Below are 57040 nucleotides of genomic sequence, written 5' to 3'. Positions count from 1 at the left end.
CTGTTCCCGCAGACCCGTACGGTGCTGGCCACCCGGGCCGAACCGCTGGGCATCGAGATCGTGGAGGCCGACCTGGCCGCGGACGGCCTGCCCGACGGGGAGTTCTTCGGCGTGATCGTGCAGGTGCCGGGCGCCTCGGGCCGGATCGTGGACTGGGCGGCGACGATCGCCGCCGCCCACGACCGCGGCGCGCTGGTCGCCGCCGGCGCGGATCTGCTCGCGCTCACCCTGGTCACTCCGCCGGGTGAACAGGGTGCGGACGTATGTTTCGGCACGACCCAGCGTTTCGGGGTGCCGATGGGGTTCGGTGGCCCGCACGCCGGGTACCTGGCGGTGCGCGCCGACTACGCACGCCAGCTGCCGGGCCGGCTGGTCGGAGTATCCAAGGACGCGGACGGCGCCCCCGCCTATCGGCTCGCCCTGCAGACCCGTGAACAGCATATTCGCCGGGAGAAGGCCACTTCCAATATCTGTACGGCCCAGGTACTGCTGGCCATCGTGGCCGGTATGTACGCCTGCTACCACGGTGCGGACGGGTTGCGGGCCATCGCCCGCCGGGTCCACGGGCACGCCGCGCGGCTGGCCGCGTCGCTCGGGCCGGCCCTGGTGCACGACCGCTACTTCGATACGGTGCTGGCCCGGGTGCCGGGCCAGGCGGAGACAGTGGTCGCCAAGGCTGCCGCCCGCGGGGTGAATCTGCGCTGGGTGGACGACGACCATGTGGCGGTGGCCTGTGACGAGGCCACCACCGCCGACCACCTCGCGATCGTGCTGGACGCGTTCGGAATCGCCCCCGCCGACCCGCCCGCCGCCGCGATCGAAGACCGGACTTCGGAATTCCTGACCCATCCGGCGTTCACCCGGCACCACACCGAAACAGCGATGCTGCGGTATCTGCGCGCGCTCTCGGACTCCGACATCGCCCTGGACCGCAGCATGATCCCGCTCGGCTCGTGCACCATGAAGCTCAACGCCACTGCCGAAATGGAACCGATCACCTGGCCTGGATTCGCGCGGTTGCATCCCTATGCCCCGGCCGCCGATACGCCGGGTCTGCGGCGGGTGATCCACGATCTGGAACGCTGGCTGGCCGAGATCACCGGGTACGACGCGGTGAGTCTGCAACCGAACGCCGGTAGCCAGGGCGAATACGCGGGACTGCTGGCCATCCGCCGCTATCACCTGGACCGGGGCGATACCCGCCGCGACACCTGCCTTATCCCGTCCAGCGCCCACGGCACCAATGCCGCGTCCGCCGCCATGGCGGGCCTGCGGGTCGAGGTCGTGAAGTGCCGGGCCAACGGCGATGTGGACCTCGACGATCTGCGGGCCAAGATCGCCGACCACGCCGAACGCCTGGCCTGCATCATGATCACCTACCCGTCCACGCACGGCGTGTACGAGAACGAGATCGCCGAACTGTGCGCGCTGGTGCACGATGCCGGCGGCCAGGTCTATGTCGACGGCGCGAATCTGAACGCACTGGTCGGCCTGGCGCGGCCGGGCCGGTTCGGCGGCGACGTCAGCCATCTCAATCTGCACAAGACGTTCTGTATCCCGCACGGTGGCGGCGGCCCGGGGGTCGGTCCGGTCGCGGTCCGCTCCCACCTGACGCCCTACCTGCCCGGCGATCCGCTGGTCGCCGGGTCGCACGCGGTATCGGCGGCGGAGTACGGGTCGGCGTCTATCCTGCCGATCACCTGGGCCTACATCCGGATGATGGGAGCCGAGGGCCTGCGCCGGGCCACCCTCACCGCGATCGCGTCGGCCAACTATCTGGCGCGCCGCCTGGGTGAGTACTACCCCGTCCTCTACACCGGCGACAACGATATGGTCGCCCACGAATGCATCCTGGATCTGCGCGAGATCACCAAGCGCACCGGGGTCACCGTCGACGATGTGGCCAAACGGCTCGCCGACTACGGGTTCCACGCGCCGACCATGAGTTTCCCGGTGGCAGGCACCCTGATGGTGGAACCGACCGAGAGTGAGAACCTGGCCGAGCTCGACGCGTTCGCCGAGGCCATGATCGCCATCCGGCGCGAGATCGATCGGGTGGGCACGGGGGAGTGGCCGGCCGAGGACAACCCGCTGCGCAATGCCCCGCACACCGCGGCAAGCCTGGTCCGCGAATGGGACCACCCGTACAGCCGGGAGGTCGCGGTGTACCCGCTCGGTCTCACCCATGACCGGCCCAAGGTGTGGCCGGCCGTCCGCCGGATCGACGGCGCGTTCGGTGACCGCAATCTGGTCTGCACCTGCCCGCCGCCGGAGGCCTACGCGGACTGACGCGTGGACGGCGCCGGAACAGTTCGGTACACCCGCCCGGTCGGAGCCTTCGTGTGACGACCGGCGGGCCGGGGTACGGGCCGGTCGGCCCGGAATCGGAAGTCCCCTGAGCTCGAGAACGGACTGCGCCCCGGCCGGGCCCCGTTCCGGAGAACGACACCTCGACCGGGGCGCGACGGACCGGGCGGTCCACCGATCGGCGTCAGGCCGGAACGAGGACGTTCGCGCTGTCCTCCTCGGCCGGATGCGACTCGTGGTCGTCCACCATGGTCTGCTCGTCGAAGGGCACCTTCCGGTCCAGGACGTCGCGCATCTGCTCGGGGTCCACGGTTTTGGTCCAGGTGCCGACCAGCAGGGTGGCGACGGCATTCCCGGAGAAATTGGTGAGCGCGCGGGCCTCGGACATGAAGCGATCGATGCCGACGATCAAACCGACGCCGTCGAGGAGTTCGGGCCGATGACTCTGCAGACCGCCGGCCAAGGTGGCCAGGCCCGCACCGGTGACACCGGCCGCGCCCTTGGACGCCACGATCATGAACACCAGCAGACCGAGTTGTTCGCCCAGATTCAACGGCTGCCCCATCGCGTCCGCGATGAAGATCGAGGCCATGGTCAGGTAGATGGCGGTGCCATCCAGATTGAACGAATAGCCGGTCGGTACGACCACGCCCACGGTGGTGCGCTGCACCCCCAGATGTTCCATTTTCGCGATCAGCCGCGGCAGCGCCGATTCCGAAGAGGAGGTGGCCACGATGAGCAGGTATTCGCGGGCGAGGTAACGGCACAGTTTGAAGATCGACACCCGCGCGACCAGCCGCAGCAGGACACCGAGTACCCCGAAGACGAACAGCAGGCAGGTCAGGTAGAACGCGATCATCAGGGTGGCCAGCTGGACCACGGCTTCCAAACCCGTCCGGCCCACCACATTGGCGATCGCGCCGAACGCGCCGATCGGGGCCAGCCAGAGGATCATCGACAGAATTCGGAAGACCAGCTTCTGGATCAGTGCCACACCGCGCACGATCGGCTCACCGGCCGAACCCATGGCCTGCACCGCGAACCCGACCAGCAGCGCGACGAACAACGCCTGCAACACACTGCCCGCGGTCAGTGAGGAGACCAGGGTCGTGGGGATGATGCTGTGCAGGAATTCCACGGTGCCGCCGGCTCCGTGCGCCTCTTCGGCGTACTTGGCGCCCTGGCCGGCCGACTCGGTGATGTTCAGCCCGGTGCCCGGATCGAGCAGATTGCCGACCAGCAGTCCGATACCCAGCGCCACCGTGGACATGGCCAGGAAATACCCGAGGGCCAGGCCACCGACCTTGCCGACGGTGGTGGCCGCCCGCACCGAACCGATGCCGAGGACGATGGTGCAGAAGATGACCGGCGCGATCATCATCTTGATCAGGTCGACGAACATGGTGCCCAGCGGTGCCAGCGCGCGGCCGGCGTCCGGCGCGAGCCAGCCGACCAGTATGCCCGCCAGGACGGCGACGATCACCGCCAGATAGAGCCAGTGGGTGCGATCCCGCCGTGTTCGAGTCCGGTCCTCCATGACCTGATCTCCTCCCGAGTCGTAGTGCGCGGGCGGGGTGAACCCGGCCACCACGCCCTGTGCAATGGTGGACCGATACGTGACGTCCGTCACGCTTTTGTGCATTTCGTTCAGCGGAGGAGCTTGTGCGAACCGGTCGATGGTCCCTGGCGGGACAGGTCTTCGTCCTGCAACTGGTGCTGTTGGCGCTGGTCACGGCCCTCTGGGCCGGGTACGCGGTGCTGGACGCCCGGCGCGAGGGCGACCGGACCGTGACCCGTGAGGTCACCGATATCGCGGTGAGCGTGGCGGCGGCGCCGTCCACCGCGGCCGCGGTGCGGTCCCCGGATCCGACCGGCCTGCTGCAACCGGTGACCGAACAGATCCGGCAGGCGACCGGGGTGGATTTCATCGTGGTGATGGCACCTGACCGCACCCGGTTCACCCACACCGACCCGGCGCGGATCGGTCAACCGTTCAGCGGGAACATCGACCGCGCGCTGGCCGGTGCCACCTTCACCGAGATCTATACCGGTAGCCTGGGCCCCTCCATTCGCGCGGTGACCCCGGTCTACGCCGACGGGCGCGTGATCGCGCTGGTCTCCGCGGGGGTGACCCGGGCGGTGATCGGGGAGCGCTTCACCGCGCAGTTGCCCGTCATCCTGGGTGTGACGGCCGTGGGCCTTTTCGTCGCCGCCGCCGGGTCACTGCTGCTGAACCGCCGCTTGCGCAGGCAGACCCGGGGCCTGGCCCCCGCGCAGCTGTGGGCGATGTACGAACACCACGACGCGGTACTGCATGCGGTCCGCGAGGGGCTGCTGGTCTTCGGGCCCACCGGTGAGCGAGCGGAGGTGGTCAACGACGAGGCCCGCCGGTTGCTCGAACTGCCCGAGGGGCCGGTGACCCGTGCCGATCTGCCCGTCTCGCTGCGTGACCTGCGCCGGCGGACCGTTCGCGACGAAACGCATGTGACCGCCGACCGGGTGCTGCTGGTCAACCAGGATGTCGTCGATCTGGGCCGCCGCGCGCAGGGCACGGTGACCACCATCCGTGACCACACCGAATTGCGCACGGTTCTGGGTGAACTCGATACCGTCCGCGGTTTCGCCGAATCGTTGCGGGCCCAGGCGCACGAATCGGCCAATCGGCTGCACACCGTCGTCACCATGGTCGAGTTGGGCCGCTACCGCGAAGCGGTGGAATTCGCGACCGCAGAACTGGAGTTGTCCCAGGCGCTGATCGATCGGCTGCTGGCCGAGGTGGGCGATCCGGTGCTGGCGGCCCTGCTGCTGGGCAAGGTGAACCAGGCGGCCGAGCGCGATGTCGAACTGACCGTGACCGCGGATACCGCCATGGATTCGGCGGCGCCGCTGTCCACGCGGGACGCGGTCACCCTGATGGGGAATCTGATCGACAATGCGATCGACGCCGCGGCCGGCAGCCCCGACGCCTGGGTCGAGGTGACCGCCCGCGCGGACGCGACGGCGCTGACGGTCCGGGTGGCCGACAGCGGCCCCGGTATCCCGCCGGAGAGTTTCACCCGGGCCGCGCGGCGCGGATACTCCACCAAGGCCCGGCACCAAGGTCTGGGCCTGGCGCTGGTGCTCGGGCTGGTCACCCGCCACGGTGGCACCATCGGCACCGAGACCGCTCCGGAGAGTGCGGTCACGGTGCGCATTCCACGGGAGGAGCGCGGATGATCCGGGTGCTCATCGTCGAGGACGAACCGCTGATCGCCGACGCCCACGCGGCCTACCTCGGCCGGCTCTCCGGATTCCGCGCGGTCGGGCATGCCCGCACGGGCCGGGAGGCGCTGCGGTCGGTCGCGGCCGCGGCCGCCGCCGGTACACCTATCGATCTGGTGTTGCTGGATATCGGTCTGCCCGATATGAGCGGCCTCGAGGTGGCGGCGACTCTCGTCGGGCAGCGGCCGCGACCGGACGTCATCGCGATCACCTCGGCCCGCGATCTGGCCATGGTCCGCGCCGCCGTGGCCCACGGCGTGGTGCTCTACCTGTTGAAACCGTTCACCTTCGCGGCGTTCCGGGACAAACTGGAACGGTACCGCGATTTCCACGGCGCGCTGCCCACCGGCGAAGCCGCCGCCACCCAGGACGATATCGATCAGGCCTTGGCGGTGCTGCGCACCCCCGCGCGGCAGGGTGGCACACCGAAAGGCGTCGCGCCGGATACGCTCGCCGAGATCACCCGCGCCGTCCGCGCCGCGCCGGACGGGCTCACCGCCGCCGATGCCGCGACCTCGATCGGCGTCTCGCGGATCACCGCCTGGCGCTATCTGGAGCGGCTCACCGAGGACGGTGTGCTGGACCGGCGCGCCGAATACGGCCGCACCGGCCGGCCCCGGACCCGCTATCGCTGGCGGGAATCCCGGACCGGACGGTCCGGCTGACCGCCGTTCAGGGCGTGGTGAGCGCGCCGACCACGGCGGTGCCGAACTCGAGGTCGTTACTGCTCGGCAGTACGGCATAGCTGCCGCCGGTGCGCTGGGTCAGCGTGCGCAACGTATCGGTGCCCTGGCCGCCCCCGACGACGATGACGTCCACCCGGACGGGTGTCGCGGGATCGCCCGCGTCCTGGATGGCGGACAGGAGGTCTTCTCCGCTGAGCGTGGACTCGTCCTCGGGCCCGTCGGTGACGAGCAGGATCGAGTTGGTGCGTTCGGCGGCGTAGGTCTCGATCGCGCCGCGATAGGCCGCCAGCAATGCCGGATAGCATTCGTCGGTGCTGTCGGCGGTCGCCTCGATCTTCCCGAGCGATCCCATCAGAGTGCCGCGGTGCTCGTCGTCGAGGCGGGCGGTGCCGGCGATGACCCGATACGGGTTCTCGCCGTCGACGTTCTTGCCGAATGTCCAGATACCCAGGCCGAAATCGGGTGGCATCACGTTCAGGGTGGAGGCCAGCGCGCCGACGGTGTTGGCCAGGCGGGTGAGCTCGCCTTCGGTGGTGCTCATCGAGGACGAGACGTCCACCAGCGCGGTGGCCTGCACCCCGAGCACCGGGTGGGTGAGCGCCTTGCGAAGCCGGTCCAGCGCGGCGCGTGGCGGTGCGGCGACCTGCTGGGCCGGTGGAGCGGCGAAGCCGGCGGCGATCAGGTCCCGCTGTTGTTCGGGCCTGCGCAGATAATCGGCGAACAGACCGGCGATGAGATTCTGGGTTTCGTCCACCCAGGGTCCGGACATGATCGCGGCCGGGTAGTCGGCCACCGGTGCCGCCCCGACGGGGACGTAGGCGGTCGCGCTGCCGTTGACCGCGAGCTGCCGCTGGGTCAGGGGTACGGCGTGCACCGCGGCCTCGGCCGGAGCGGCGGCGGACAGGGTGGCCATCGCGGCGGAGACGTCGGTGGCCGCGGGTGCGGCGGCGGCCAGACCCGACACCGCGGAGACGGCCTGGCCGGATTTCGCGGCCTCCTCGGTGAGCGGTTCGGTACCGGAGATCGCGCCCGCGACGGCGGCGGCCACGGCGAGCGTGCTGTCACCCGGAGGGAGCGCCAACTCCAGCCCCGCCCAGCCCGGGAGACCGATCTGATCGAGTGAACCCTGTTGCAGCCGTGGCAGATCCGCCCACGAGGTCTGGGTGGCGGCCAGCGCGTGCCGCAGGATCTCCGGTACGGCGAGCACGATGGGACTGGACGCGATGGACTGCGGGGTGCCCTCGATGAGGCCCGGTACCCGCATGGACTCGATATCGCGGCTGGACACCGGTATCCACAGCCCCGGTCGGGGGCCGAGGACGGGATTCCAGGTGGCGTTCGAGGTGAAGGCGGCCACCATATCGGCGGACGGCCGCTCGGTGACGACGACCTTCGCGCAGTGGTCGCGGACCACCGGCCGGGTCTCGTTGTATCGTGCCGCGATGGTACGGACCGGGTCGGCGACCTCCGGGTCGGCCGTCACGTCGAGGACGGCCTCGCCTTCCACGCACGTGCCCGCGGCCGCCGATCGGTCCGCGGGATCCGTGCCCAGTCGAGAACATCCGAAAACCAGTGCGACCAGGACCACCACGATAACCGCCGCGATCACCGGTCCCTTGCTCGATCTCCGGGAAGAACCGGTGCTGCGATGGGTACCCACGGGCAGTCAGTCTATGGTCCTGAACCGCCCCGTGACGCACCACGGTCACGACTGTGGGGCCGCGCTCGCCGCACGGCCCCACAGTGCCTCCGACCAGCTTCGATCCGGCTACTCCCGGATCATCGTGCCCCGGTCGAATTCCTGCCCACCCCACACGCCGGATTGTCCGGTGCGCTCGGCGAACCTCCGGCATTCGGGCCGGATCGGGCAGCGCCCGCACACTTCCCGCGCATAGGCGAAGTCCTGGGACGGGTAGGGAAACCACGCCTCGTGGTTCGGGTCGCCACGGCAGGCGGCCCGATGCCATCCGCGGCTGTCGGACACGGGCAGCAGGTCTGCCAGAATCTCGACGGTCATCTCGATCCCCTCCTCTCGTGGATCGCCTCGGTGGTTGTCGTCGCGAGTTGCCGCCAGACCCGCCGCTGTGCCCGGGCGAGCGGGTCCGGCGGCCGCGGCTGCCAGAGCAGCCGCATACCGGCCTCCTCCGGAGTGCGGTCGGCTTTACCGGTATTGCAGGTCACGCAGCACGCGATGAGGTTTTCCCAGGTATTGGGCCCGCCCCGGCTGCGCGGCCGGATGTGGTCGACGGTGTGCGCCCCCGCCCCGCAGTATCCGCACCGGTTCCCGTCGCGCCGCAGGATCGCGGCATGGGTGGCGCGGCCCTCGGGGTGGCGGACCGCGAGGTGGGCCAGGTACCGGTAGCGGACCAGGCGGATCGTCTCCGGCAGCATGATCTCGGTGTGCTGGGACCGGATCGGGAAATGCGGCTGCCGTATCACGACGGATTCGGCGATCCCACCGGTCAGCAGTACCACCGCCCGGTCGGCCGGAATCCGGGCCAGCGCCTCGTAGCTGGCATTGAGCACCAGGACGCGGGTGTGTATCCAGTTGTCCGGAGTGAGCGTCGCCGGTTCGGCGACAGCGGTTGGCGGCATGGGTATCACCAGGTTTCGACGGCCCGGAACAGCCGGGACTACAACAAATGCGGGAGAAGGCGGGCGGTCAGCGCCGCTGCGGGAGGAGCCGGTCGATCGTGCGACCGCCGACGGCGGGTTCCGGCTGCCGCAACGGTTCGCCGCGGACGCCCATCGGCCGTTTCGGCGCACTGATGCGTGCTGCGGAATCGGCGTTCGACCGGGTGTCACCGGCCGGTGCGACTGGATACAAGACCACTCCTCCCTTCTCTGTGTCGTAGCCCTGCCGGGGTGGCGGGCCGGATGGAATACATGGTGGCACAGGGTGGTAGCGGTTGTCGGCTCATTTTTCCGGCACCGGGTCGGGCGCCACCGCCCGGCGGGCCGGAGTCCACCGTGGACCGCCGGGAACGCCGGGCGGCGGAGGCCGGAGTGTCACGCCGGGCCGGAGTAGAGTCCGGACCGGGACCTCTGCGCCCGCGCCCACTTGATCACCCGGCGATCGGAGCGCCGCTACCGGTCGGTAACATAAACATCGACTTTCCACCCGGTATTTCGCGGAAGTGAGGCACGTAGATGACAGAGCGGAAAAAGGTCGGCGGGCTCGAGGTTGCCACCGTTCTCCACGACTTCGTAGAGAACGAGGCGCTCCCCGGTACCGGCGTCGATTCCGCCGCGTTCTGGGCCGGCGCCGAGCGGATCATCACCGAGTTCGCGCCGCGCAACCGGGCCCTGCTGGTCGAACGCGACGAGATCCAGGGCAAGCTCGACGCCTGGCACAGCGAACACCCGGGCGCCAACTACGACAAGTCGGCCTATAAGCAGTTCCTGGTCGAGATCGGCTATCTGCAGCCCGAGCCCGCCGATTTCACCATCGGCACCTCCGGCGTCGACGACGAGATCAGCAGCACTGCCGGCCCGCAGCTTGTGGTCCCGGTGAGCAACGCGCGGTTCGCCATCAACGCCGCCAACGCCCGCTGGGGATCGCTCTACGACGCGCTCTACGGCACCGACGCCATCCCGGAGACCGGCGGCGCCGAGAAGGGCACCGGCTACAACCGGGTGCGCGGGGACAAGGTCATCGAATGGGCCCGCAACTTCCTCGACGACGCGGTCACCCTGATCACCGGCTCGCATATCGGCTCGACCTCCTACGCCATCGTCGACGGTGAGCTCGAGGTGGGCCTGGAGGACGGCACCACCATCGGGCTGGCCGATGCCGGTCAGCTGGTCGGCTACCTCGGCGACCCGGCCGCGCCGCGCTCGATCCTGCTGAAGAACAACGGTCTGCACATCGAGATCCAGATCGATCCGGAGTCGCCGATCGGCAGCACCGATACCGCCGGTATCAAGGACGTCGTTCTCGAATCCGCGGTCACCACGATCATGGACTTCGAGGACTCCGTGGCCGCGGTGGACGCCGAGGACAAGACCCTCTGCTACCGCAACTGGCTGGGCCTGATGAAGGGCGACCTCGCCGAGGAGGTCACCAAGAACGGCAAGACCTTCACCCGGACCATGAACCCGGACCGGGTCTACACCGCCCTGGACGGGTCCGAACTGACAGTGCACGGCCGGTCGCTGCTGTTCGTGCGCAATGTCGGCCATTTGATGACCAGCGACGCGATCCTGGACGCCGAGGGCAACGAGGTGCCCGAAGGCATCCTGGACGGCATCATCACCTCCCTGATCGCCAAGCATTCGCTGCGCGACGATGTGGCGCTCACCAACAGCCGCACGGGGTCGGTCTACATCGTGAAGCCGAAGATGCACGGCCCGGACGAGGTGGCCTTCACCAACGACCTGTTCGCCGCGGTCGAGGATGTGCTCGGCCTGCCGCGTAACACCCTCAAGGTCGGCATCATGGACGAGGAGCGCCGTACCACGGTGAACCTCAAGGCGTGTATCAACGCCGCCGCCGACCGGGTGGTGTTCATCAACACCGGCTTCCTGGACCGCACCGGCGACGAGATCCACACCTCCATGGAGGCGGGTCCGATGATCCGCAAGGCCGAGATGAAGACCCAGCGCTGGATCCTGGCCTACGAGGACTGGAACGTCGATACCGGTATCACGGCCGGCCTGCCGCACAAGGCGCAGATCGGCAAGGGGATGTGGGCCATGCCGGATCTGATGGCCGGCATGCTCGAACAGAAGATCGGTCACCCCAAGGCCGGCGCCACCACCGCGTGGGTGCCCTCGCCGACGGCGGCCACCCTGCACGCCACCCACTACCATCTGGTGGACGTGTTCAAGCGGCAGGCCGAGATCGCCAAGGGCGGGGCGCGCGCGAGTGTCGACGACATCCTGCAGATCCCGCTGGCCGCGGACACCAACTGGTCCGAGGCCGACAAGCAGCAGGAGCTGGACAACAACTCGCAGTCCATCCTCGGCTATGTGGTGCGCTGGATCGACCAGGGCGTGGGTTGTTCGAAGGTGCCCGACATCTCCGATATCGCGCTGATGGAGGATCGGGCCACCCTGCGGATCTCGAGCCAGCTGATGGCCAACTGGCTGCGTCACGGTGTGGTCACCACCGACGAGGTGGTGGCGAGCCTGGAGCGGATGGCACCCGTGGTGGACCGGCAGAACGCCGGCGACCCCGGCTACCGTCCGATGGCGCCCGATTTCGCGGGCAGTGTCGCGTTCCAGGCCGCGAAGGATCTCATCCTCGAGGGGACCGCGCAGCCCAACGGCTACACCGAGCCGATCCTGCACCGCCGCCGGCGGGAGGCCAAGGCGCTGGCGGGCAAGAACGAGGCGTAACCGCTTACGGCACGACAGCACGTGGTCCCCGGCCTCTCGCGAGCGGCCGGGGACCGCGTGTGCGTATGCCCGGCGCGCCCGTGCGGGGCACGCCAGGAATGTGCACGCCGGGTCGCGGTGTTGCCCCGGACATGAAGGTTTTGATCGTTTACGCGCACCCGGAACCCGATTCGCTCACCGGCGCACTGAAAGATGTGGCCGTCGAACAGTTGCGGGCCGACGGCCACGAGGTGCGGGTGAGCGACCTCTACGCCATGGGCTGGAAAGCGCACGCCGACGCCGCCGATTTCGGCGCGGTGGCGGAGACGAACTTCATGCTGGCCTCGGGTGAGGCCTTCGCCAACGGTACGTTGAGCGAGGATATCCGGGCCGAGCAGGAGAAACTGCTGTGGGCCGATACCGTGCTGCTGCATTTCCCGCTGTGGTGGTTCGCCATGCCCGCGATCCTCAAAGGTTGGGTGGATCGGGTGTTCACCTGCGGGTTCGCCTACGGGGCGGGTGGTACCGCCATCCCGCGCTACGGTGACGGCGTACTCGCCGGCCGGCGGGCGATGCTGGTGGTGGCCGTCGGTGGCCGGGAACCCGCGTACTCCGATCGCGGAATCAACGGTCCGACAGCGGATCTGCTGTTCCCCATCCACCACGGCATCCTCTACTACCCGGGCATGGATGTGCTGCCGCCGTTCGTCGTGCACGGCGCGATCCGGGTGGACGACGAACGTTTCGAGCAGCTCGCCATCGACCTGCGTAAGCGGCTGGCGGAGCTGGACACTGCCGAGCCGATCCGGTATCGGCGTCAGGCCGGTGGTGACTACGATCGCTCGCTCCGGCTCGAACCGGGCCGCGAGGAGCCGGGAGCCACCGGATTCGGGCTGCACATCGCCTCGTGAGGTCGCGGCGGGCAGCGACGCGTCGCTGCCTCCCTCCGGGAATCGGTTCGCGCAGTAGAGGTTGGGGAGGGCTCGGGCTGCGGACGTTCCGGGGCAGGACTAGCTTGGTCGAGTCGAGACCGTATCCGGGGAACGAGTGGATCGGTTCCCTGTTCGATGGAGGAGAATTTTGCGAGTCCTGCTGGTCGCGAGTGCTTTCAACAGCCTCACACAGCGTGTGCACACCGAACTGCGCTATCGCGGGCACGAGGTGGCGGTCGAATTGGCGCTCGGCGACGATCTGCTGCGGGCCCGGGTCGCTGCGTTCCGGCCCGATCTCATCGTGGCGCCGATGCTGACCACCGCTGTCCCGGAGGACATCTGGACCGAGCACACCGTGCTGATCGTGCATCCCGGTCCCAAGGGCGATCGCGGCCCCTCCTCGCTCGACTGGGCGATCAGCGAGGGCGCGTCCGAGTGGGGTGTCACGGTGCTCCAGGCGGTCGAGGAGATGGATGCCGGGCCGATCTGGGCTTCGGTGCCCTTCCCGGTCCCCGCGTGCGGGAAGAGCGAGCTGTATCGCAACGAGATGTCGGATGCCGCCGTGGCGGCGGTAATGCTGGCCGTGGAACGTTTCGCCGCCGGGGATTTCGTGCCCGAGCCGCTGGACTACGACCGGCCCGATGTCCGGGGCCGGTTGCGGCCCTACCATTCCCAGCAGTACCGCCGGATCGACTGGACGACCGACAGCACCGCCGAGGTGCTGCGTAAACTACGCGCGGCCGATTCGCAGCCCGGTGTGCTCGACGAACTCTACGGCCGTGAGTATTTCGTGCACGGCGGCCACAATGAGGACCGGTTGCGCGGCGAGCCGGGCGCGGTGATCGCCACCCGTGACGGCGCGATCTGCCGGGCCACCGTCGACGGCGCGGTGTGGTTGCCGCAGTTGCGGCGCCGCCGGACACCGGGCGGGCCGGCGACATTCAAACGGCCCGCGGTGGCGGCACTCGGCGCCGACCTGCCCGCCGCCACTCCGGAGGTGCCGGTATCGGCGGCCGCGGCGGCCGTCCGCGATACCTGGTCGGAGGTGCGCTACCGCGAGGAAGAGTCGGTGGGCTACCTCGAATTCGCCTACGCGGGTGGGGCGATGAGCACCGCGCAGTGCCGCCGGTTGCTCGCCGCCTACCGAGAGGCCTGCGCGCGGCCGACCCGGGCCCTGGTCTTCGGTCCGGCCCGGGACTTCTTCTCCAACGGCATCCACCTGCACGTCATCGAATCGGCCGAGGACCCGGCCCGGGAGTCCTGGCACAACATCAACGCCATGAACGATCTCGTGGAGGCGATCCTCACCACCACGGACAAACTCGTCATCTCGACGCTGCCCGGGAACGCGGCCGCGGGCGGGGTGATGCTGGCGCTGGCCGCCGACGAAGTATGGGCCCGCGAGGCTGCGGTGCTCAATCCGCACTACCGCCTGATGGGCCTGTACGGCTCGGAGTACTGGACCTATTCACTGCCGCGGCGCGTCGGCGCGGTCGAGGCCGCCCGGCTCACCCGGGAAACCCTGCCGGTGGGCGCAAAAGCGGCCGCGGACCTCGGTCTGGTGGATCGGGTGGGTTCCGGCGACGCCGCCGAGTACGCCGCCTGGGTGCGCCGGGAGGCGGCGGCGCTGGCCGATTCGCCCGAACTGGAGAACCGCCTGACCGCCAAGAAACAACTCCGCGAGGCCGATGAGGCCGCCAAACCGCTGGCGGAATACCGGACCGAGGAACTGGCGCAGATGCGCCGGAATTTCTTCGAGGAGGGCGAGCCGTATCACGAACTGCGGCGGAACTTCGTGTACAACGTCGTGCCGCCTGCCACTCCGGTGTATCTGCGAAGCTGATCCGGAGATCCGCCTTTAGCTCAGTTGTGACATCAAGTGGCGAACGCACACCCCCGTGGGGTGAAATTTTTACTCTGCGGGCCCCCTCGAGGTGCGTCGAACTACTGTCCAGGTGGCCCCAGTTCGGAAATCGACTAGTACATCGGAGTTACACGTGCAGCTCGAGCACTTCAGCAATGGGTGGGTGACACCTGTCCTCGCCTATTTCATGTCGTTCATCGGGTCGGTGCTCGGTCTCCGGTGCGCGGTCCGCGCGCGGTCGTCGGAGCAGGCCGGCGGCTGGCTGATCGCGGCGGCCATCGCGCTCGGCGGCGCGGGTATCTGGGTCATGCACTTCACCGCCATGCTCGGTTTCTCCATCGGCGGTATGGCCATCCGCTACGACATGCCGATAACGCTGCTCAGCGCCGGAATCGCGATCGTGGTCGTCCTGATCGGGCTGGCGATCGTAGTGCGTGGTCATCGTGAGGTGATCGCACTGCCACTGGGCGGAGCGATCACCGGCATCGGGGTCGTGGGGATGCACTACCTGGGCATGGCCGCGATGAACTCCGGTGCGGAGATGGAATACAGCACCGGACTGGTACTGCTGTCCATCCTGATCGCGGTGGTCGCCGCGACCGCCGCGCTGTGGTTCATGCTGCACGTGAAGGGCTGGGGCAACACCATCGGTGCGGGCCTGATCATGGGGGTCGCGGTGTGTGGCATGCACTACACCGGTATGGCCGCCATGAGTGCCCACCACGGCGACCACACCGCGGTGCCGGAGGGCGTCGCGCCGGTGGAGTTGCTCACTCCGCTACTCACCACCGTCGCGCTGGTGGTGGTGGGTCTCGTCGTCCTGGTCGGCGTGGCCGAGCTCGAGGTCCGGTCCACGGCCGCGGCGAAACAGGAGTACGAATCCGGCGAGGTCACGACCCTCACCACCGATCCCGCGACCCTCGTCATCAGCGGTCGGGAGTGGCCGCGGATGCCGGTGGACCGCTAGTCTGCCGCCTGTCGCAGTGGCGACATCGGGGTGGGGCCCCGGTTGTCGTCTGCGGCTGCGCGGCCTACCGTGGGCCGCCGTATCTGCAAGCTGAAGTGAGGATTGTTCGAATGGGTAGTACCGTCATCGATATCTTCGCGTTGATCATCACGCGAATCGGGGATTTCTGGACCTGGGCGTCCACCGGCTCGGCGGGTTTCCCGCCGCTGTGACCCGGTAGCGATTGCCGATACGGAGCCCGGACGCTGTGCGCGTCCGGGCTCCGTCGCGTTCGTACGGGTCTGTGGGGGAGGGCCGCCGGAACGGTCGGCCGGGCTCAGGCCGGGAGCGGAACGTTCTGGAGCCGGACCTGCCCCCGGGCCAGTGCCTTGCCGCTGTCGCTGTCGGCGATGATCACCTGCCACAGCTGCTGGGTCCGACCCTGGTGCAGCGGCTCGGCGGCGACCGATGCCCGCACTGCGGTGGCGGGGCGCAGGAAATCGGTCGCGTTGTGGACGCCGACCGCGAACTCGCCGCGATCGACCACGGCCGCGCTGGCGCCGATACTGGCCGCGCTCTCCACGATCGTCGCGTATACGCCGCCGTGCACCACGCCCCAGGGAGTGTGGTGGTCGGGACCGAGTTCGACGTGTCCGCGAACCCCGGTCCCGGAGGCATGTTCCACCACGAAGCCGCTCGCGGCGACGAATCGTCCGGCGTCGGCGAGATCCACGCTCGGCAGGTGGTCCGGCGGGTCCGAGATTTCCGGCATGCGTTGCTCCCATGATCGTGGGCTGACTTTCGATATACAAGCTAGCCATGGCGGGATACTGACTGTCAAGTCCGCAGTCAGATAGGCTGGCCGGATGGAGTGGCTCGAATACAGCACCGCCAACTGCTCGGTCCAGCGCACCCTCGATATCGTCGGAGACCGCTGGACGATGATCGTGTTGCGCGAACTGTTCAACGGCGTCCATCGTTTCGAGCAGATGCGTCAGCACTCCGGGATCTCGGAATCGGTGCTGTCCAACCGGCTGGGCAAACTCGTCGACGCGGGCATTCTCGACGTGGTGCCCTATCGGGAGGCGGGCAGCCGGACCCGCCGCGAATACCGGCTCACCGGTAAGGGGCGCGATCTGTACCCCATCCTGATCGCCCTGCTGAAATGGGGTGACGACCACCGCGCCGATCCCGAGGGGCCGTCGCTCACCGTCGTGCACCGCGACTGCGGCGCCCCGGTGGACGTGGTCGTCCGCTGCCGGGACGGGCACGATCTGAACGGTCCCCGCGAGGCGGAAACTCACGCGGGCCCCGCGGCCCGGCGGCTGGCGGGAAGACGCCCGGCCTCCTGACGGCCGTGGCCGGAACGCGCCCTACCGATGCCTTTTCGCGCAGTTCGCGGCGGTCGCGCGGGTGCTGTACGGTCTGCGGCGATGCGGGCGCCTAGAGTATGCCCATGGTCTACGGGGGTGAGGTCGCCACTCTGCGGCGGCGGCCGACGGCGAAATGGTGGACGGTCACCACGGTGGCGTTGGCGGTACTCGTCGGAATCTGTTGTGCCGCCGTGGTCTGGTTCGTTGCCTCGGCCGGCGATTTCGGATATCTGCTGCTTCTTGCCGGTGCGCTGCTGGGTCTGGCCGTACTGTGGTCGGTCTGTGCGGTGTTCGGGCTGATCAGGTACCGGGCCTGGCTGCCGAGCGCCGTGGCTCCGGTCCTGGTGCTGGTGGCGAGCGCCGTGGTGTACTCGGGCGCCGCCGAACAGGTGGGCTGGCGCGTGTCGAAGGCGGCGCTGGAAGAGGCTGCGGCGCAGTGTGTTCCGCGCTCCGAGCCCGGCCGGATCGGCGTGTACACGATCGAGTGGGTGGACCGGCCGGATACCGGGTGCCATTTCTACACCGACGGCGGCTTCCTCGATCAGGTCGGATTCGCCTACCTACCCGAGGGGCCTCCGCCCGAGCGCCGGGGCAGTGAGACCACCTATCGGCAGTACGACGGTTCCTGGTATCGCTTCGTCGTCTCCTGGTGACCGCCCGAATCCCGCGACGGCCGGGACTGCGTGATCACGAACCCACGACCGACTGCTGGTCCGCGGGTGGCGAATACACCGATTGGTCCACGTGCAGCACCATGAAACCGTTGTCCGAGCAGGTGACGTACAGTGCGTTGCCGTGCCACTCCGGCGGTGACAGGCACCAGTCGGTGGAGACGTCGCCGAAGGCGAGTTTCCCGGCCCGCGAGCTCAGCGCCTGCGAGGGATCGAACCGACCCTCGAGCACCGCGCGGGCCGCGCTGGGCGCGGTCATCGCCGGGATGCCCAGCAGTGAAGCCAAGGCGTGCGGCGAATTGACGAGTTCGAGGTTGCGACCGGTGCGGGCCGGTGGATTGAAGTAGGCGATCTCCCGGATGGCCTGGGGGTCGCGGATATCGAACACTCTTATCCCGGAGGAGATCCAGCCGCAGGCAAGGGCGGTCGGATCCACCGGCCGATCGGCCGCGCAGTAGTGCGATTCGTAGGCGAAGATCGAACCGCCCATGGACGAGGCGATATTGCTGTCCAGATTCTGCGGCAGATTGATCTCGAGTTTGATCTTCGCCACGACCCGCGGATCGGCGTCGTCGGAGATATCGATGAGTTTCACACCACCGGAACCCCCTTCGTCCACGGTGTAGACGTGGGGTCTGCCGCCGTAGGTGACCGGAATGCTGTGCTGGGTGGCCCATCCGTCCGACCAGAACATCCGCCCGAGATGATGAACCTGCGGGTTCGGGTCGCGCCGCTGGACCGCGCTGATATCGAGCACGGTGATACCGCTGAGCGCGGAGAGGTACATGCGGTTACCGTCCGGGCTCACCCCGAACCCGTGCGCGGTGAGGCCGGTCAGCCCTTGCCACACGACCCGCGGATTCGCCGGATCGGTGAGATCGACGGCGCTGAGGAATCCGGGTGTGATCCCGGAGGCCCAATAGGTGCGGCCGTCGGGGGAGAAGCCGCCCTCGTGCGTGGTGATCGGCAGCGGCATACCCAGATTCGTGCCGGGACCGGGATTGAGCAACCGCGGATGCGCGCAATCGGAGATATCGTAGACCGACAAATAGCCGGCGCCGACCAGTAGCGGAACGCCCGTACCCACCAGCAGCTTCCGCTCCCGGTTGACCTTCAGGCTCTCCCAGGTGCCGGCCACCATGGCGGGTTCGTTCAGGGTCGCCGTCGGTCGCGGATGCGCCGGATCGGAGACATCGAGCACCTGCACCCCCCCGTTCTGGTGCAGTAGGTTGCCGGGGAAGAACGTTCCCATATAGGCGCAGTGTTCGAAGCTGGTGGAGGTGATCCCGGCGCCGCGCCCGGCGAACCGGCCGACCATCGCCATATTGCACCGGTAACCCTGTGTGCTGCGGCCGCTGTCCCGGTCGGCCGCCGGCACATCGCCCTGGAAACCCGGCTCGGGCATCGACCCCGGCCCGCACTCGGCCCGAGGCACCGAGGTCCGGCCGACATCGAGGAATTCCCGCACCTGACTCCGAATATCGGATTGCAGATCCGCCGACGCGCTGCCCGGCAGCATGACCGCGGCGACCACACCCACCGCCCCCAGGACCAGCGCTCTGGTCCGGCGGAAATTTCCGAAGGGACGCCCCATTGCATCCTCACGCTTCCCGGGCAACAGCGCCCGACCCGGTCATCCGGGAGGGTTCGGTACACAACCCGGATTGTGTTCAGTGATGGTAGCGATCGAGACGCTGCGGGACGCGGGTTTTCCCGGAATGCGGAATCGGGTGGAGGGCCGCTTCCGGCAGTGCAGTCGGAGGGTCCGTTCCGCCCGAGTGCGCCGCCGCGCGTGCCGATAACGCCCTTCCGGACAGCACGAGCTGCGATGGGAGGCGTTCGTGGGCGACGGGTGTGTCAGTCGAACTTGCCGGTTTTCGCGGCGTTCGGAAAGGTGTCCCACTCGGCAGGGACCGCTCTCGAGCCACTGCGCGCCGGTCGGATCCGTTGGCCCTGCTCCTTCGATATGCGCAGCATCGGATCTCTGGATGTCACTCGGGACAACGCTACCCGTCGGATCTGCCGTCTCACGGTGGCGCTGTTCCGGCCCACCTGAGCCGTATCCCGGTGAAATGGGCTTTCCCCGCCGCACGGCTGTCGGAGTCGCGCACTATCGTTCGGTTCCGGTAACTCTGTGCCACGAGAGTGAGGACCGTAGCCATGTCGACCCCGCCCGAGGTACACCCCGCGCGCCGTGACGAGATCAGCGCGCTGGCGCGCACCCTGGCCGCCGCCTTCCACGACGATCCGGTGATGGAATGGCTGTGGCCGGATCCGCGCCGGCGGGCCCTCGGGCTGCCCCGCCTGTTCGCCGCCCAGACGCGGCATCAGCACATCACCACCGGCGCGGTCGACATCGCGTCGGCCCCCTCCGGTGCGATCGGCGGGGCCGCCCTGTGGGATGCGCCCGGGAGATGGAAGCCGTCCCCCTGGCGTGAACTCCGCATGTTCCCTCAGCTCGCCCGGGCGTTCGGCGGGCGGCTGCGCGTGGGGAAGGAACTGGTGGACCTCATGACCGAGGTGCACCCGGACGAACCGCACTGGTATCTCGCGACCATCGGCACCGATCCCGAGCGGCGCGGCCACGGTCTCGGGCAGGCACTACTGCGGTCCCGGCTGGAACAGTGCGACCGCGAGGGCATCCCGGCCTACCTCGAATCCAGCAAACAGGCGAATATCGCCTACTACGAGCGATTCGGCTTCGAAGTGACCGCGACCATCACCGTACCGGGCGGTGGACCGGACCTGTGGCCCATGTGGCGCACACCCCGGCCGCATAGTTGACCTACGCACCCCGCGGCGACCTCCCGGGCCGCCGACGCCGGACCGAGCCGGCCGACCAACGCCGGAGTCCCGCGATCCATCGTCCGGTCGAACCAGAGTCGCAACCGGTCACGCCCCCTGATCCTGGCCACACCTACCCCTACCGAATCCTGTCGTGCTATCGAATGGCCGACTGCCGGATCCGGGATCGCAGCATCCCCCACGCGACCGTCACGAGCGCGGCGGCGCCGAGGGCGGCGAAGATCAGCGGCAGGTAGGTGAGACGGACGAAGAGGAACGCTTCGTCGACCATCGCGTGGTCCGGGTCGCCGGGGTCGTAGCGGACCGGAACATGGTCACCGAGATCGGTATAGAGCGAGGAGGCCGCCGGGCCGCCGTCGAAGCGGACTGTCTCTCCGGCGGCGGTGGTGAACTCGATGACGGTGGAGGTGCCCGTCGGCCGGCTGCCCTTGGTGTTGTCGGTGAGCTCCTGACCGAACTCGACCGCGGTGCCCGTCGCGATCTGTGAATTCGCCAGGAACAGCGCGTTGTAACCGATCGGGACCGCGGCGAACAGGATCGCTATCACTCCCATCAGTGCGATGGCGAGTCGATTGGCGTCGACGCCGGGGGAGAGAGAACGTTGCACGACAGTCCTTCCTGGAAGCCCCGCACAGGTAATCCTAGTGGGACACCGGGTGGACACCGCCGGTTACCGAGCCCGCCGCCGGTTACCGAGCCCGCCGCCGGTTACCGAGCCCGCCGCCGGTTACCGAGCCCGCTGCTCCACCCGGAGGGGCTGGGCCGATGCCGGCGGCACGATGGGGGTCCTCGCTGCCTGGACTCGGCCCAGCACGTCACCGGCCGGACAGCCCCGCACCGCAATGGCTTCCCGGTACGACTGCCGATCCTCTGTTCCCTGTCGGTTTCGTGTGGCGCGGATTCTGCGGGAAGTCGGGGTGATCTCGCGGACGACCGCTGGATCGCACGGCTGCCGGGCGTCTCGGGACCTGTGGTTGCAGGGTGGGTCGGCCGGGCGCAACCCCGGTCGTCCCGATATGCGATGCAGGCGCCGATTCGGGGGTTTCCCTGATGTGCCGGCGCGGCCCGGGCTGGTTTCCTGGGTGTATGTCCGGCAACACAGCCCGCGGTGAACTGGACCGTGTGGAACATATCTTCGACCGTCTCGCCGACGGATACGACCGTCAGATCGGATGGTCCGAGCGGGTCCTGCTCGGCGATGCGCGCCGATGGGCGATCGAACGGGCCCGCGGGGCGGTGGTGGAGATCGGAGTGGGCAGCGGGTTGAATCTGCCGCTCTACGGTGCCGGGGTCGAGCGGGTGATCGGAGTGGACCTGTCCGAGCGGATGCTCGGCCTCGCGCGCGCCCGTTCGGCATCGGTGCCGGTGGAGTTGCGGCACGGGGACGCGCAGCGGCTGGATCTGCCTGCCGAATCCGTGGATACGGTGGTCTCCACCTACACCTTCTGCACGATTCCCGACCCGGGCGCTGCCGCGGTGGCCGCGTGGCGGGTGCTGCGCCCGGGTGGGGTGTTCGTCGCGGTCGAGCACGGTCCGGCCCGCGCGCGACCGGTGGCGGCGCTGATGCGCCTGGCCGAACCGCTCGCGGTGCGGTTCGCGGCGGACCATCTCACCCGGGAGCCGGTCGGCTACCTCACCGCCGCCGGGTTCACCCTCGAACATTTCGCCCGCACCGGTCGCGGTGGAGTGGTGTTCCGGGTGCTGGCCCGGAAACCCGAACAGACCAGCTGACCGGCCGGAACCGGTCGGCTTTCGAGGTGGGACCCTACGCGGGGTGGGTCCGGCCGGAGGGCAGGAACCGGGGCATAGCGGGCAGCGTCCGGCCGCGCACGGATCGGACTGTTGTCGACCGACCCGGTCCAGCGGTGTGGTGGGGTGATTTCGGGTCGGACCGGCCCGCTACTCGGAGACTCGTTCCAGCAGGGAATCCAGGCTCGCGAGCAACCGCTGCCGCAGTAGGCCCGCCCGGTTCGTGATCTCGGCTTGGCGGCGCACATATTCGGCTCGCCCGGCCGGGGTTTCGATCCGCACCGGCTCGTATCCGTGTTCGCGAAGGTCGTACGGGCTGGCCTGCATATCGAGGGTCCGGGCGTCCAGCGCCAACGCGAAACAGTCGAGGAGCAGCTCCGAGGCGAGTAGCGGAGTCGCTTTGAAACCCCACTTGTACAAATCCATATTGGCGTGGAGGCAACCCGGCTGCTCGGTGTGTATCTGGTCGTCGCGGGTCAGCTGCCGGTTGTTCCGGGGGACCGCGGCCGGAGTGAAGAACCGGAACGCGTCGAAATGGGTACAGCGCACCGGCATCGATTCGACCACCATGTCGGTACCCGCCGCGCCGAGCCGCAGCGGTACCGAATCGTGGCGGACCTCCCCGGTGCGGTACACCATCGCCCATTCGTGCAGACCGAAACAGGACAGCTGAGCGGGCCGGGACGCGGTCGCGCGCAGCAGATCCGCGATATAGGTGAGGGTGCCGGCCCGGGACCGCAGGAACTCCGGATCGACGGTCACCACCGGCTCGGCGTCCGCGCCGGGCTCGTCGATCCGCTGATATCCGCGCAGACCGTCGTACTCGGCGGCCCCGGCCAGCGCCACCCCGAAACCGGGATGCCAGCGGCGCAACCGGGCCGGCTTGTGGCCGTAGTAGGTGAACAGGAAATCGAGCACCGGATGTTTCGCCCCGGCGGCCCGCGCCCGCAGGTACGGGCCGGCCAGGGCGTCGAGGCGATCACGGTGCGCCGCGGCGCGCATCCGCCACTCCGCCGCGCCGAGCACCGATCCGATGGCCGCAGCCGTCATTCGGCGACCCGGTGCGTGGTGTCGCGGACGGTGCCGACGAACTCCTCGACGAGATCCTCGAGCGCGACGATGCCGACCGTATTGCCCCGCGCGTCCACCACCCGGCCCAGATGGCTGCTGGTGCGGCGCAGCCGGGCCAGTGCCTCGTAGAGGGTGGTGCCCATCAGCACGGTGGGCAGCGGCCGGATATCGGTGCGCGGGATCTCGGTGCCGGGGCCCGCGGTTTCGTCGGAGACCTTGTCCAGCACATCCTTGACATGCAGGTATCCGACCAGGGAACCGTCGGAGGCGCGGACCGGGTACCGCGAGAAGCCGGTTTCGGCGACCGCGTTCTCGATATCGCCGAGGGTGGTGCCGTGGGCGCGCAGCGGTATCGTGCGCACCTGCGTCAGCGGCACCATGACCTCGGCGACGAACCGCTCCCCGGTACCCAGTGCCTGAGTGAGGCGGCGGTGCTCCTCCTCGTCCAGCAGGCCTTCGGAGCGGGATTCGCCGATCATCTCGGCCAGTTCGTCGCTCGAGACCGTGGCCTCGAGTTCATCCTTGGGCTCGATGCGCAGCATCCGCAGTGACAGGTTCGCGGCGAAGTTGTAGATCGCGATGAGCGGCCGGGCGATCCGCAGCCAGGCCAGATGCAGCGGCACCAGCAGAAGCGCGCTGCGTTCGGGGCCGGCGAGCGCGATGTTCTTCGGGATCATCTCACCCAGCAGAATGTGCAGGATCACCACGATAGTCAGGGCCAGGACGAACGACACCGGATGCAGCAGTGCCTCCGGCAGCCCGGCCAGCTCGAACGGATGCTCCAGCAGATGGGCCACCGCCGGCTCGCCGACCCGGCCCAGCAGGATCGAGCAGATCGTGATGCCCAGCTGCGCGGCGGCCAGCATCATCGACAGATTCTGCCCGGCCCGGATCACAGTGTCGGCGTTGCGTTTTCCCTGCGCGGCCAGCGCTTCGAGCCGGTCGCGACGGGCGGATATGAGAGCGAACTCGGCGGCGACGAAGAAGGCGTTCCCCGCCAGCAGGACCACGGTCAGTGCCACTCCGAAGAGATCACCCATGGCGGACCTCCCGGCCGGTGAGCTGCTGTTCGCGTTGGGCGACCGCCTCGGCGTCGGCCGGAACCAGGCGGATCCGGTCGATGCGGCGTCCGTCCATCCGTTCCACCCGGGCCAGCCAGCCGCCCTGGCCGTCACCGTGGCGGCGTTCGTGGCCGCGCTCCGGCAGCACCACGGTGTCGCCGGCCACCGGGATCCGGCCCAGCCGGGTGAGCACCAGACCACCGAGGGTTTCGTACTCACCCTCGGGAGCGATGTACCCGGTCGCCCGGGTCACCTCGTCGATGCGCAGCAGGCCCGAACAATCCCAGCCGTCGGAGACCCGGCGCACCTCGCGTTCTTCTTCGTCGTGCTCGTCGCGCACATCGCCGAGGATCTCCTCGATGATGTCCTCCATGGTGACCAGGCCCGCGGTGCCGCCGTATTCGTCGACGACCAGCGCGACCTGCATACCGTCGGCGCGAACCCGTTCCAGCACCTCGTCACCGTCGAGGCTGGCCGGGAGCACCTGCACCGGCTGCGCGATCTGCGCGAGACCCACACCGGCCCGGGTGCGCGCCGGATGGGTGAATGCTTGTTTGACGTGCACGACACCCAGGGTGTTGTCCAGGTCGCCGTCGATCACCGGGAACCGCGAGTAGCCGGTGCGGGCGGCGGCGGCGAGCAGATCACCGATGGTGTCGGTGCGGTCCAGGGCTTCGATTTTCACGCGCGGGGTCATCAGCTCCTCGGCGCTGCGCTCGCCGAACTGCAGGGAGCGGTCCAGCAGTTGTGCGGTGCGCTGATCGAGAGCGCCGTGCCGGGCCGAGGTGCGCACCAGCGAACCGAGTTCCTGCGGCGAGCGCGCCGAGCGCAGTTCCTCCGCGGGTTCCACCCCGAACCGGCGGACCGCCCAGTTGGCGGTGCCGTTGAGGAACTGGATCATCGGTTTGAACACCGCCGAGAACGCCACCATCGGTCCGGCGGTGGCCCGCGCGGTGGCCATGGGCGCGGCGATGGCGATGTTCTTGGGGACGAGTTCGCCGTAGATCATCGACAGCGAGGTCGCCAGGATCAGCGCCAGGACCAGGGCGATACCGGTGGCGGCGGAATCCGGGACACCGAGCACGGTGAACAGCGGTTCGAGCAACCGCGCCAGTACGGGTTCGGCGATATAACCGGTGATCAGGGTGGTGATGGTGATGCCGAGCTGGGCGCCGGACAGCTGGAAGGAGAGGGTGCGGTGGGCCTGCCGGACCGCCCGCGCCCGCACATCGCCGTCGCGCGCGTGCGCTTCGACGGTACTGCGTTCCAGGGCGGTGAGGGAGAATTCGGCAGCCACGAACAACGCGGTGCCGGCGGTGAGCGCCACGAACCCGATGAGGCTGAGGACGGTGAGTACGACGGCCATCTCACCACCCCCCGGCGGGCATCGATATCAGCGATGGGGAAAAGGCCGGAGCGGGGAGGCTCGTGCAGCGGAGGACGCCGGGTCTGTCACCCGGCTCGATAGATGAGCCCTCCTGAGTGGCGCCCTCGGACGCGGGTGACAACTGGATCCTTTCGTCCTGATGATTACGGCCGGCGGTCGCCGGCGATTCTCATGCTACCGCGACCGTGCGCGCGGACGCACGGTCGCGTGGGCGGCGGCGCGCGGCGGTGTGGCCGGGGTCACCACCCGCCCGGCAGCGGACGGCCTTCGGCGAACCCGGCGGACGACTGCACCCCGACCACCGCGCGCTCACGGAACTCCGCGAGATCACGGGCGCCCGCGTAGGTGCAGGCGCTGCGCACCCCGGAGCAGATGTGGTCGATGAGGTCCTCGACGCCGGGACGCTCGGGATCCAGCAGCATCCGGGAACTGGAGATGCCCTCCTCGAACAGCGCCTTACGGGCGCGGTCGTAGCCGCGATCGGCGGCGGTCCGCGCGGCGACCGCACGTTTGGAGGCCATTCCGAAGCTTTCCTTGTACGCGCGGCCGTCCCGATCGACCCGCAGGTCACCGGGCGATTCGTAGGTTCCGGCGAACCAGGAGCCGATCATGACGTTCGACGCGCCCGCCGCGAGTGCCAGGGCGACATCGCGGGGATGGCGGACCCCGCCGTCGGCCCAGACGTGGGCGCCCAGGTCGGCGGCCGCCGCCGCGCATTCGGCGACCGCGGAGAACTGTGGCCGGCCCACTCCGGTCATCATGCGGGTGGTGCACATGGCGCCGGGCCCGACGCCGACCTTGACGATATCGGCGCCGGCGGCGACGAGATCCCGGGTGCCCTCGGCCGAGACCGTGTTCCCGGCGACCAGCGGTACACCGAGGCCGAGGTCCCGGATCGCGCTCAGCGTTTCCAGCATTTTCACCTGGTGCCCGTGCGCGGTGTCCACCACCAGGACATCGGCGCCGGCGTCGACCAGCGCCTTGGCCTTCGCGGGCACATCGCCGTTGATCCCGACGGCGGCCGCGATCCGCAACCGGCCCTCGTCGTCGACGGCCGGGGTGTAGATGCCGTGCCGGACCGCGCCGGTGCGGGTGAGCACGCCGGCCAGGGTGCCGTCCGGCGCGAGGAGTACGGCGGGGCCGGAATGCGCGGCCTCGAGGCGGTCGAAGATATCGGACGCCTCGGTGGTCGCCGGGACGGTGACGAAATCGGTGGTGGCGACCTCGTGCAGCCGGGCGAACCGATCGACATCGGCACAGGCCTCCTCGGTGACCAGCCCGACCGGCCGTCCGTTGTCGACCACCACGACCGCGCCGTGCGCGCGCTTGTGGATCAGCGCCAGCGCATCGGAGACGGAGTGATCGGCGGTGAGCGTGACCGGAGTGTCGGCGATCAGCGAGCGACTCTTGACGAAGGCGATGGTCTCGGCGACGGCGCTGTTGGGCAGATCCTGCGGGAGCACCACGATCCCGCCGCGCCGGGCCACGGTCTCGGCCATGCGGCGGCCGGCGACCGCGGTCATATTGGCGACGACCAGCGGGATGGTGGTGCCCGAGCCGTCGGCCGTCGCGAGATCGACGTCGAACCGGGACGCGATATCGGTGCGGTTCGGAACCAGGAAGACGTCGTTGTAGGTCAGGTCGTACGGCGGGTGTTGTCCGGGGAGAAACTGCACTGCGCCCATGGTAATCGGGACGGCTCTCCGGCGTGGGGGCCCGACGGTTTCACTTGGCTCGGCGGGGGCGGTGCGGCCGGCGGCCCGGTGCCGGTTTCCCGGCGCCACCCCGGCCCCGGGCCCCCGGCCCGCGGAAGTGGCCGCGCGCGGCCGGGGGCGGTACCTCGGGAGTTTTCGCCGCTTCGGGACCCGGCGGGGTGCGCGCGCCGGTGAGCCGGCGGACCTCCCGGTCGCCCGGTCGCACCGTGTGTTCCACCACAGGGACCTCCGCCGCCCGCGTCAGCGCGGCCACCTCGGCCCGCTGGTCCGGGGTGACGACGGTGATCACCGTGCCGCTCGCGCCCGCCCGGGCCGTCCGGCCGGCCCGGTGTACGTAGTCCTTGGCGTCGGCGGGCGGGTCGGCGTGGACCACCAGTGAGACCGCGTCCACGTGGATCCCGCGAGCGGCGATATCGGTGGCGACCAGGGCGGAGATACCCCCGTCGGCGAAGGCCGCGAGGGTGCGGATGCGGCGGTTCTGGGCCTTGCCGCCGTGCAGGGCCGCGACGCGGATGCCCTGGTCGCGCAGTCGGCGGGTGAGCTTCTCCGCCCCGTATTGGGTACGGGCGAACAGCAGCGTGCGGCCGTCGCGGGCGGCGATCTCGGCGAGGACGGCCGGTTTGTCCGCCGGTTCGACACAGAGGATGTGATGGGTCGCGGGGGTGGTCTCCGGTTCCGGGGCCACGGTGTGGGTGACGGGGTCACGCAGGTAGCGGCGGACCAGATCCCGGACGGATTCGTCGTCGAGGGTCGCGGAGAACAGCAGTCGCTGGCCGTCGCCGGGCACCAGATCGAGCAGCCGTCGTACCTGCGGCAGGAACCCGAAATCGGCCATATGGTCGGCTTCGTCGACCGCGGTGACGCGGACCGCGTCGAGTACGGCCGCGCCCTGATCGACCAGATCGGCCAGGCGGCCCGGGGTGGCGATCAGCAGGTCCACCCCCCGCTGCAGCTTCTCCGCCTGCCTGGACACGGGTATCCCGCCCACCGCGGTGCCGAGCCGCAGTCCCAGTGCGAACGGTGCCAGCGCCTGTTCGATCTGCAGAGCCAGTTCCCGGGTGGGAGCGAGGATCAGACCGCGGGGGGCACGGGCGATGGCCGGGACTCCGGCGAGGCGGGCGAGCATGGGCAGCCCGAACGCCAGCGTCTTGCCGGACCCGGTGGGCGCCCGGCCGAGCACATCGCGACCGGCCAGCGCATCGGGGACGGCCGCCGCCTGGATGGGTAGCGGATCGGTCAGGCCTTCCCGGCGCAACGCCTGCACGGTGAGTACGGGCAGGCCCAGGTCGGCGAAGGGCGGGGGAGTGCGGGCGGCACCCGGGTGCGGATCGGTCGAGCTTCCGGTCTCCGGCGGGCGGCGATCAGGCACGGAACAACCGGCTCAGTTCGACCAGCCAGGGAATCGCGACGGCCAGGGTCGGTACCACCAGGATGGCGATCGAGGCGAGATAGGCGGCACTGGCGATCCGGAGATCACCGAGTGGACCGGCCAGGCGCTGGATACGGATCAGCGTGCTCGGCCCGCCCACCGCGAGCGCGCCCTGCGGCGCGGTCGATTTCGAGCAGGCCACCAGGGCCCGGGCCAGTGGTTTCGGGCCGGTGACCTTGACCGCGGAATCGTCGGCGAGCAGCTCGATGAGCAGTTTCACCGAATCCAGCGCGGATTTACTCCGGACGAACCGCGGGAAGGCCTCGTGCGCGGCGGTGAACGCCTCCAGCACCAGATCGTGGCGGGCCCGCAGATGCGACCGCTCATGGCTGAGGATGGCGGTGAGCTCCTGCTCGGTGAGGTTGTCGAGGGTGCCCGCGCTGACCACCACCCGCCGCCGCAGCCCGGGCAGGCAGTAGGCGATCGGTTCGGTGGACGACAGGACCCGGATATCGGCGGCGCGCCGGAACGGGCCGCTCTGGTCGAGCAGATCGACCAGCATGCGGTGGTGGGCGCGGCGGCGCCGGGTGTGTACCCCCACCCGGATCGAGGCGTAGACGAGCCGGGCGCCGATCAGCAGCGTGAGCATGAACACCGACACATAGGCCAGCCACAGGGGCAGGCCCAGCGCATCGATCTCATCGGTGGGTTTGGTGGTGGGGCGACCGTCCGGCCCGGGGACCAGCAGCTCGGCGGCGATGGCGAGCCCGGAACTGAACGCGCTGAGCACAGCGGCCAGCGCGATCGCCTGCCAGAGCACGAGGGCGGCGCGCGGGACGCGATAGGTCCAGGTCGCCCGGCTGAGTGATTCCGGGACGGGACCGGCGAGAAGCAAGGCAAGTACGGCGAAGGCCGGTGCTGCTGCGTTCATCGACTCTGCTCACTGCGTTGTGGGGCCAGGGTCCGAGGTCGATGCGGCGCGGCTATCTGTCCTCGGTTGCTTCGAGCTTAGCGAGTGCGTCCCGTAGGGCCGCGGCCTCGTCCTTGCCGACCTGCTCCACGAAGTGCACCAGGGCCGCGGCCCGGCTACCGGCCTCGTCGGCCTGTTGCAGCGCGTCCATCATGAGACCGGCCACCAGCTCGTCGCGGGTGTGTACCGGAGCGTACCGGTGGGCGCGGTCGTCGCGCCGCTGTACCACCAGATTCTTCTTCGCGAGACGCTGCAGCACGGTCATCACCGTGGTGTACGCGAGTTCGCGGCGCGCCGACAGGGCCTCGTGCACCTGCCGGACCGTTTGTGGTTCATCGGCCGACCACAGTTGGTCCATAACCGCTTTCTCGAGTTCACCAAGTCCAGCCATCTCTTGATTTTACGACGCCAACGACACTGTGCCGTACTACAGGGTGTCGTAACGGCGTGGGAATTGTCATAGGGCGTCGAGCACCGGAAATGCCGGTCCTGTGATGGAGGTGGCGAGTGCGCTCGGCGGTCGCGGCGCACGCCGGACGGGCCGGGGGCGTCACGGATCCGTTACTTCCTCCCCGGCGGGAAATACTTGCTAGGTCTGGTAAGGCTAACCTATCTTTCGATCAAGTCGTTGCTGCGACGCCGATCTCGAGGAGGTTCGAATGTCCGAACTCGCCACTGTGCGCATCCCCCGTCCGTACGAGGCGGCATTCGGGTCGGCGTGTTCCCGGTTACGGTCCCTGCAGCCGGAGCATCCTCGTGTCTATGCCGCCGCGGCCATGGCCGAACAGGGCAAACGTCGCTGGTGGGCGCTGTCCACGGGCCTGCGTGAGGGTCGGATCGACCTGATGTACCGACGGCACGCCGCGGAGATGATCAGTGCGACCGCCGCCTCGGAGGTGGTGGCCACCGCGTTCATCCATGCCGTGCTCGGCCGGGTTGCCGCGTTATGGGTCGCCGACGGCCGGGCCTGGGATCCCGGGTTGGAGAATGTGTGGATCCACACCGACAACGACGGCGGTATCGACTGGGCGGGCCTGACCGACACCACCATCCGCGTGGTGGCCGGCGACCCGCTGGAGGGGTCGCCCGGAGTGGTCTCGCTGCCGTGCGAGCGGGCGATGTGGGTGTGGCTCGCCTACCGCTGCGAACCTTCGCTGCTGCTGATCCAAGGTGCGCTGGCGCGGTGTGCGGGGCTGAGTCCGCGCCGGTTCTGGGCGCTGGTGGCCGAATCCGTTTCCGGGGCCACCACTTACGTTCCGGACCTGGCCGGGACCGATCCCGTGGCAGGTGCGCGCCGGGGGCAGGGGCTGCTGATGGCGCTGGAGGAGCGCGGAATGGCGATCAGGCGCGCCCAACGTGTTGCCTAGTTAGGTAAGCCTGCCCTATAGTCGTAGGCGGCGTACGGATCGCGCGAGAGTCCCGAGGGCTGCGGTGACCCCCGATCCAATGCCTGCGGCGGACCCCATCTCCGAGGTGGGGTCCGCCGCTCTCTTTCCGCCGCCGCCCACCGGCCCGTGCTCCCGGCCTCGGATCCACATGCGATTGTGGAGCCATGACCGAACAGCAGACCCGCCCCCCGATGTCGATGGCCGATCTCAGTGCCGAACAACTCAACGAGATCAACAAGGGGACTTTCGCGGATCTGATGGGTCTGCACGTGACCGAGCTGGGACCCGACCGCGTCCGCGGTGAATGGACGGTCACGCCGCAGTTGCACCAGCCGGCCGGTATCCAGAACGGCGGAGTGCTGTGCACCGTGGTGGAAACCCTGGCCAGCACCGGCGGCGCCGCCTGGTACGGCGAGCGCGGTGTGGTGGTCGGGGTCAACAACAACACCGATTTCCTGCGTGCGGTGCGCGACGGGAAGCTGACCGCCGAGGCCACCCCGCTGCACCGCGGCGGTCTGCAGCAGCTGTGGCAGGTGGTGGTCACCGACGCGGACGGGCGGCTGGTCGCACGCGGTCAGGTCCGGTTGCAGAATCTGCCCCATCGCTCCTGAACACGGGCCGGCCGAGGGCCGGTGGAACACCGAGGGCCGGGGCAGTGTCTGTCAGCACTGCCCCGGCCCTCGTCGATCGATTCAGATACCGCCGGTCGACAGCAGCCCGCCGTCGACCCGCACCGTCTCGCCCGTGATCCACGCCGCCTGATCGGAGGCCAGGAACGCGATCAGCCGGGCCACGTCCTCCGGCGAACCGAGCCGCTTCATCGGGTACACCTGCGCGGCGGCTTCCTCGTCCGCCGAGTACAGCGCGTCGGCGAAACTGGTCTTCACCACACCGGGCGCCACCGCGTTGACCCGGATCTTCGGGCCGAGCTGCCAGGCCAGCTCGTCGGTGAGCCGGATCAGTGCGGCCTTGGAAGCGCCGTACGCCGCGATGACACCGGTGGAGCGGATACCGGCCACACTGGCCACGTTCACCACGGCGCCGCCGTGCTCGCCCATCCACGCCTTGTACGCCTGCTGGATATAGCCGAGCGCGGCCACGACGTTCACATCGAAGATCTTGCGCACCGCGTCCAGATCGGCTTCCATCAGCGCGCCGTAGACCGGGTTGATCCCGGTGTTGTTGATCAGGATGTCCAGCGACCCGAACTCCGCGACCGCGCGCTGCACCGCGGCGGCACGTGCCTCGTCGTCGCCGGAGTTACCGGCCAGGGCGATGACCTCGCCCTGGTGTCCCAGCGCCCGCAGTTCGGCGGCCGCCTTCTCCAGTGGTTCGGCCTTGCGCGCGGTGATCAGCACATTCGCGCCCCGGCTCAGCAGTTCGGCGGCCACCGCGTAGCCGATACCACGGCTGGCTCCGGAGACCAGCGCACTCTTGCCCAACAGATCGGTGCTCATATCCGGGCACGTTACCGTGCGCGCCGGTGACCTCGGCGGGCGCGGATCGCCCCGGCCGCCGGGGGCGGAGCAGTGTCGTGGTCCGGGTAAAATCGATGGTTCCGTGTCCGGAGACATCCGATGATCGGTGGATGGGCCCACTGTCGGGCGCACCGGGCCACTGCCCCCAACCCGTGTTTCCAAGGAGATATCTGTGATCACCGCGACCGACCTCGAGGTCCGGGCCGGCGTCCGTACCCTGCTGTCCGCGCCCGGACCGGCGCTGCGGGTACAGGCCGGCGACCGGATCGGCCTGGTCGGGCGTAACGGCGCCGGTAAGACCACCACGCTGCGCATCCTCGCCGGAGAGGGCGAACCGTACGCCGGGACGATCACGCGGTCCAGCGATATCGGTTACCTCCCGCAGGATCCGCGCGAGGGAAATCTCGATGTCCTGGCCCGCGACCGGGTGCTCTCGGCGCGCGGACTGGACGCGCTGATCCGCGATATGGAGAAGCAGCAGGCGCTGATGGCCGAACTGGCCGACGAGACCGAACGCGAACGTGCCGTCCGGAAATACGGCCGGTTGGAGGACCGCTTCTCCGCGCTCGGCGGTTATGTGGCCGAGAGCGAGGCCGCGCGGATCTGCAACAGTCTCGGACTACCGGACCGGGTGCTGGACCAGGCGCTGCGTACGCTGTCCGGCGGTCAACGGCGGCGAATCGAACTGGCGCGCATCCTGTTCGCCGCCTCCGACGGCAGCGGCGGCCGTTCCGACACCACGCTGCTGCTCGACGAGCCCACCAACCATCTCGACGCCGATTCCATCACCTGGTTGCGCGGTTTCCTGCAGAACCACGACGGTGGCCTGATCGTGATCAGCCACGATGTCGATCTGCTCGCCGACGTGGTCAACAAGGTGTGGTTCCTGGACGCGGTGCGTGGCGAGGCCGATGTCTACAACATGGGCTGGCAGAAGTACCTCGACGCCCGCGCCACCGACGAACAGCGCCGCCGCCGCGAGCGGGCCAATGCCGAGAAGAAGGCGTCGGCGCTGCGCGCCCAGGCCGCGAAACTCGGCGCCAAGGCCACCAAAGCCGTTGCCGCGCAGAATATGGCCAAGCGCGCCGATCGGCTGATGGCGGAACTGGACGAGGTCCGCGTGGCCGACAAGGTCGCCCGGATCAAGTTCCCCGAACCGGCCGCCTGCGGAAAGACGCCGCTGATGGCGGAGAACCTCACCAAGGTCTACGGCTCGCTGGAGATCTTCACCGGCGTGGACCTGGCCATCGACCGCGGCAGCCGTGTGGTGGTGCTCGGCCTCAACGGCGCGGGCAAGACCACACTGCTGCGGCTGCTGGCGGGCGCCGAGGAACCCACCGCCGGGGGACTCGTGCCCGGTCACGGCCTCAAGGTGGGGTATTTCGCGCAGGAACACGACACCCTGGACGATACGGCCACGGTCTGGGAGAACATCCGGCACGCGGCGCCGGACGCGGGCGAGCAGGAGTTACGTGGTCTGCTCGGCGCCTTCATGTTCACCGGGCCGCAACTGGAGCAGCCCGCCGGGACACTGTCGGGCGGTGAGAAGACCCGGCTCGCCCTGGCCGGCCTGGTCTCCTCGGCGGCCAATGTGCTGCTGCTCGACGAGCCCACCAACAACCTGGACCCCGTCTCGCGCGAACAGGTCCTCGACGCACTGCGCACCTACGCGGGCGCGGTGGTGCTGGTGACCCACGATCCGGGCGCTGCCGAGGCCCTGAACCCGGAGCGGGTGATCTTGCTGCCGGACGGCACCGAGGACCACTGGTCGGCCGAGTACCTGGAATTGATTCAGCTCGCGTGAGTTTCATCACAAGAACTCATTGCCGGATGGTCGCCGAGTGCTTAGCCTGAGAGTGACGCTGCTCGGCGACTCGGAGGAAGCCATGGGCGACAGGCCGGTACAGAGCAAGAGCACATTGGGCAAGGGCACCCGGGTCACGGGTAAGTCACGGGATCGCCTGCAAACCCAGTTGAAGAAGCAATACGAGGCGGGGGCGAGTATCCGGTCGCTGGCACGTGCGACCGGCCGCTCCTACGGGTTCATCCACAATGTGCTGACGGAGTCGCATGTGCAGCTCCGCAGCCGTGGCGGCGCCAACCGCCGTAAATCCCGCTAGCCGCACCGTATTCGCAGGCTCCGCCGCCGGGACCTACGCCCGGCGGCGAGTGGCTGTGCGTGGATCGATCGGCCGCGGTCCTTACCAGCCGGATACGGCCCCGTCTCCGTACACCAGGAGGTTGGCGAGACTGGTGAAGATCGGCAGCCCGGTCTTGATCTCGAGATAGGCGAACTGGCCCTGCGGGTTGACCTCGAGGAAGTAGTACTCGCCGTCGAGGCCCACCCGCAGATCCAGGACGCCGAAACTCAGCCCCAGCGTGCCCATCAGCGTCGCCAGCGATTTGCTGACGGCGGCCGGTAGCAGGGTGGGAACGAAATCGACCGAGGTGTCCAGCCGGGAGTCGACGCGTCCGGCCCCGGCGCGGGAATCGATGCGCACCGCCCACTCCTGCCCGTCCACCCACACCACCCGCAGATCGCATTCCGGATCGATATAGCGCTGGAAGGTGGTGGGCGCCCAGCGGATACTGCCGAGCCGGTCCAGATCGGCGGTACCGACCAGCCGGGTTTCGGAGAATTCGGCGCGGGAGGTGCCGGTACGTTTGAAAACCACGCGGCTGCCGCAGGTTTCGATGAATTCGCGGGCCTCGTCCGGATCGTTGGTGACCAGTGTGTCCGGGACCGTGCAGCCGGCCCGCCGGGCGGTATCGAGTTGCACGATCTTGCGATGGGCGATCCGGTCGTTGCCCGGATCGTTGATCCACTGGGCGCCCAGCGACCACAGCAGGCCCTGGACGAAAGCGTCGCATTCGGCCTGGCGGTAGGCGTTGTCGTCGGCGCGCACCCCGGCCGGTACCGAGCTCGGATGCGGGCGCCGCCACCAGACCGATCCGACCTCGTCCAGACCGGCCAGGCCCGCCAGCGACCGTTCGACCCCGGCCGCCCCGAGCCGGAAACTGCCCGGCTCACGCGGGAAATCACGCAGGTCCCATCGGAGCGGCGACATCGCGTGCTGTTCGCGCAGGGTCGCCACCATGGCCGCGGCGTGCAGATCGTCGGCTTCGGAGACGATGAGGACCCCGCGGGCCGGCACGGTGCTCATCGCGCCCGCCGTTCAGTCGAAGCTGTCGCTGTGGACGCCGTCGTCGCTGGTGTTGCGCGACCTGGTCTGGGCGCAGGTGAACGTCGCGGGGAATTCGGGTGTGTCGGCGAGGTCGAGTCGCCGGGCCCAAAATGCGGTGAGCTGGCGCAGCTGCCGGTCACCGAAGGTCTCGGACGGCGGCGCCGCCAGGGTCATCGGCCGCTCCGCCACGTCGATACGCAGACGGCGGGTGAAATCGGCCGTGACGCCGGGCCGGATGTCCACGTGCACGCGCCGGCCGGTGGCGTGCTCGTCGACGAACCGGATCGCCAGGACATCGTCGCGACACAAGGTCCACGTCCCGTCTGCCACCCGAACTCGGATATCCCGGTCGGATTCGCCGACCAGGACACCGGTGAGAGTGGCGAACGCACCGCATCCGGGGGTCTCGAGGAGGTGGAGGGCATCGGTCATCTGGATTCTCCGATCTTGCCGGCGGTGTGCCACGACCCGAGTGCGTCCGGATCATAACGCCGCGCGGCGGCTGCGGAAGCCGATATCGCCGGATTTCCCCTGTTCGGATACCTGATCTTGCGTCCGCAGATTGTTCTGCGGCGGAGGCTGTCCGGTAGCTGTGCCGTCCGGGGACCGTGTGCCGTTGTGGCGGCCCGGCGGTCAGAGTCCGAGCATGTCCGGATGCGTGGCCAATTCACGGAACCGGCCGGGTGGATCGGCGACCAACCGGCGAGCGTCCAGATCCAGCAGGCCGCCGACCACCGACACCTCGGCCGAGAGGGTGCCGTCGGTGCGGATCATCTCCTGCCGGATGCGGTAGGTCTTCCCGCTACCCCATTCGAATGCGCAGGTGACCCGGAATTCGTCCCCGCCGCGCAGCTCCCGCCGGTACTTGATGGTGCTCTCCAGAACCACGGGCCCCACCCGTGCCGCCACCAGTTTGTCGGCCTGCAGGCCCGCGGCGAGCAGGAACTCCCAGCGGGCGTGTTCGGCGTACTGCAGGTAGACCGCCTGATTGACATGGCCTTGGACATCGAGTTCGTAGCCGCGGACGGTTACGGGGACGGAGAAGGTCATAGCGGTGCGAACCCTCCGGCGGCCGCGGTTGTTCCCGGTTCAGCGCCGCCGCTGGGTGGTGCGTTCCTGCCACCATCGGGGCGCGTCGACGAAGTGGTTGTCGTATTCGTCCTGGGACGCGGCGAGTTCGTCCAGGGTGGCCTCGCCGCGCGCGATCCGCTCGAGCAGCCGGAAGTACCCGAAACGCTGAACGCCGGGTATGAGGGCGATCAGGATGCGAGCCCCGCTGTCGGGGGTGGCGCCGAAGGCGTGGATGGTCGTCTTCGGTACGACGGCCGAGCCGCCCGCGCCGATGGTGAGGATGCGGTCCCCGGTCATCAGCTGGAGTTCGCCGTCGGCGACGTAGAAGAGCTCGCCGGACAGGGTGTGGAAATGCGGTGCCGCGCCGTCGGCGCCGCGGTCCATGGTGACCTCCAGGGTGCTCACCGCGCCGTGGGCCTGTTCGGCGTCGATGAGCAGCCGCATGGTGACCGGCCCGGTGCGCAGCGTCTCGGCGTCACCGGACTGCCGGATCGCGGTGGGTTCGGGGGTGGCGGGCATGGATGCTCCTCATGATTCGCTGCCATATAGTTAACGATCTAACTATATGGCAGCGAATAGAATCTTGTCCATGGCCGAATCCGGATCCGATGCGATCGATGCGATCGAACGACAGTGGCGGCGGGAACGCCCCGACCTCGACTTGGCGGCGATGGTGGTGTTCGGCCGCCTCGGGCGGCTCGCCGTGGTCGCCGAACGCGCGATCGAGACGGTTTTCTTCGCCCACGGCCTGCGGCGCGGCGAATTCGACGTCCTGGCGGCACTGCGGCGATCCGGTGCGCCGTTCGAACTCAACCCGTCCGCGCTGGCCGACACCTTGATGCTGTCGCGTGCGGGCATGACGGGCCGCCTCGACCGTCTGGAGTCGGCGGGTTACGTGCGGCGGATCGCGGACGCGGAGGACCGCCGGGCGGTCCGCGTCGCGCTCACGGACGCGGGCCGGGAACTGGTCGATACGGTGGTCACCGAGCACACCGCGAACGAGACACGGATGCTGTCGGCGCTGACCGCGGCCGAACGCGGCGAACTGGACCGGATCGCGGGCAAACTGCTCACCGCACTGGAAGCCGGGGACTGAGCGGGACGCGGTCCCGCTCCCGCACGCTCAGGGGCGGCGGCGTACCGAGGCCTCGACCAGATCCAGTACAGCGGTGAGGTTTTCGTTGGTGTGGCCCGAGGCGATCCGGGCGATGAGTCCGTCCAGCACCAGATCGAGATAGCCCAGCAGGACATCGGTGGGCACATCGTCGCGCAGGGCGCCGGCCGCCTTACGCCGCTCCAGGCGGGCCAGTGTGGCCGCGGTCAGCTCCGCCGAACGCTGGGTCCAGCCGGCGCGGAACTCCGGATCGGTCCGCAGCCGCCGGGCGATCTCGAGCCGAGTGCCCAGCCAGTTGTACTCCTGCGGGTCGGCGAGCATATCCCGCATCACCTGCACCAGACCCTGGTTGGCCGCCACCTCGGCCATACGCTCGGCATCCTCCTGGGCCAGGGCGAAGAAGAGCGCGTCCTTGTCCCGGAAATGATGGAAGATCGCACCGCGGGACAGGCCGATGGCATCTTCCAGGCGCCGGACGGTGGCGCCGTCGTACCCGAACTCGGCGAAGCAGCGGCGGGCGCCGTCGAGTATCTGTGAACGCCGGGCAGCCAGATGATCGTCGCTGACCTTGGGCATCGTGCTCCTTCAACGGATATACGAACCCCGCGCGGCGGATTCACCGCGCGGGGCCCTCAGATTACGAGCGAACGAACAAGTGACGTGCCGACGCCCCGCCCCGGTCGGGAGCGGGTTCTACGAGCTGTGCCCGTCTCGTCGGTGCGGACCCGTGGCGGATGCGCCGTAGGCGCGAGTCCCGGGTGCGCACCGACGAGACTTCGGGGGCGCGACCACGCGCCGCCGGAGGCGGCGCCGTGCAACACAGCGTGATCAGGGCCTGATCATGTTCCGCAGGACATACTGCAGGATGCCACCGTTGCGGTAGTAATCGGCTTCACCGGGGGTGTCGATCCGGACCACCGCGTCGAACTCGATCTTCGAGCCGTCGTCCTTGGTCGCGGTGACGTGCACGGTGGACGGTGTGGTGCCCGCGTTGAGCTCCTCGATACCCGCGATATCGAAGACCTCGGTACCCGTGAGACCCAGCGACTTCGCCGATTCGCCCTCTGGGAACTGCAGCGGGATGACGCCCATACCGATCAGGTTCGAGCGGTGGATGCGCTCGAACGACTCCACGATCACGGCGCGCACACCCAGCAGGCGGGTGCCCTTGGCGGCCCAGTCGCGGGAGGAGCCGGAACCGTACTCCTTACCGCCCAGGACGACCAGCGGGATACCGGCCTTCTGGTAGTTCTGCGAGGCGTCGTAGATGAACGCCTGCGGAGCGCCCTCCTGGGTGAAGTCGCGGGTGTAACCGCCCGAGACGTCGTCGAGGAGCTGGTTGCGCAGCCGGATGTTGGCGAAGGTGCCGCGGATCATGACCTCGTGGTTACCGCGCCGCGAGCCCAGGGAGTTGTAGTCCTTGCGCGCCACGCCGTGCGAGTCGAGGTAATCGGCCGCCGGGGTGCCCGGCTTGATGGCGCCGGCCGGGGAGATGTGGTCGGTGGTGACCGAATCGCCCAGCAGGGCCAGCACGCGCGCGCCCTTGATATCGGTGACCGGCTCCGGCTCCATACCCATACCGTCGAAGTAGGGCGCTTTGCGGACGTAGGTGGAGTCGTCGCTCCACTCGAAGGTGTTGCCCTCCGGGGTGGGCAGGCTGCGCCACCGCTCGTCGCCCTTGAAGACGTCGGCGTAGGACTTGGTGAACATCTCCTGGCTGATCGCCGACTTGATGGTGTCGTCGATCTCCTGGGCCGAGGGCCAGATGTCCTTCAGGAACACCGGGTTGCCCTGGGGGTCCTGGCCCAGCGGGTCGTTCCCGAAATCGAAGTCCATGGTGCCCGCGAGCGCGTAGGCGATGACCAGCGGCGGGGAGGCCAGGTAGTTCATCTTCACGTCGGGGGAGATGCGGCCCTCGAAGTTGCGGTTACCGGACAGTACCGCGGTCACGGTGAGGTCGTTCTCGTTGACCGCCTTGGAGATCTCCTCCGGCAGCGGACCGGTGTTGCCGATGCAGGTGGTGCAGCCGTAACCACCCAGGTAGAAGCCGAGCTTCTCCAGGTAGGGCCACAGGCCGGCCTTCTCGTAGTAGTCGGTGACGACCTGCGAGCCGGGGGCCATATTTGTCTTGACCCACGGCTTGGTGGACAGGCCCTTCTCGACCGCGTTACGGGCGAGCAGCGCCGCACCGATCATGACCGAGGGGTTCGAGGTGTTGGTGCAGGAGGTGATACCCGCGACGGCGACCGCGCCGTGATCCAGGATGAACTCGCCGCGCTCCTCGGAGACGACCCGCACCGGATTGGACGGCCGGCCCTCGGAGTTGAGCGCCGCAGACTGCACGCCGACAGAGCCGTGCGCCGCCGACTGCACGTCGACAGCGCCGTCGTCGGCGAAGGACAGCGACGCCGGATCGGATGCCGGGAACGACTCCTCGACCGCTTCGTCCAGCTGGGAATGCGGCGTCGGGTGCTGATCCCGCACGTAGTTGTAGATGTCCTTGCGGAACGCGATCTTCGACTCGTCCAGCGCGATACGGTCCTGCGGGCGCTTCGGACCGGCGATGGAGGGCACCACGGTGCTCAGGTCGAGCTCGAGGTACTCCGAGTAGACGGGTTCGGCGGCCGGATCGTGCCACATACCCTGTTCCTTGGCGTAGGCCTCGACGAGCGCCAGCTGTTCCTCGGTGCGGCCGGTCAGGCGCAGGTAGTTGATGGTCTCCTCGTCGATCGGGAAGATCGCCGCGGTGGAGCCGAACTCGGGGCTCATATTGCCCAGGGTGGCACGGTTGGCCAGCGGGACCTCGGCCACGCCCTGGCCGTAGAACTCGACGAACTTGCCGACCACACCGTGCTTGCGCAGCATATCGGTGACGGTGAGCACCACGTCGGTGGCGGTGACGCCCGGCTTGATCTCACCGGTGAGCTTGAAGCCGACCACGCGCGGGATCAGCATGGAGACCGGCTGGCCCAGCATGGCGGCCTCGGCCTCGATACCGCCGACACCCCAGCCCAGCACACCCAGGCCGTTGACCATGGTGGTGTGCGAGTCGGTGCCGACGCAGGTGTCGGGGTAGGCCTGGCCGTTGCGGACCATGACGGTGCGGGCCAGGTATTCGATGTTCACCTGGTGCACGATGCCGGTACCCGGGGGGACGACCTTGAAATCGTCGAACGCGCCCTGACCCCAGCGCAGGAACTGGTAGCGCTCGCCGTTGCGTTCGTATTCGAGTTCGACATTGCGCTCGAAGGCGTCGGCGCGGCCGAAGACGTCGAGGATGAGCGAGTGGTCGATGACCATTTCGGCGGGGGAGAGCGGATTGACCTTCTCCGGATCGCCGCCGAGGGCCGAGACCGCCTCGCGCATGGTGGCGAGGTCGACCACGCAGGGCACGCCGGTGAAGTCCTGCATCACCACGCGGGCCGGGGTGAACTGGATCTCGATACTGGGCTGGGCCTCGGGGTCCCAGTCCGCCAGCGCGCGGATATGGTCGGCGGTGATGTTCGCGCCGTCCTCGGTGCGCAGCAGGTTCTCGGCGAGAACTTTCAGTGCGTACGGGAGTTTCTCGGTGCCGGGTACGGCCGAGAGCCGGAAGATCTCGTAGGAGTTGCTTCCGACCTCGAGGTTGCCCTTGGCGCCGAAAGTATCGATACTTTTCGTCACGTCAGCTCCACTTGTCGGGTGTGCGGACGCCGTCGGCGGGGCTGTGCCGGCGGCGGTACGTCTCTGGCATGAGGTGCCGGCCCGGGAAGGCGCCGGTTCCCCGCGGTTCCCAACCCTAACAGTACGCTTGTCCTATGAAAATCGCGGGGCGGTCTGTCGAGGCGGTCGGGCGGCACGCCCCGTCGTCGGGCGTGCCGGGTGTCGGGTAACCGCTCACGCGTCGCGTAATCTGCTCTCGAGCTGGTCCGAGTTAGCCGGGCGGTACCGACGGGTACCCCGGCTGTTCGTGCCAGTAGCGGATTCCCCGTCGCGTCGTCGGACGATGCGGCTCGACCAGACCGGATGGAAGATGACCGTCACCCACACCTCGGCCTTCTCCCTCAAGGCCACCAAACTGCCGGACGGGTTCGATTCGAAGACCCTCGAAGAGGTTCGGACCGATCTCGCCGACAACGGAGTGGCCACGCCAGAGGGCGACGATCAGAGCGAACTGGCCGCCATCGTGGCCGATGCGCGGGCGCACGGCATCGATCTGAGCATCGTGGTGCTCGACGGCAATCCGGGACACGACTCCGAACTGCGCGATCTCGCCACGGAGGTGGCCGGATTCCAGCACGGCACCGTCGCGGTCTTCAGCGACGACTGGATCGGCACCACCAGCGATTCGATCAGCCGGGTCCGGTTGGAGTGGGCCGAGGACAAGTCCAAGTTCACCGGCGGAAAGACCGAACAAGCCGCCCAAACCCTGGTGCACCGCCTGGAACAGACACCGGCGGTGAGTTGGACCGAGATCACGATCGTGCTCCTGGCCGGACTGGTGCTGACGGTGGGCGGTCTGTACTGGGTCAAGGCCCGCCGCGCGGGCGGGCCGCAGCCCGCGGACGCGGCGCCGGGCCCGCGCACCCAGCGCACCGAAGATCCGGAGCTGGCACCGGCCGCACGGTAACCGCTACCGGCCGCCCGGTGGGCGTACCGGGCCGCCCCTGTCCTACCGCGCCCCCGTCGGCCGCCGCGGCCCGTGGGCCGCGCGACGCCGGCCGGCGCGCACCCCGGGTCGCGCCGGACAGGTTTCGACAACCGCTACGGCGGGCACCATGCCGTATCGGTACGTATGGTCGAACAGGAGTGGGTGACGGCGCCCGCTGTAGCACCGGAAGCCCTGCCGGCCCCGCCGGGAAACCGTCCGCGAACGACGGCGAATTTCCCGACAGTGGAGCCGGTTGCGGCATCCGCGGCCATCACCTGGAATAGTTGTGACAGCACGCACAGGACCAAGGCGAAAGCGGGGATGTTGGTGACTTCGACGGACGGTGTCAGCGGGGCAGATTTGGCGAAACGACCGCCAACGCCTGCTTCGAGCACCCTCGAGCGTGACGTCCAGACCCTCGAGAAGGCGATCTACGAGGTCAAGCGGGTCATCGTCGGGCAGGACCGGCTGGTCGAGCGGTTGCTCGTCGGAGTGCTCGCCAAGGGACACGTTCTGCTCGAAGGCGTCCCCGGTATCGCCAAGACGCTCGCGGTCGAGACCTTCGCCAAAGTGGTCGGCGGTTCGTTCTCCCGCGTCCAGTTCACCCCCGACCTGGTCCCGACCGACCTCGTGGGTACCCGCATCTACCGGCAGGGCCGCGAGGAGTTCGATACCGAACTCGGCCCCGTGGTCGCGAATTTCGTCCTCGCCGACGAGATCAACCGCGCCCCGGCCAAGGTGCAGTCGGCGCTGCTCGAGGTGATGGCCGAGCGGCATGTGTCGATCGGCGGCAAGACCTACCCGATGCCCGATCCGTTCCTGGTGATGGCCACCCAGAACCCGATCGAGAGCGAGGGCGTGTACCCGCTGCCGGAAGCGCAGCGCGACCGCTTCCTGTTCAAGGTCGTCGTCGACTACCCCTCGGTCGAGGAGGAGCGCGAGATCATCTACCGGATGGGTGTGACCCCGCCGGAACCGAACCGCATCCTGGAGCCGACCGAACTCATCCGCCTCCAGAAACTGGCCGCGAACACCTTCGTGCACCACGCGCTGGTCGACTACGTGGTCCGGGTGATCTCCGCGACCCGCGTGCCGGCCGAATTCGGGATGCACGATGTGGCGAACTGGGTGGCCTACGGCGCCTCGCCGCGTGCCAGCCTCGGCATCATCGCCGCCGCGCGCGCCGTGGCGCTCATCCGCGGCCGCGACTACGTGGTCCCGCAGGACGTCATCGAGGTCGTACCCGACGTGCTGCGGCACCGGCTGGTGCTGTCCTACGACGCGCTCGCCGACGAGATCAGCCCGGAGGACGTGATCCAGCGGGTTCTGCAGACCGTCGGGCTCCCGCAGGTCGCGCCGCAGGCCGTGGCGACGGGCGGCGTCGCGCCCATCGCCGAGAACGGTAACCGGCCGCCCGCGCCGCCGCAGCAGCCGCCGGCGCCGCAGGTGCCGCAGACCGCCGGCACGAACCAGCACCAGTGACCCGGCCGCCGGACCCCCGCGCCCGAGAGACCGTGCCCGACCCCCATGCCCCGCCGTCGTTCCGTTCGGGCGAGCTGACCGATCCGCATCTGACGGCCGCCCTGAAAACCCTGGAGCTCACCGTGCGCCGCCGCTTGGACGGCGTGCTGCACGGTGATCACCTCGGCCTCATCCCCGGCCCCGGTTCGGAACCGGGAGAGGCGCGGGCCTATCAGCCCGGTGACGACGTCCGGCAGATGGACTGGTCGGTGACCGCGCGGACCACCCACCCGCACGTCCGGCAGATGATCGCGGACCGGGAGCTGGAGACCTGGATGGTGGTGGATCTGTCCGCCAGCCTGGATTTCGGCACCGGCGCCTGCCAGAAACGCGATCTGGCGGTGGCCGCCGCGGCCGCGGTGACCCATCTGACGATGGGCGGCGGAAACCGGGTCGGCGCCGTGGTCGCGACCGGTGAGCAGATGCAGCGGATCCCCGCCCGCAGCGGCCGGGTCCACGCGCAGTCGCTGCTGCGCAGTATCGCCACCACCCCGCATCCGCGCGACGGAGTGCGCGGTGATCTGCGCGGCGCCATCGAATCGTTGCGCCGGCCGCAGCGCAAACGCGGCCTGGCGGTCGTGATCAGTGATTTCCTCGGGGATATCGACTGGCAGCGATCGCTGCGTGCCATCTCCGCGCGCCACGATCTGCTGGCTGTCGAGGTCCTCGATCCGCGCGATACCGAGCTACCGGATATGGGTGACGTGGTGTTGCACGATCCGGAGACCGGGCGGACCCGCGAGTTCACCGTCACTCCGCAACTGCGCGCCGATTACGCGGCCGCCGCCCAGCGGCACCGGGACGAGGTCGAGCAGACCCTGCGCAGTTGCGGCGCCCCGGTGCTCACCCTGCAGACCGACCGGGACTGGATCGCCGATGTGGTCCGGTTCGTCTCCACCCGGCGCCACAGCCTCGGCGCCTCGACCCCGCGGGTGCCACGCCAGTGAGTATTTCGAATTTCGCCGCACCGATCTGGCTCGGATTTCTTGCTGTCGTTCTCCTGCTCGCGCTCGGCTATCTGCTGGTGCAGCGCAGCAAGCATCGCCGGATGCTGCGGTTCAGCAATATGGAGCAGCTCGAAAAAGTCGCTCCCAACCGGCCCAGTTTCTGGCGCCACCTGCCGATGGTGCTCGTGATCGTCGGCATGGTGTTCGCCACGATCGGCGCGGCCGGACCGACCGCCGAGAAGAAGGTGCCCCGCAACCGGGCGACCGTGGTGCTGGTCATGGACGTTTCGCTGTCCATGGAGGCCACCGACGTCTCGCCGAACCGGCTGCAGGTCGCGCAGGAGGCGGCCAAGAACTTCGCCGAAGGTCTCACCCCGGGGATCAACCTGGGACTGGTGACCTACGCCGGCACCGCGTCGGTGCTCGTCTCACCGACCACGGACCGGGGTTCGGTGAAGGCCGCCATCGACAACATCAAACTCGCCGAGCGGACCGCCACCGGTGAGGGAATCCACACCGCCCTGCAGTCCATCGAGACCCTGGCCTCGGTCCTGGGTGGCTCCGAGACGCCACCGCCGGCCCGTATCGTGCTGATGTCCGACGGTAAACAGACCGTGCCCGATTTCGAGGACGTGGACAATCCGCGGCACGAATTCGTCGCCGCGCGGCTCGCGAAGACCAAGAAGATCCCGGTCTCGACGATCTCGTTCGGCACCAAATGGGGTGTGGTCGAGATCCCGCGTGAGGACGGCGGCACGGACCAGGTCGATGTGCCGGTGGACGACGAGGCGATGCAGGAGATCGCGCGATTGTCCGGCGGTGAGTTCTATACCGCCTCCAGCCTGCAGGAACTGTCCAGTGTCTACGACACCCTGGAGGAGCAGATCGGCTACGAGGTCACCCGGGGCGACGCCAGCCGTCCGTGGTGGCTGCTCGGCCTGCTGGCCACGGTGGCCGGCGTGGTGGCGGCGCTGGTGCTGCGCCAGCGGCTGCCCTGACAGATCGGTGAGATGGGCTGGTGCCGGGCGGATCCCGCCGAGATCCGCCCGGCCGGCGCCTCGTCGCCGACGCCGACGGGAATGAGTCGATATCGCACTGCGGGCCGGATGGAATCCGGCCCGCAGTGCTCTGTCCGCGTTGTACGACCTGCACAAGTTCCAGGGGGAAATCTCGGTGGACGTCCCATGAGAGCATCACCGACGCAGCCAGGTAGGTTTGTCCCCATGTCGAACTTCACAGCACGCTCGGTCCTGGTGACCGGCGGTAACCGCGGAATCGGGCTCGCGGTGGCGCAGCGTCTGCACGCCGACGGTCACAAGGTGGCCGTCACCCATCGCGGTTCGGGCGCCCCCGAGGGCCTGCTCGGGGTGAAATGCGATGTCACCGACAGTGATTCGGTGGACCGGGCGTTCGCCGAGGTGGAGGCCGCGCAGGGGCCGGTGGAGGTGCTGGTCGCCAATGCCGGGATCACCGATGACACGCTGCTCATGCGGATGAGCGAAGAGCAGTTCACCAAGGTGGTGGACGCCAACCTGGCCGGTGCCTTCCGGTGCGCCAAGCGGGCCAACCGCGCGATGCTGCGGGCGCGCTGGGGCCGGATGATCTTCCTCGGCTCGGTTGTCGGGTTCTCCGGTCAGGCCGGGCAGATCAACTACGCGGCCTCGAAGGCCGGTGTCGTCGGCCTGGCCCGCTCCATCACCCGCGAGCTCGGCTCCCGGTCGATCACCGCCAATGTCGTCGCGCCCGGGTTCATCGAGACCGATATGACGAAAGACCTTCCCGAGGACATGCGGGATATGGCGAAGAAGTTCATTCCGCTCCAGCGACTCGGTGCCCCCGAGGACGTCGCGGCGGTGGTCAGCTTCCTCGCCTCCGAGGACTCCGCCTACGTCTCGGGCGCGGTGATCCCGGTGGACGGCGGTATGGGTATGGGGCACTGACGCCCCGCACTCCTTCAGAACAGATCGAAAGCCGCGCCGACACCGGCCACCGGGTCGGCACCTCGACCGAGCGCGGCAGGATACGACACCACATTCAGGAGAATCGACAACTCATGGGCGGATTGCTCGAAGGCAAGACGATCCTCGTCACCGGCATCATCACCGATGCCTCCATCGCGTTCCACGCGGCGGCCATCGCGCAGAAGGAAGGGGCCAAGGTGATCATCACCGGCCTCACCGAGCGGTTGCGGCTGATCGACCGGATCGCCAAGCGGCTGCCGGAGGAGGTGCCGCCGGCCATCGGTCTCGACGTCACCAACGACGAGGACCTGCGCAAACTGCCCGATGAGATCCGCCGCCTCGCGCCCGAGGGCATCGACGGGGTCCTGCACTCGATCGCTTTCGCCCCCAAGACCCTGATGGGTCCCGCCGCCCTGCCGTTCCTGGACGGCCCGAGCGCGGACGCGGCGAAATCGTTCGAGATCTCGGCCTGGAGCTACGCGGCGCTGGCCCGCGCGGTCCTGCCGGTGATGAACGAGCGCGGCTCGATCGTCGGGATGGATTTCGACCCCCGCACCGCCATGCCGTACTACAACTGGATGGGTGTGGCCAAGGCCGCGCTGGAATCGGTGAACCGGTACGTGGCGCGTGAGGTCGGCTACGCGAAGAAGATCCGCTCCAACCTCATCGCGGCCGGCCCGGTCAAGACGCTGGCCGCCAAGGCGATCGCCGGGACCGCCACCGATGACGCGAAGCAGCTCAAGCAGCTCGACACCTACTGGGACGGCGCCTCGCCGATCGGCTGGGACGGCGGCGCCGAGGTGGTCGGCAAATCGATCGTCGCGCTGCTGTCGGACTGGCTGCCCGCGACGACCGGATCGATCATCTACGTCGACGGCGGCGCCAGCCACAACACCTGGTTCCCCGAGAACATGCCGCAGGACTGACGAACCGGCCGGAGAGGAGACACCGTGGCCCGCGCGGCCGACGCACTGCTGCTGCTGTCCTTCGGAGGTCCGGAAGGGCCCGACGAGGTGCTGCCGTTCCTGGAGAACGTGACCCGCGGCCGCGGTGTCCCCCCGGAACGGCTCGCCGAGGTCGCGCAACACTATCTGCACTTCGGCGGGGTGTCGCCGATCAATGCCCTCAATCGCGACATCATCGCCGCGGTGGAACGGGAGCTGGCCGCCACCGGCCCGCGGCTGCCGGTGTACTTCGGTAACCGCAACTGGCATCCGATGGTGGAGGACACACTGGCGCGGATGACCGCGGACGGCGTCCGGTCGGCTCTGGTGTTCCCCACCTCCGCCTGGGGCGGCTACTCCGGTTGCCGGCAGTACGACGAGGACCTCGCCCGGGCCCGCGCCGCGGTGGGCCCGGAGGCCCCGGAACTGGTGAAACTGCGCCAGTACTTCGATCATCCGCTCCTCGTGGCCGCCTTCGCCGACGCCGTACGCGCGGCGCGGGACACCCTGCCCGCCGCGCATCGGGCGGTCGCCCGGCTGGTCTTCACCGCGCATTCGGTGCCGGTGAGTGCCGATGCGGCGGCCGGGCCGCCGGCCGACGGCGGGCGCCTCTACAGCCGCCAGGTCGCCGAGGCGGCCCGGTTGTGCGCCGCCGCAACGGGTTTCGACGATTACGACGTGGTCTGGCAATCGCGTTCGGGTCCGCCGCATATCCCGTGGCTGGAGCCGGATATCGTCGATCATCTGGAAACGCTGGCGGACAAGGGTTTCGAGTCCGTGATCGTCTGCCCGGTCGGTTTCGTCTCCGACCATCTCGAGGTGATCTGGGATCTGGACAACGAGGCCGCCGAGAAAGCAGGCGAACTCGGTCTGTCCTTCGCGCGGGCGGCCACACCCGGGATCGATCCACGGTTCGCCGAGATGGTGGTGGAGTTGATCGGCGAACACGTCCGCGGCGTCAACCCGCGCAGGCTGGGCACGGTGCCGGGCTACGGGTGCACCACCGACGGCGCACCCTGCGCGGTCGACTGCTGCGCGCCACCGCGCCGCCCCCCGGGCCGGTGAGCCCGCCGGTGCTGTCGAGCGCCGGGGCGTGCGGTTCGTCGGCACCCGTCAATAGTCGAGGACGTGCTCCGGTTGGCAGACGAGCATGGGTGAGGGCAGATAGCGGACGATGGCGTCCAGGAGTGCGGCGTTATCGCCGCCGTGCCGCGCCGCGTCGCACAGCACCGGGACGGCCTCACCGATGCGCGTGACGGAGCGGATCCGGTCGTGCAACTGTTCGGGCGCGATCTTTCGCGGTGCCCGACCGCCGTCCGGAACCTCGTCGTCCTTATCCGTCACCACTGCCACCAGGTCGCGGTACCACTGCTCGGCCAGTTGCCAACGGCTGCCGTAGAATTCGGCGGCCATCGGTTCGAGCGCCCACATCGGGACCAGATCGATGACACCGTCGAACCCGGCTCCGGCGCCGAGCGGGAGATGCAGCGTCAGCGGCCGTGCGCCCCGCGTCTCGGCGATCGCGCGGACGCAACGGTCGAAGTCGGCGGCGGGATGATCGAGTCCGGTCACCAGGCACAGCCGCGCCACCTGATGGTCGTCGGCCACCCGCAGGATCGTCTCGAATCGCGAGGCGCGCGCCGTCGCGGCGTTCAGGACCACGACCGCGCCGTCGGCCACCCGGATGGTTCGTTCCAGATCGGCTAGGGGCGCGTGGCTCGACAGCTCGGCGACGCGGATCGTGTGTTCGCCGCGGCCGGGCACCCGATGGACCACGGTGGCGGCGGGGGTCCCCGCGTGATCGCGGAGCAGGCGCCGGACCACCCGCGTCGTCTCGGCGGGCTCTCCGACGATCGTGACGTTGCGGATCGACTGCGGGTCGACGGCTCTGGTACCCATCGTGGTTCACGGTACCGCTGCCGATACCTCGGCGGAGGCGATTTCCGCCCAGAAAATGGAACGTGTTCTTGTTCAAAAATAGAACGTGTTCCTATAGTGTCGGATTGTGCAGAAGGAACAACGCCCGGCGGTACCGGACTGGTTCACCGCGGACGACGGCACGCCACGTCTGGTGGGAAGTCGCTGCGATGTGTGCGGCACACCGTATTTCCCCCGGAACACACTGGCCTGCCGCAACCCGCAGTGCGCGAGTCCGAAGGACGGCTCGGAGCTATCCGAATACCTCTTCTCCACGCGGGGCCGGATCTGGTCCTACGCGGATGCCCGGTACAAGCCGCCGCCGCCGTATGTCTCATCCGATCCCTTCGAGCCCTACGTCGTCGCGGCGGTGGAGCTCGAGGTCGAGCAGATGGTGGTACTCGGGCAGGTCGTGCGCGGCCTCACGGTGGACGACCTGGCCGTCGGAATGCCGGTAGAGCTCACCCTCGGGGTGCTGTACACGGACGAGGAAGCCGATCACACGGTATGGATGTGGAGGCCGGTCGATGACCGACAGGAATGATCGCGATATCGCCGTCCTCGGTGCCGGTATGCACCAGTGGGGTAAATGGGGGCGCAATTTCGTCGAATACGGGCTGGTCGCGGCCCGCGCGGCACTGGCGGACGCCGGTGTCGACCACCGCGACGTCGGCTACATCGCCGGCGCGGATACGATCCGCAACGGCTATCCCGGTTTCGTGTCCGGGGCGACGTTCGCCCAGGCGCTGGGCTGGTCGGGCGCGCGGATCTCGAGCAGCTACGCCGCCTGTGCCTCCGGTGCGCAGGCCATCGCCAACGCCCGCGCCCAGATCCTGGCCGGGCTGACCGATGTGGCGCTGGTGGTCGGTGCGGATGCCGCCCCCAAGGGCTTCTTCCAGCCGGTCGGCGGGGAACGCCGTGACGATCCGGACTGGTTGCGTTTCCACCTGCTCGGCGCCACCAACCCGATCTATTTCGCGCTCTACGCCCGCCGCCGGATGGCGCTGCACGGCGCCACGCTCGACGACTTCGCCGCGGTGAAGGTGAAGAACGCCAAGCACGGCTTGAACAATCCGTACGCCCGTTATCGCAAAGAGGTCTCGGCCGAGGAGGTCGCGGCCTCGGCCATCGTCTCCGACCCGCTGCGCCTGCTCGACATCTGCGCGACCAGTGACGGCGGCGCGGCATTGGTCCTGACTTCGGTGGAGTACGCCCGTCGTCACGGAATCAGCGATCCGGTGCGTATCCGGGCATTGTCGACGGTGACGCCCACGTTCCCGAAAACCGTCCTCGACCTGCCGGATTTCGCGACGGACTCGGCTGTGGCCGTCGAACCCTCGCCGCACACGTTCCGGTCCGCCCTCGCGCAGGCCGCGTACGAGGAAGCCGGCCTCGGACCCGCCGACCTGTCCTTCGCGGAGGTCTATGACCTCTCGACCGCGCTGGAGCTGGACTGGTACGAGGAGATCGGGCTCTGCGAACCGGGCGGCGCCGAGGAATTGCTGCGCAGCGGCGCCACGACACTGGGTGGACGCGTGCCGGTGAACCCGAGTGGCGGGCTGGCCTGCTTCGGTGAGGCGATCCCCGCACAGGCGATCGCCCAGGTCTGCGAGCTCACCTGGCAGCTGCGCGGACAAGCCGACGACCGTCAGGTCGAGAACGCCCGTGCGGGTATCGCGGTGAATCAGGGTCTTTTCGGCCACGGCTCGGCGATCATCGCCTCCCGCTGAACCTCGGTTCGCCCGGTCCGGCGGTCACAGCCCGGGGAGTCGAGCAGGGCACGTGCGCGAGCAGGCGCCTCGAAACACCGGCACCCATGTGACCGCTCGACGGGAGCTCGCCGGTGCGCGCGGGCGCGGCGGGCACCCCGGTCCGGATCAGCGCGATTGCGGCGCGGCGGTGTGCACCGCGATGAGGCGGGCCGCGCGGATGGCGTCCCACAGCGGCCGCAGCAGGGTCTCGTGCGCGGTGGCGGCGCTGGCCGAGGTCGGCGCGGAAGCCGGCTCGCGCTGGGCCACGGTCAGGATCGCCGCCACGTGGTCGGCCGAATCCAGGATCCGCTTGGCGCGCAACGGGACGCATTCGGGATAGGTGTGCCGTGAATAGTCGGCGAGTTCGGCCTCGATGAGTTCGCGCGGGTCGGCGTCACCGGCACCGAGGCCGGTGGTGTGCAGGCGCATCAGCGCGTCCGCCGCATCCCGGACGGCTTCGCGCATCGCGTATTCGGCCTCGCCGAGCGACATATCGGGTCCCGCGGCGCGCGGCATCGACACGCTGTAGACGGTCCACTGCAGGGTGTTCTCGTCCACCGGGTAGGGGATGAGCCCGGTGCCCTCGGCACCCGGGACCCCCAGCAGGAGGCCCTCTCCGGATTCCACGGCGTCGGCGGCGAAGGCGGTCCCGGTCGGCAGGCCGCGGACATCGCCGGGCACCGGCAGCACCAGCCGCAGTTCCGCCCCGGGGACGGCCAGCTCCTCGCGAATCAGCTTGAGCAGCGGCATGACTCCGGTGCCGTTGGGGCTCCCGTGCGCGGACCACGGCAGGTCGGTGCGCCCGCCGGTGACCGGGTCCCCGGCCGCGAGCGTATGCCGCGGCGCCCAGGCGTGCAGCGCCTCGAGCACGTCGTCGGGCGCGCTGCGACCCGCGAGCCACGATCCGGCCCACAGTGTGAGGGTGGCACTGGGAGAGCACATAATCATCGAGCATAAAGGGTGTCGGCAACAGGCGGGCAGCCTCTGCGCAGGCTGTTTCCGGGGGTTAGAATAGTTCACCCGGTTCGGTCACGAAGTCGATCAGCCGTTCCACCGCGCCCAGCAGCGGAGCCTCCAGATCGCGGAACGAATTCACCGCCGAATACACCCGGCGCCAGCTCTCCTGCGGTGTGCCCCAGCCGAGCCGCCGGCACACTCCGGTTTTCCAGTCCTCGCCGCGCGGCACCCGCGGCCATTCCGGGATGCCCAGCACCGCCGGTTTCACCGCCTGCCAGACGTCCACGTACGGGTGCCCGGTGACCAGCACGTGCTCGCCGAGCCCGGTGGTGAGCCGGGTCTCCTTGGATCCGGTGACCAGATGGTCGACCAGTACGCCGACTCGTCTCCCCGGACCGGGTCCGAAATCGGTGAGCCGGGCGCCGAGATTGTCCAGTCCCTCCAGATGTTCGACCACCACACCCTCGACCCGCAGGTCGTGTCCCCAGACCCGTTCCACCAGCGCCGCGTCGTGCACGCCCTCGACCCAGATCCGGCTGGATGCGGCGACTTTCGCCCGCAACCCCTCGACTCGGGTGGAGCCCGACGCCGAGCGGACGGGCCGGGCCGGCGCGGGCGCCTTCGGCCGGACCAGCGTCACCGGTTCCCCGTCGATCAGGAACGCGGCTTCCCGTAGCGCGAACAGGCGTACCGCGCCGCGGGCGTCCTCCAGCTTCACGAAGTCGCCGTCGTAGCTGCGGTCGAATCCGACCACCGCGCCGCAGAACCCGCTGGCCGCGTCCTCGACCACCAGGTCGGGGTCGGCGGCGACCCGCGGGACGGCGCGCCGGGCGGTGCGCGGGTGGCCGGAGAAGATGTCACCGTATCGATCGCTCACCGGCCCGAACGTAGCGCACTCGCCGCCGCCGTGGCGGTCGCCGGTCGGGGGGTGTCGCCGGTCCGGCCCCGGGACAGCGCGTATCGCACTAAGGTGGGCGGTGTGGCCGCACTTGTCTGGTTGGTCGCCGGCATATTGCTGGCGGCCGCGGAGATGTTCGTCGGCGAACTGACTCTGCTGATGCTCGGTTCCGCCGCACTGCTCACCGCGGGCGTGAGTTTCCTCGGCGACACCGCGCCGGTGGTCGACGCGGTGGTGTTCGCCGTGTCGGCGGTGGTGCTGTTGCTGGGGGTCCGGCCGATTCTGTTGCGGCGCTTCGGCACTCCGCCCCCGACGCTGACCAATGCCGACGCCCTGCCGGGTAAGACCGCGCTGGTGCTGGAACCGGTGGGTGAGTACGCCGGTCTGGTGAAACTGGGCGGCGAGGTGTGGACCGCGCGTTCTCTGGACCCGGGGGAGCAGTACCCGGAGGGCGCGACCGTGTACGTGATGAAGATCGACGGCGCGACCGCCGTTGTCTGGAAAGGGCCGTAATGGCTGCACTGATAATCGTCCTGGCGCTGGTATTGCTGGTGGCGGTGGTCGTGTTCAAATCCATCGCGCTGGTGCCCCAGGCCGAGGCGGCGGTGATCGAACGGCTCGGCCGGTACTCCCGGACGGTCTCCGGGCAGTTGACCTTCCTGATCCCGTTCGTCGACCGGATCCGCGCCAAGGTCGATCTGCGCGAACGGGTGGTGTCCTTCCCACCGCAACCGGTGATCACTCAGGACAATCTGACCCTGCAGATCGACTCGGTGGTGTATTTCCAGGTCACGCAGCCGCAGGCCGCGGTCTACGAGATCTCCAACTACATCGCCGCCGTCGAACAGCTCACCGTCACCACCCTGCGCAATGTGGTTGGCGGGATGACGCTGGAGGAGACGCTGACCTCCCGCGACCAGATCAACAACCAGCTGCGCGGAGTGCTGGACGAAGCCACCGGACGCTGGGGCCTGCGGGTGGCGCGGGTCGAGCTCAAATCCATCGACCCGCCGCCGTCGATCCAGGAATCGATGGAGAAGCAGATGAAGGCGGACCGGGAGAAGCGGGCCATGATCCTCACCGCCGAGGGCACCCGGGAATCGCAGATCAAGACCGCAGAGGGTGCCAAACAGGCACAGATCCTGTCGGCCGAGGGCGCGAAGCAGTCGGCGATCCTGTCGGCCGAGGGTGAGCGGCAGAGCCGGATCCTGCGCGCCCAGGGCGAACGGGCCGCCTCGTATCTGCAGGCCCAGGGTCAGGCCAAGGCCATCGAGAAGGTCTTCGCGGCGATCAAGTCCGGTAAACCGACACCCGAACTGCTGGCGTACCAGTACATGCAGACCCTGCCCATGGTGGCGCGCGGTGACGCGAACAAGGTCTGGCTTGTTCCCAGCGATTTCGGCAAGGCGCTGGAAGGTTTCGCGAAGAACTTCGCGACGCAGGGTGAGGACGGAGTGTTCCGGTACGAACCGCCCGCCGACGCGGAGGTCCCCGGAAAACCCGAGGACGATTCCGACGAGGTGGCCGATTGGTTCGATACCAGCACCGATCCGGCGGTGGAGCGGGCGGTCCGCGCCGCGGAATCGGTCGCGCGGACCCCGGTCGATACCGCCGCACCGGTGACGACCACAAAACCGGGTCAGCCCGCCGTCCCGGCGGCCCTGCCGCCGCAGCAGCCCGCACAGCAACCCGGGATCGCGCCGCAGCAACCCGGCGTGCCGCCGCAGCAGCAGCCCGACCGGTAGCCGCGGCGCCGGGGCCGATCACTCGGTGACCATCCCGTAGGTTCGCCGAACAGCACGCGCCGGACCGGCAGCTGGGTCATAATCGGAACCCACTGCCGGACAAGCGCATCGGGGGATCGTGAGAACACGTCGTGCCGTGCTCCGGACGGCCGCGCTCGCGCCGCTGCTGGTGGCCTGTTCACCGGATGTGCTGCTCGGCGACCGTGCGGTGGTGCGGATCGCGGTCGCCTGGAGTGGGCTGGAATTGACGGCCTTCCGGTCGGTGCTCGACGCCGCCGCCTTACCGGCACCGGTCGAGGTGGTGCCGCTGGGCGACGAGATCGGCACCGCGCTCACCGCGCGCGGCCGGTCGGCCCCGGATATCGTCATGCTGCCCCAGGCCGGGCAGCTCCGGGATCTGGTCACCGCCGGACGGCTGCGGGAGGCGCCGGCGGAGCTGTGGTCCGGCCCGGACGGGCCGCGTTACGCCGAACAGTGGCGGCAGTTGTGCCACCACGAGGACCGGCTCTACGGGGTGCCGTTCAAGGCGAGCGGTAAATCGCTGATCTGGTACGACCGGGACGCCTTCGCGGCGTCCGGGCTGGGCGATCCGGCCGGTTGGACGGTCGACGACTGGCTCGCGGGGGTGCGCGAAACCGCCGGCACGTCCCGGCGACTGCTCGCTCTGGGTGCCGCCGACGGCTGGGTGCTCACCGATCTCTTCGAGAACCTGCTGCTGGCCGAATCGCCGGCGGTATATCGCGAGCTGGGTACCGGGGTGCGGACCTGGGACGCGGCGGCCGTGCACAAAACCTTCATCCGGCTGGGCGGGCTGTGGGGCATCCGGGACGGGTTACCGGGCGGGGTGGGCACCGCGCTGACCGAACAGTTCGCCGACGCGGTGCGCGATGTTTTCGAACACCGCCGGGCGCTGGCGGTGGCGGCGCCGGATTTCGCCGAGCCGGTGGTGCGGGACGCGCTGCGCCGGTCGGGCCGGACCGGAGAAGCGGCCACGGTCGTGCCGTTTCCGAGCGTGCGCCCGGGCGAGGAGAATCCGCGGATCGTGGGCGGGGATGTGATGGTGCTGACCCGGTCGGCGGATCCCCGTGCGGACGCGGTGGTGGCCGCGCTGGCGGCCGCGCAGGCGCCGGTGCCGTGGATCGAACAGGTCGGCGGATTCCTCGGGCCCAACCTGCACACCCGGGCACGATATTCGCGCTGGTCGGCGCCCATCGCGGCGGCACTGGCCGACTGGCCGGATTTCGATCTGTCCGACCGTATCGGCGTGGTCGGCGGTCGCGACGGTTTGTGGCGGGTGCTCACCGAATTCCTGATCACCGTCGGTGATACCGGCGGTGATGTCGGTGCCGCCGCCCAGACCGCCGTCGCGACCCTGGGGCGTTTCGAAAGAGGTTGGCGATGACCGCGGCACCGCGATTCGAAGCACACGGCCTGCGGCTGGAACTGCCCCTGGGGCCGATGCACGGGCCGTTGGAACCCGGGCGGCCGCCGCAACGCGGTATCACCCTGGTCGCGTGCCTGCCCGCCGTACTGCTCCTGGCGCTGCTGCTGGTGCCGGCCGCCGGAACCGCCGTGCTGGCCGTGCGCACCCGGCTGTGGCCGGTGGTGGGTTGCGTGGTGGCGGCCCTCGCGTTCGTGGCCGCCGTGGAGGTGGCCCGCCGCGGTGTGAATCGGCGTCTGTGGGCGATCCCGGCGCTGGTGGGAGCGGTGTCCGCCGCCGTGCTGTATTGGTCGGACGAATCGTACGCGCGCAGTCTGTACTGGATGGCGTTCGCGGCCGCGCTGCTGGTCACGGCGATGTTGCTGGCCTGGTGGAGCCGGCGTAGCCGGGGGCTGTGGCTGCCGCTCATCGTGCCGTTCGGTATCTCGGCGATCGTGTCCGGGGTCGCGTTCCGCCTGATCTTCCAATACACCGGCGCACGGCTGGGTTTCGACGGGTTCCCGGGATACCGCGCCTGGTTCGTGGTGATGCTGGGCTCGGCTTTTCTGTGGACCTGGCTCGGGTTCCTGATCGGAGTGTTCCGGGCGGGTATCCGGGCTCTGGAGC

The 57040-nt window shown here is 69.1% G+C and carries 53 protein-coding genes (2 of these 53 running past the window's edge); 29 read left to right on the top strand and 24 right to left on the bottom strand.

The window, feature by feature from the left end:
* Positions 1 to 2289, top strand: the 3' portion of a protein-coding gene (gene gcvP / locus NF4_RS19715; RefSeq protein ID WP_063128954.1) for an aminomethyl-transferring glycine dehydrogenase. It extends 507 nt beyond the left edge of the window; 2289 of the gene's 2796 nt are visible here — the last part of the coding sequence; its start codon lies off the left edge, out of view; the stop codon is at positions 2287 to 2289.
* 202 nt (positions 2290 to 2491) lie between these two features.
* Here the strand turns inward: gcvP and NF4_RS19710 are convergent, their stop codons facing one another.
* Positions 2492 to 3844, bottom strand: a complete 1353-nt coding sequence (locus NF4_RS19710; RefSeq protein WP_063128953.1) for a cation:dicarboxylate symporter family transporter — start codon at positions 3842 to 3844, stop codon at positions 2492 to 2494.
* 125 nt (positions 3845 to 3969) lie between these two features.
* On the opposite strand from NF4_RS19710, the gene NF4_RS19705 reads away from it, so the two are divergent.
* Both NF4_RS19705 and NF4_RS19700 read left to right on the top strand, forming a co-directional pair.
* Complete coding sequence (locus NF4_RS19705) at positions 3970 to 5523, top strand: sensor histidine kinase (RefSeq protein ID WP_063128816.1); 1554 nt, start codon at positions 3970 to 3972, stop codon at positions 5521 to 5523.
* The gene (locus NF4_RS19700) at positions 5520 to 6233 is read left to right on the top strand and encodes a response regulator (RefSeq protein WP_063128815.1); all 714 of its coding nucleotides are present in this window, start codon (positions 5520 to 5522) and stop codon (positions 6231 to 6233) included. Before NF4_RS19705 ends, NF4_RS19700 begins: the two co-directional genes overlap by 4 nt.
* Before the next feature lie 7 nt (positions 6234 to 6240).
* Here NF4_RS19700 and NF4_RS19695 read toward each other — a convergent pair whose 3' ends face one another.
* The 3 genes from NF4_RS19695 to NF4_RS19685 form a co-directional block, all read right to left on the bottom strand.
* Entirely contained in the window at positions 6241 to 7863 is a 1623-nt protein-coding gene (locus NF4_RS19695; protein ID WP_232330561.1) for a VWA domain-containing protein, read from the bottom strand.
* 159 nt (positions 7864 to 8022) lie between these two features.
* Complete coding sequence (locus NF4_RS19690; RefSeq protein WP_030520544.1) at positions 8023 to 8271, bottom strand: WhiB family transcriptional regulator; 249 nt, start codon at positions 8269 to 8271, stop codon at positions 8023 to 8025.
* Positions 8268 to 8849, bottom strand: a complete 582-nt coding sequence (locus tag NF4_RS19685; protein ID WP_063128814.1) for an HNH endonuclease — start codon at positions 8847 to 8849, stop codon at positions 8268 to 8270. Before NF4_RS19685 ends, NF4_RS19690 begins: the two co-directional genes overlap by 4 nt.
* A 555-nt stretch (positions 8850 to 9404) precedes the next feature.
* Between NF4_RS19685 and NF4_RS19680 the strand changes: the two genes are divergently transcribed.
* The 4 genes from NF4_RS19680 to NF4_RS19665 all read left to right on the top strand — a co-directional run bounded on the left by NF4_RS19680 (position 9405) and on the right by NF4_RS19665 (position 15336).
* Positions 9405 to 11594 carry a malate synthase G gene (locus NF4_RS19680; protein WP_063128813.1) on the top strand — a complete coding sequence of 730 codons (2190 nt, stop codon included), beginning with the start codon at positions 9405 to 9407 and terminating at the stop codon, positions 11592 to 11594.
* Between the two features lie 131 nt (positions 11595 to 11725).
* Positions 11726 to 12484, top strand: coding sequence for an NAD(P)H-dependent oxidoreductase (locus NF4_RS19675; RefSeq protein ID WP_063128812.1), 759 nt, complete (start codon positions 11726 to 11728; stop codon positions 12482 to 12484).
* Between the two features lie 169 nt (positions 12485 to 12653).
* Positions 12654 to 14348: a hydrogenase maturation protein gene (locus tag NF4_RS19670; RefSeq protein ID WP_063128811.1), complete on the top strand. Its 1695-nt coding sequence runs from the start codon at positions 12654 to 12656 to the stop codon at positions 14346 to 14348.
* Between the two features lie 154 nt (positions 14349 to 14502).
* Positions 14503 to 15336 carry an MHYT domain-containing protein gene (locus tag NF4_RS19665; protein WP_063814644.1) on the top strand — a complete coding sequence of 278 codons (834 nt, stop codon included), beginning with the start codon at positions 14503 to 14505 and terminating at the stop codon, positions 15334 to 15336.
* Between the two features lie 316 nt (positions 15337 to 15652).
* Here the strand turns inward: NF4_RS19665 and NF4_RS19660 are convergent, their stop codons facing one another.
* Positions 15653 to 16087: a PaaI family thioesterase gene (locus NF4_RS19660; RefSeq protein ID WP_084533260.1), complete on the bottom strand. Its 435-nt coding sequence runs from the start codon at positions 16085 to 16087 to the stop codon at positions 15653 to 15655.
* Between the two features lie 94 nt (positions 16088 to 16181).
* Between NF4_RS19660 and NF4_RS19655 the strand changes: the two genes are divergently transcribed.
* Together NF4_RS19655 and NF4_RS19650 are read left to right on the top strand one after the other, a co-directional pair.
* The gene (locus tag NF4_RS19655; RefSeq protein ID WP_063128810.1) at positions 16182 to 16667 is read left to right on the top strand and encodes a winged helix-turn-helix transcriptional regulator; all 486 of its coding nucleotides are present in this window, start codon (positions 16182 to 16184) and stop codon (positions 16665 to 16667) included.
* Between the two features lie 104 nt (positions 16668 to 16771).
* Positions 16772 to 17341 carry a hypothetical protein gene (locus tag NF4_RS19650; RefSeq protein ID WP_063128809.1) on the top strand — a complete coding sequence of 190 codons (570 nt, stop codon included), beginning with the start codon at positions 16772 to 16774 and terminating at the stop codon, positions 17339 to 17341.
* Between the two features lie 34 nt (positions 17342 to 17375).
* On the opposite strand, the gene NF4_RS19645 is transcribed toward NF4_RS19650, so the two are convergent.
* Positions 17376 to 18953 carry an LVIVD repeat-containing protein gene (locus NF4_RS19645; RefSeq protein WP_063128808.1) on the bottom strand — a complete coding sequence of 526 codons (1578 nt, stop codon included), beginning with the start codon at positions 18951 to 18953 and terminating at the stop codon, positions 17376 to 17378.
* A gap of 566 nt (positions 18954 to 19519) precedes the next feature.
* Here NF4_RS19645 and NF4_RS19635 point away from each other — a divergent pair.
* Positions 19520 to 20143 (top strand): GNAT family N-acetyltransferase, encoded by a 624-nt coding sequence (locus tag NF4_RS19635; RefSeq protein ID WP_063128806.1) that lies wholly within the window; start codon positions 19520 to 19522, stop codon positions 20141 to 20143.
* 157 nt (positions 20144 to 20300) lie between these two features.
* Here NF4_RS19635 and NF4_RS19630 read toward each other — a convergent pair whose 3' ends face one another.
* Entirely contained in the window at positions 20301 to 20771 is a 471-nt protein-coding gene (locus NF4_RS19630; RefSeq protein WP_157120459.1) for a DUF3592 domain-containing protein, read from the bottom strand.
* 479 nt (positions 20772 to 21250) lie between these two features.
* Here NF4_RS19630 and NF4_RS19625 point away from each other — a divergent pair, with 479 nt between their 5' ends.
* Positions 21251 to 21895 carry a class I SAM-dependent methyltransferase gene (locus tag NF4_RS19625; RefSeq protein WP_063128804.1) on the top strand — a complete coding sequence of 215 codons (645 nt, stop codon included), beginning with the start codon at positions 21251 to 21253 and terminating at the stop codon, positions 21893 to 21895.
* 168 nt (positions 21896 to 22063) lie between these two features.
* On the opposite strand, the gene NF4_RS19620 is transcribed toward NF4_RS19625, so the two are convergent.
* The 7 genes from NF4_RS19620 to NF4_RS19590 form a co-directional block, all read right to left on the bottom strand.
* On the bottom strand, positions 22064 to 22963 hold the full coding sequence (locus tag NF4_RS19620; protein ID WP_063128803.1) for a hypothetical protein: 900 nt from the start codon (positions 22961 to 22963) through the stop codon (positions 22064 to 22066).
* Positions 22960 to 24024: a hemolysin family protein gene (locus tag NF4_RS19615; protein WP_063128802.1), complete on the bottom strand. Its 1065-nt coding sequence runs from the start codon at positions 24022 to 24024 to the stop codon at positions 22960 to 22962. The genes NF4_RS19620 and NF4_RS19615 overlap by 4 nt, the downstream gene beginning before the upstream one ends.
* A complete protein-coding gene (locus NF4_RS19610; RefSeq protein ID WP_063128801.1) occupies positions 24017 to 25411 on the bottom strand; it encodes a hemolysin family protein in 1395 nt (464 codons plus the stop codon). Before NF4_RS19610 ends, NF4_RS19615 begins: the two co-directional genes overlap by 8 nt.
* A gap of 260 nt (positions 25412 to 25671) precedes the next feature.
* Positions 25672 to 27108 (bottom strand): GuaB1 family IMP dehydrogenase-related protein, encoded by a 1437-nt coding sequence (locus tag NF4_RS19605; RefSeq protein WP_063128949.1) that lies wholly within the window; start codon positions 27106 to 27108, stop codon positions 25672 to 25674.
* A 49-nt stretch (positions 27109 to 27157) separates the two neighbouring features.
* The gene (locus NF4_RS19600) at positions 27158 to 28411 is read right to left on the bottom strand and encodes a DEAD/DEAH box helicase (protein WP_084533280.1); all 1254 of its coding nucleotides are present in this window, start codon (positions 28409 to 28411) and stop codon (positions 27158 to 27160) included.
* A gap of 97 nt (positions 28412 to 28508) precedes the next feature.
* The gene (locus tag NF4_RS19595; RefSeq protein WP_063128800.1) at positions 28509 to 29447 is read right to left on the bottom strand and encodes a M56 family metallopeptidase; all 939 of its coding nucleotides are present in this window, start codon (positions 29445 to 29447) and stop codon (positions 28509 to 28511) included.
* A gap of 52 nt (positions 29448 to 29499) precedes the next feature.
* Positions 29500 to 29877, bottom strand: a complete 378-nt coding sequence (locus tag NF4_RS19590; RefSeq protein ID WP_030520519.1) for a BlaI/MecI/CopY family transcriptional regulator — start codon at positions 29875 to 29877, stop codon at positions 29500 to 29502.
* A gap of 268 nt (positions 29878 to 30145) precedes the next feature.
* Here NF4_RS19590 and NF4_RS19585 point away from each other — a divergent pair, with 268 nt between their 5' ends.
* Positions 30146 to 30853, top strand: a complete 708-nt coding sequence (locus NF4_RS19585; RefSeq protein WP_063128799.1) for a hypothetical protein — start codon at positions 30146 to 30148, stop codon at positions 30851 to 30853.
* 185 nt (positions 30854 to 31038) lie between these two features.
* The gene (locus tag NF4_RS19580; protein ID WP_157120458.1) at positions 31039 to 31485 is read left to right on the top strand and encodes a PaaI family thioesterase; all 447 of its coding nucleotides are present in this window, start codon (positions 31039 to 31041) and stop codon (positions 31483 to 31485) included.
* 81 nt (positions 31486 to 31566) lie between these two features.
* Here NF4_RS19580 and NF4_RS19575 read toward each other — a convergent pair whose 3' ends face one another.
* A complete protein-coding gene (locus NF4_RS19575) occupies positions 31567 to 32331 on the bottom strand; it encodes an SDR family oxidoreductase (protein WP_063128798.1) in 765 nt (254 codons plus the stop codon).
* 193 nt (positions 32332 to 32524) lie between these two features.
* On the opposite strand from NF4_RS19575, the gene NF4_RS19570 reads away from it, so the two are divergent.
* Both NF4_RS19570 and NF4_RS19565 read left to right on the top strand, forming a co-directional pair.
* Positions 32525 to 34156, top strand: coding sequence for an ABC-F family ATP-binding cassette domain-containing protein (locus NF4_RS19570; RefSeq protein WP_063128946.1), 1632 nt, complete (start codon positions 32525 to 32527; stop codon positions 34154 to 34156).
* Between the two features lie 82 nt (positions 34157 to 34238).
* The gene (locus NF4_RS19565; protein WP_030520514.1) at positions 34239 to 34472 is read left to right on the top strand and encodes a helix-turn-helix domain-containing protein; all 234 of its coding nucleotides are present in this window, start codon (positions 34239 to 34241) and stop codon (positions 34470 to 34472) included.
* A gap of 81 nt (positions 34473 to 34553) precedes the next feature.
* On the opposite strand, the gene NF4_RS19560 is transcribed toward NF4_RS19565, so the two are convergent.
* The 4 genes from NF4_RS19560 to NF4_RS19545 form a co-directional block, all read right to left on the bottom strand.
* Positions 34554 to 35516, bottom strand: coding sequence for an MvdC/MvdD family ATP grasp protein (locus NF4_RS19560; RefSeq protein WP_063128797.1), 963 nt, complete (start codon positions 35514 to 35516; stop codon positions 34554 to 34556).
* Between the two features lie 12 nt (positions 35517 to 35528).
* A complete protein-coding gene (locus NF4_RS19555) occupies positions 35529 to 35969 on the bottom strand; it encodes a hypothetical protein (RefSeq protein ID WP_063128796.1) in 441 nt (146 codons plus the stop codon).
* 201 nt (positions 35970 to 36170) lie between these two features.
* Positions 36171 to 36587, bottom strand: a complete 417-nt coding sequence (locus tag NF4_RS19550) for an acyl-CoA thioesterase (RefSeq protein WP_063128795.1) — start codon at positions 36585 to 36587, stop codon at positions 36171 to 36173.
* Positions 36588 to 36626: 39 nt separating this feature from the next.
* Positions 36627 to 37127 (bottom strand): cupin domain-containing protein, encoded by a 501-nt coding sequence (locus tag NF4_RS19545; protein WP_063128794.1) that lies wholly within the window; start codon positions 37125 to 37127, stop codon positions 36627 to 36629.
* A 70-nt stretch (positions 37128 to 37197) separates the two neighbouring features.
* On the opposite strand from NF4_RS19545, the gene NF4_RS19540 reads away from it, so the two are divergent.
* Positions 37198 to 37704: a MarR family winged helix-turn-helix transcriptional regulator gene (locus NF4_RS19540; protein WP_063128793.1), complete on the top strand. Its 507-nt coding sequence runs from the start codon at positions 37198 to 37200 to the stop codon at positions 37702 to 37704.
* 27 nt (positions 37705 to 37731) lie between these two features.
* Here NF4_RS19540 and NF4_RS19535 read toward each other — a convergent pair whose 3' ends face one another.
* Positions 37732 to 38298, bottom strand: a complete 567-nt coding sequence (locus NF4_RS19535; protein ID WP_030520508.1) for a TetR/AcrR family transcriptional regulator — start codon at positions 38296 to 38298, stop codon at positions 37732 to 37734.
* Between the two features lie 252 nt (positions 38299 to 38550).
* Complete coding sequence (locus NF4_RS19530; protein WP_063128792.1) at positions 38551 to 41385, bottom strand: aconitate hydratase; 2835 nt, start codon at positions 41383 to 41385, stop codon at positions 38551 to 38553.
* 349 nt (positions 41386 to 41734) lie between these two features.
* On the opposite strand from NF4_RS19530, the gene NF4_RS19525 reads away from it, so the two are divergent.
* From NF4_RS19525 to NF4_RS19495, 7 genes are all read left to right on the top strand, one after another.
* Positions 41735 to 42331 carry an Rv1476 family membrane protein gene (locus NF4_RS19525; RefSeq protein WP_063128945.1) on the top strand — a complete coding sequence of 199 codons (597 nt, stop codon included), beginning with the start codon at positions 41735 to 41737 and terminating at the stop codon, positions 42329 to 42331.
* A gap of 342 nt (positions 42332 to 42673) precedes the next feature.
* Positions 42674 to 43834: a chaperone MoxR1 gene (gene moxR1, locus NF4_RS19520; RefSeq protein ID WP_063128944.1), complete on the top strand. Its 1161-nt coding sequence runs from the start codon at positions 42674 to 42676 to the stop codon at positions 43832 to 43834.
* Positions 43835 to 43866: 32 nt separating this feature from the next.
* The gene (locus NF4_RS19515) at positions 43867 to 44820 is read left to right on the top strand and encodes a DUF58 domain-containing protein (protein WP_030520504.1); all 954 of its coding nucleotides are present in this window, start codon (positions 43867 to 43869) and stop codon (positions 44818 to 44820) included.
* A complete protein-coding gene (locus NF4_RS19510; protein WP_063128791.1) occupies positions 44817 to 45818 on the top strand; it encodes a VWA domain-containing protein in 1002 nt (333 codons plus the stop codon). Before NF4_RS19515 ends, NF4_RS19510 begins: the two co-directional genes overlap by 4 nt.
* A 225-nt stretch (positions 45819 to 46043) precedes the next feature.
* The gene (gene fabG1, locus NF4_RS19505; protein ID WP_039825413.1) at positions 46044 to 46760 is read left to right on the top strand and encodes a 3-oxoacyl-ACP reductase FabG1; all 717 of its coding nucleotides are present in this window, start codon (positions 46044 to 46046) and stop codon (positions 46758 to 46760) included.
* Between the two features lie 113 nt (positions 46761 to 46873).
* Entirely contained in the window at positions 46874 to 47707 is an 834-nt protein-coding gene (inhA, locus tag NF4_RS19500; protein WP_063128790.1) for an NADH-dependent enoyl-ACP reductase InhA, read from the top strand.
* A 24-nt stretch (positions 47708 to 47731) separates the two neighbouring features.
* On the top strand, positions 47732 to 48790 hold the full coding sequence (locus NF4_RS19495; protein ID WP_063128789.1) for a ferrochelatase: 1059 nt from the start codon (positions 47732 to 47734) through the stop codon (positions 48788 to 48790).
* A 48-nt stretch (positions 48791 to 48838) separates the two neighbouring features.
* Here NF4_RS19495 and NF4_RS19490 read toward each other — a convergent pair whose 3' ends face one another.
* Positions 48839 to 49624, bottom strand: a complete 786-nt coding sequence (locus tag NF4_RS19490) for a GTP-binding protein (RefSeq protein WP_063128788.1) — start codon at positions 49622 to 49624, stop codon at positions 48839 to 48841.
* A gap of 106 nt (positions 49625 to 49730) precedes the next feature.
* On the opposite strand from NF4_RS19490, the gene NF4_RS19485 reads away from it, so the two are divergent.
* A complete protein-coding gene (locus NF4_RS19485) occupies positions 49731 to 50186 on the top strand; it encodes a Zn-ribbon domain-containing OB-fold protein (RefSeq protein ID WP_063128787.1) in 456 nt (151 codons plus the stop codon).
* Entirely contained in the window at positions 50170 to 51372 is a 1203-nt protein-coding gene (locus NF4_RS19480) for a lipid-transfer protein (RefSeq protein WP_063128786.1), read from the top strand. The genes NF4_RS19485 and NF4_RS19480 overlap by 17 nt, the downstream gene beginning before the upstream one ends.
* Positions 51373 to 51519: 147 nt before the next feature.
* Here the strand turns inward: NF4_RS19480 and NF4_RS19475 are convergent, their stop codons facing one another.
* Both NF4_RS19475 and NF4_RS19470 read right to left on the bottom strand, forming a co-directional pair.
* Positions 51520 to 52335: an Rv1486c family protein gene (locus NF4_RS19475; RefSeq protein ID WP_063128785.1), complete on the bottom strand. Its 816-nt coding sequence runs from the start codon at positions 52333 to 52335 to the stop codon at positions 51520 to 51522.
* 64 nt (positions 52336 to 52399) lie between these two features.
* Complete coding sequence (locus NF4_RS19470) at positions 52400 to 53227, bottom strand: DUF3097 domain-containing protein (protein WP_063128784.1); 828 nt, start codon at positions 53225 to 53227, stop codon at positions 52400 to 52402.
* 102 nt (positions 53228 to 53329) lie between these two features.
* Between NF4_RS19470 and NF4_RS19465 the strand changes: the two genes are divergently transcribed.
* The 4 genes from NF4_RS19465 to NF4_RS19450 all read left to right on the top strand — a co-directional run.
* Positions 53330 to 53761, top strand: coding sequence for an NfeD family protein (locus tag NF4_RS19465; RefSeq protein WP_063128943.1), 432 nt, complete (start codon positions 53330 to 53332; stop codon positions 53759 to 53761).
* Positions 53761 to 54993: an SPFH domain-containing protein gene (locus NF4_RS19460; RefSeq protein WP_063128783.1), complete on the top strand. Its 1233-nt coding sequence runs from the start codon at positions 53761 to 53763 to the stop codon at positions 54991 to 54993. The genes NF4_RS19465 and NF4_RS19460 overlap by 1 nt, the downstream gene beginning before the upstream one ends.
* Positions 54994 to 55111: 118 nt before the next feature.
* Positions 55112 to 56395 (top strand): ABC transporter substrate-binding protein, encoded by a 1284-nt coding sequence (locus NF4_RS19455; RefSeq protein ID WP_063814642.1) that lies wholly within the window; start codon positions 55112 to 55114, stop codon positions 56393 to 56395.
* A protein-coding gene (locus tag NF4_RS19450) for an ABC transporter permease family protein (RefSeq protein ID WP_063128781.1) crosses the window boundary here: on the top strand, positions 56392 to 57040 show its 5' end (the start). Its footprint extends 1154 nt past the window's final position; only the first 649 of its 1803 coding nucleotides appear in the window; it begins with the start codon at positions 56392 to 56394; its stop codon lies beyond the right edge, outside the window. Before NF4_RS19455 ends, NF4_RS19450 begins: the two co-directional genes overlap by 4 nt.

It is taken from the genome of Nocardia fusca NBRC 14340, from assembly GCF_001618425.1.
In the GTDB taxonomy this organism is placed as follows: Bacteria; Actinomycetota; Actinomycetes; order Mycobacteriales; family Mycobacteriaceae; genus Nocardia; species Nocardia fusca.
This window is presented reverse-complemented; position numbering and strand designations above follow the sequence as displayed.

Excerpts from the sequence above, each read along its gene's own strand:
- NF4_RS19460 (WP_063128783.1), top strand. The coding sequence starts at position 53,761 with ATGGCTGCACTGATAATCGTCCTGGCGCTGGTATTGCTGGTGGCGGTG.
- NF4_RS19480 (WP_063128786.1), top strand. The coding sequence starts at position 50,170 with ATGACCGACAGGAATGATCGCGATATCGCCGTCCTCGGTGCCGGTATG.
- NF4_RS19525 (WP_063128945.1), top strand. The coding sequence starts at position 41,735 with ATGACCGTCACCCACACCTCGGCCTTCTCCCTCAAGGCCACCAAACTG.
- NF4_RS19645 (WP_063128808.1), bottom strand. The coding sequence starts at position 18,953 with ATGGGGCGTCCCTTCGGAAATTTCCGCCGGACCAGAGCGCTGGTCCTG.
- NF4_RS19690 (WP_030520544.1), bottom strand. The coding sequence starts at position 8,271 with ATGACCGTCGAGATTCTGGCAGACCTGCTGCCCGTGTCCGACAGCCGC.
- NF4_RS19655 (WP_063128810.1), top strand. The coding sequence starts at position 16,182 with ATGGAGTGGCTCGAATACAGCACCGCCAACTGCTCGGTCCAGCGCACC.
- NF4_RS19575 (WP_063128798.1), bottom strand. The coding sequence starts at position 32,331 with ATGAGCACCGATCTGTTGGGCAAGAGTGCGCTGGTCTCCGGAGCCAGC.
- NF4_RS19625 (WP_063128804.1), top strand. The coding sequence starts at position 21,251 with ATGTCCGGCAACACAGCCCGCGGTGAACTGGACCGTGTGGAACATATC.
- NF4_RS19585 (WP_063128799.1), top strand. The coding sequence starts at position 30,146 with ATGTCCGAACTCGCCACTGTGCGCATCCCCCGTCCGTACGAGGCGGCA.
- NF4_RS19660 (WP_084533260.1), bottom strand. The coding sequence starts at position 16,087 with ATGCCGGAAATCTCGGACCCGCCGGACCACCTGCCGAGCGTGGATCTC.
- NF4_RS19565 (WP_030520514.1), top strand. The coding sequence starts at position 34,239 with ATGGGCGACAGGCCGGTACAGAGCAAGAGCACATTGGGCAAGGGCACC.
- moxR1 (WP_063128944.1), top strand. The coding sequence starts at position 42,674 with ATGTTGGTGACTTCGACGGACGGTGTCAGCGGGGCAGATTTGGCGAAA.
- NF4_RS19620 (WP_063128803.1), bottom strand. The coding sequence starts at position 22,963 with ATGACGGCTGCGGCCATCGGATCGGTGCTCGGCGCGGCGGAGTGGCGG.
- NF4_RS19475 (WP_063128785.1), bottom strand. The coding sequence starts at position 52,335 with ATGTGCTCTCCCAGTGCCACCCTCACACTGTGGGCCGGATCGTGGCTC.
- NF4_RS19635 (WP_063128806.1), top strand. The coding sequence starts at position 19,520 with ATGTCGACCCCGCCCGAGGTACACCCCGCGCGCCGTGACGAGATCAGC.
- NF4_RS19595 (WP_063128800.1), bottom strand. The coding sequence starts at position 29,447 with ATGAACGCAGCAGCACCGGCCTTCGCCGTACTTGCCTTGCTTCTCGCC.
- NF4_RS19555 (WP_063128796.1), bottom strand. The coding sequence starts at position 35,969 with ATGACCGATGCCCTCCACCTCCTCGAGACCCCCGGATGCGGTGCGTTC.
- fabG1 (WP_039825413.1), top strand. The coding sequence starts at position 46,044 with ATGTCGAACTTCACAGCACGCTCGGTCCTGGTGACCGGCGGTAACCGC.
- NF4_RS19590 (WP_030520519.1), bottom strand. The coding sequence starts at position 29,877 with ATGGCTGGACTTGGTGAACTCGAGAAAGCGGTTATGGACCAACTGTGG.
- NF4_RS19680 (WP_063128813.1), top strand. The coding sequence starts at position 9,405 with ATGACAGAGCGGAAAAAGGTCGGCGGGCTCGAGGTTGCCACCGTTCTC.
- NF4_RS19685 (WP_063128814.1), bottom strand. The coding sequence starts at position 8,849 with ATGCCGCCAACCGCTGTCGCCGAACCGGCGACGCTCACTCCGGACAAC.
- NF4_RS19580 (WP_157120458.1), top strand. The coding sequence starts at position 31,039 with ATGACCGAACAGCAGACCCGCCCCCCGATGTCGATGGCCGATCTCAGT.
- NF4_RS19545 (WP_063128794.1), bottom strand. The coding sequence starts at position 37,127 with ATGCCCGCCACCCCCGAACCCACCGCGATCCGGCAGTCCGGTGACGCC.
- NF4_RS19615 (WP_063128802.1), bottom strand. The coding sequence starts at position 24,024 with ATGGGTGATCTCTTCGGAGTGGCACTGACCGTGGTCCTGCTGGCGGGG.
- NF4_RS19535 (WP_030520508.1), bottom strand. The coding sequence starts at position 38,298 with ATGCCCAAGGTCAGCGACGATCATCTGGCTGCCCGGCGTTCACAGATA.
- NF4_RS19540 (WP_063128793.1), top strand. The coding sequence starts at position 37,198 with ATGGCCGAATCCGGATCCGATGCGATCGATGCGATCGAACGACAGTGG.
- NF4_RS19650 (WP_063128809.1), top strand. The coding sequence starts at position 16,772 with ATGGTCTACGGGGGTGAGGTCGCCACTCTGCGGCGGCGGCCGACGGCG.
- NF4_RS19710 (WP_063128953.1), bottom strand. The coding sequence starts at position 3,844 with ATGGAGGACCGGACTCGAACACGGCGGGATCGCACCCACTGGCTCTAT.
- NF4_RS19490 (WP_063128788.1), bottom strand. The coding sequence starts at position 49,624 with ATGGGTACCAGAGCCGTCGACCCGCAGTCGATCCGCAACGTCACGATC.
- NF4_RS19675 (WP_063128812.1), top strand. The coding sequence starts at position 11,726 with ATGAAGGTTTTGATCGTTTACGCGCACCCGGAACCCGATTCGCTCACC.
- NF4_RS19560 (WP_063128797.1), bottom strand. The coding sequence starts at position 35,516 with ATGAGCACCGTGCCGGCCCGCGGGGTCCTCATCGTCTCCGAAGCCGAC.
- NF4_RS19700 (WP_063128815.1), top strand. The coding sequence starts at position 5,520 with ATGATCCGGGTGCTCATCGTCGAGGACGAACCGCTGATCGCCGACGCC.
- NF4_RS19610 (WP_063128801.1), bottom strand. The coding sequence starts at position 25,411 with ATGGCCGTCGTACTCACCGTCCTCAGCCTCATCGGGTTCGTGGCGCTC.
- NF4_RS19550 (WP_063128795.1), bottom strand. The coding sequence starts at position 36,587 with ATGACCTTCTCCGTCCCCGTAACCGTCCGCGGCTACGAACTCGATGTC.
- inhA (WP_063128790.1), top strand. The coding sequence starts at position 46,874 with ATGGGCGGATTGCTCGAAGGCAAGACGATCCTCGTCACCGGCATCATC.